At 39.1% G+C, this 47,183-nt stretch carries 48 protein-coding genes; 19 read left to right on the top strand and 29 right to left on the bottom strand.

What is annotated here, in order from left to right; translation table 11 throughout:
• Positions 1-607: 607 nt before the first annotated feature.
• From B3209_RS02240 to B3209_RS02225, 4 genes are all read right to left on the bottom strand, one after another.
• Entirely contained in the window at positions 608-1,450 is an 843-nt protein-coding gene (locus tag B3209_RS02240; protein ID WP_296091377.1) for a sugar ABC transporter permease, read from the bottom strand.
• Entirely contained in the window at positions 1,447-2,769 is a 1,323-nt protein-coding gene (locus tag B3209_RS02235) for a carbohydrate ABC transporter permease (RefSeq protein ID WP_295799456.1), read from the bottom strand. The genes B3209_RS02240 and B3209_RS02235 overlap by 4 nt, the downstream gene beginning before the upstream one ends.
• 256 nt (positions 2,770-3,025) lie before the next feature.
• Positions 3,026-4,225: a maltose ABC transporter substrate-binding protein gene (locus tag B3209_RS02230; RefSeq protein ID WP_296091376.1), complete on the bottom strand. Its 1,200-nt coding sequence runs from the start codon at positions 4,223-4,225 to the stop codon at positions 3,026-3,028.
• Between the two features lie 51 nt (positions 4,226-4,276).
• Positions 4,277-5,275 carry a LacI family DNA-binding transcriptional regulator gene (locus tag B3209_RS02225; RefSeq protein ID WP_295799461.1) on the bottom strand — a complete coding sequence of 333 codons (999 nt, stop codon included), beginning with the start codon at positions 5,273-5,275 and terminating at the stop codon, positions 4,277-4,279.
• 242 nt (positions 5,276-5,517) lie between these two features.
• Here B3209_RS02225 and eda point away from each other — a divergent pair, with 242 nt between their 5' ends.
• Entirely contained in the window at positions 5,518-6,177 is a 660-nt protein-coding gene (eda, locus tag B3209_RS02220; protein ID WP_296665334.1) for a bifunctional 4-hydroxy-2-oxoglutarate aldolase/2-dehydro-3-deoxy-phosphogluconate aldolase, read from the top strand.
• Between the two features lie 10 nt (positions 6,178-6,187).
• Here eda and B3209_RS02215 read toward each other — a convergent pair whose 3' ends face one another.
• The 3 genes from B3209_RS02215 to gdhA all read right to left on the bottom strand — a co-directional run bounded on the left by B3209_RS02215 (position 6,188) and on the right by gdhA (position 8,524).
• The gene (locus tag B3209_RS02215; protein ID WP_296665336.1) at positions 6,188-6,592 is read right to left on the bottom strand and encodes a putative toxin-antitoxin system toxin component, PIN family; all 405 of its coding nucleotides are present in this window, start codon (positions 6,590-6,592) and stop codon (positions 6,188-6,190) included.
• Positions 6,589-6,837, bottom strand: coding sequence for an AbrB/MazE/SpoVT family DNA-binding domain-containing protein (locus B3209_RS02210; protein ID WP_296014665.1), 249 nt, complete (start codon positions 6,835-6,837; stop codon positions 6,589-6,591). The genes B3209_RS02215 and B3209_RS02210 overlap by 4 nt, the downstream gene beginning before the upstream one ends.
• Positions 6,838-7,168: 331 nt before the next feature.
• Positions 7,169-8,524 carry an NADP-specific glutamate dehydrogenase gene (gene gdhA / locus B3209_RS02205; RefSeq protein WP_296665341.1) on the bottom strand — a complete coding sequence of 452 codons (1,356 nt, stop codon included), beginning with the start codon at positions 8,522-8,524 and terminating at the stop codon, positions 7,169-7,171.
• Between the two features lie 174 nt (positions 8,525-8,698).
• Between gdhA and B3209_RS02200 the strand changes: the two genes are divergently transcribed.
• Both B3209_RS02200 and B3209_RS02195 read left to right on the top strand, forming a co-directional pair.
• The gene (locus B3209_RS02200; protein WP_296665343.1) at positions 8,699-9,190 is read left to right on the top strand and encodes a hypothetical protein; all 492 of its coding nucleotides are present in this window, start codon (positions 8,699-8,701) and stop codon (positions 9,188-9,190) included.
• Between the two features lie 67 nt (positions 9,191-9,257).
• Complete coding sequence (locus tag B3209_RS02195; protein ID WP_296689721.1) at positions 9,258-10,973, top strand: carbon starvation CstA family protein; 1,716 nt, start codon at positions 9,258-9,260, stop codon at positions 10,971-10,973.
• A gap of 251 nt (positions 10,974-11,224) precedes the next feature.
• On the opposite strand, the gene B3209_RS02190 is transcribed toward B3209_RS02195, so the two are convergent.
• The gene (locus tag B3209_RS02190; protein WP_296665347.1) at positions 11,225-12,370 is read right to left on the bottom strand and encodes a hypothetical protein; all 1,146 of its coding nucleotides are present in this window, start codon (positions 12,368-12,370) and stop codon (positions 11,225-11,227) included.
• Between the two features lie 140 nt (positions 12,371-12,510).
• The gene (locus B3209_RS02185; RefSeq protein ID WP_295795808.1) at positions 12,511-13,935 is read right to left on the bottom strand and encodes an ATP-dependent 6-phosphofructokinase; all 1,425 of its coding nucleotides are present in this window, start codon (positions 13,933-13,935) and stop codon (positions 12,511-12,513) included.
• 140 nt (positions 13,936-14,075) lie between these two features.
• Between B3209_RS02185 and B3209_RS02180 the strand changes: the two genes are divergently transcribed.
• The gene (locus tag B3209_RS02180) at positions 14,076-14,657 is read left to right on the top strand and encodes a LemA family protein (RefSeq protein WP_295795810.1); all 582 of its coding nucleotides are present in this window, start codon (positions 14,076-14,078) and stop codon (positions 14,655-14,657) included.
• A gap of 15 nt (positions 14,658-14,672) precedes the next feature.
• Positions 14,673-15,470, top strand: a complete 798-nt coding sequence (locus B3209_RS02175) for a TPM domain-containing protein (protein WP_296665349.1) — start codon at positions 14,673-14,675, stop codon at positions 15,468-15,470.
• 98 nt (positions 15,471-15,568) lie between these two features.
• On the opposite strand, the gene B3209_RS02170 is transcribed toward B3209_RS02175, so the two are convergent.
• The 4 genes from B3209_RS02170 to B3209_RS02155 form a co-directional block, all read right to left on the bottom strand.
• Positions 15,569-16,759: a protein-glutamate methylesterase/protein-glutamine glutaminase gene (locus B3209_RS02170; RefSeq protein ID WP_296665351.1), complete on the bottom strand. Its 1,191-nt coding sequence runs from the start codon at positions 16,757-16,759 to the stop codon at positions 15,569-15,571.
• A gap of 29 nt (positions 16,760-16,788) precedes the next feature.
• Complete coding sequence (locus tag B3209_RS02165; protein ID WP_296665353.1) at positions 16,789-17,610, bottom strand: CheR family methyltransferase; 822 nt, start codon at positions 17,608-17,610, stop codon at positions 16,789-16,791.
• A 118-nt stretch (positions 17,611-17,728) separates the two neighbouring features.
• Positions 17,729-18,727: a LysM peptidoglycan-binding domain-containing M23 family metallopeptidase gene (locus tag B3209_RS02160; RefSeq protein ID WP_295795820.1), complete on the bottom strand. Its 999-nt coding sequence runs from the start codon at positions 18,725-18,727 to the stop codon at positions 17,729-17,731.
• Positions 18,728-18,735: 8 nt separating this feature from the next.
• Entirely contained in the window at positions 18,736-19,341 is a 606-nt protein-coding gene (locus B3209_RS02155) for an RlmE family RNA methyltransferase (RefSeq protein ID WP_296665355.1), read from the bottom strand.
• Positions 19,342-19,533: 192 nt separating this feature from the next.
• On the opposite strand from B3209_RS02155, the gene B3209_RS02150 reads away from it, so the two are divergent.
• The gene (locus tag B3209_RS02150) at positions 19,534-21,471 is read left to right on the top strand and encodes an AMP-dependent synthetase/ligase (protein ID WP_296665356.1); all 1,938 of its coding nucleotides are present in this window, start codon (positions 19,534-19,536) and stop codon (positions 21,469-21,471) included.
• Here the strand turns inward: B3209_RS02150 and B3209_RS02145 are convergent.
• The 4 genes from B3209_RS02145 to ptsP are packed head-to-tail and all read right to left on the bottom strand — an operon-like array spanning position 21,468 to position 26,442.
• A complete protein-coding gene (locus B3209_RS02145) occupies positions 21,468-22,829 on the bottom strand; it encodes a small ribosomal subunit Rsm22 family protein (RefSeq protein ID WP_296689719.1) in 1,362 nt (453 codons plus the stop codon). The genes B3209_RS02150 and B3209_RS02145 overlap by 4 nt on opposite strands.
• The gene (locus B3209_RS02140; RefSeq protein ID WP_295795827.1) at positions 22,829-23,164 is read right to left on the bottom strand and encodes a MerR family transcriptional regulator; all 336 of its coding nucleotides are present in this window, start codon (positions 23,162-23,164) and stop codon (positions 22,829-22,831) included. Before B3209_RS02140 ends, B3209_RS02145 begins: the two co-directional genes overlap by 1 nt.
• Positions 23,164-24,717, bottom strand: a complete 1,554-nt coding sequence (der, locus tag B3209_RS02135) for a ribosome biogenesis GTPase Der (RefSeq protein ID WP_296665360.1) — start codon at positions 24,715-24,717, stop codon at positions 23,164-23,166. The genes B3209_RS02140 and der overlap by 1 nt, the downstream gene beginning before the upstream one ends.
• Positions 24,718-24,732: 15 nt before the next feature.
• Positions 24,733-26,442 (bottom strand): phosphoenolpyruvate--protein phosphotransferase, encoded by a 1,710-nt coding sequence (gene ptsP / locus B3209_RS02130; protein ID WP_295795831.1) that lies wholly within the window; start codon positions 26,440-26,442, stop codon positions 24,733-24,735.
• A 129-nt stretch (positions 26,443-26,571) separates the two neighbouring features.
• Between ptsP and B3209_RS02125 the strand changes: the two genes are divergently transcribed.
• The 3 genes from B3209_RS02125 to B3209_RS02115 all read left to right on the top strand — a co-directional run bounded on the left by B3209_RS02125 (position 26,572) and on the right by B3209_RS02115 (position 29,986).
• Complete coding sequence (locus B3209_RS02125; protein WP_296665363.1) at positions 26,572-28,542, top strand: GGDEF domain-containing protein; 1,971 nt, start codon at positions 26,572-26,574, stop codon at positions 28,540-28,542.
• The gene (locus B3209_RS02120) at positions 28,539-29,033 is read left to right on the top strand and encodes a hypothetical protein (RefSeq protein ID WP_296665365.1); all 495 of its coding nucleotides are present in this window, start codon (positions 28,539-28,541) and stop codon (positions 29,031-29,033) included. Before B3209_RS02125 ends, B3209_RS02120 begins: the two co-directional genes overlap by 4 nt.
• A gap of 185 nt (positions 29,034-29,218) precedes the next feature.
• A complete protein-coding gene (locus B3209_RS02115; RefSeq protein WP_295795837.1) occupies positions 29,219-29,986 on the top strand; it encodes a lytic transglycosylase domain-containing protein in 768 nt (255 codons plus the stop codon).
• Here B3209_RS02115 and B3209_RS02110 read toward each other — a convergent pair.
• From B3209_RS02110 to B3209_RS02085, 6 genes are all read right to left on the bottom strand, one after another.
• Positions 29,983-30,831: a biotin--[acetyl-CoA-carboxylase] ligase gene (locus B3209_RS02110; RefSeq protein WP_296665367.1), complete on the bottom strand. Its 849-nt coding sequence runs from the start codon at positions 30,829-30,831 to the stop codon at positions 29,983-29,985. The genes B3209_RS02115 and B3209_RS02110 overlap by 4 nt on opposite strands.
• Positions 30,831-31,475: a P-II family nitrogen regulator gene (locus B3209_RS02105; protein WP_295795841.1), complete on the bottom strand. Its 645-nt coding sequence runs from the start codon at positions 31,473-31,475 to the stop codon at positions 30,831-30,833. The genes B3209_RS02110 and B3209_RS02105 overlap by 1 nt, the downstream gene beginning before the upstream one ends.
• Positions 31,472-32,992, bottom strand: a complete 1,521-nt coding sequence (locus B3209_RS02100; protein ID WP_296665369.1) for a DUF1538 domain-containing protein — start codon at positions 32,990-32,992, stop codon at positions 31,472-31,474. The genes B3209_RS02105 and B3209_RS02100 overlap by 4 nt, the downstream gene beginning before the upstream one ends.
• A gap of 260 nt (positions 32,993-33,252) precedes the next feature.
• Positions 33,253-33,738, bottom strand: coding sequence for an S-ribosylhomocysteine lyase (locus B3209_RS02095; protein WP_296665371.1), 486 nt, complete (start codon positions 33,736-33,738; stop codon positions 33,253-33,255).
• Between the two features lie 23 nt (positions 33,739-33,761).
• Positions 33,762-34,415: an HAD hydrolase-like protein gene (locus tag B3209_RS02090; RefSeq protein WP_296665373.1), complete on the bottom strand. Its 654-nt coding sequence runs from the start codon at positions 34,413-34,415 to the stop codon at positions 33,762-33,764.
• Positions 34,415-35,749 (bottom strand): aminopeptidase, encoded by a 1,335-nt coding sequence (locus B3209_RS02085; RefSeq protein ID WP_296665375.1) that lies wholly within the window; start codon positions 35,747-35,749, stop codon positions 34,415-34,417. Before B3209_RS02085 ends, B3209_RS02090 begins: the two co-directional genes overlap by 1 nt.
• A 339-nt stretch (positions 35,750-36,088) precedes the next feature.
• Here B3209_RS02085 and B3209_RS02080 point away from each other — a divergent pair, with 339 nt between their 5' ends.
• The 4 genes from B3209_RS02080 to B3209_RS02065 are packed head-to-tail and all read left to right on the top strand — an operon-like array spanning position 36,089 to position 38,514.
• A complete protein-coding gene (locus B3209_RS02080; protein WP_296665377.1) occupies positions 36,089-36,709 on the top strand; it encodes a CarD family transcriptional regulator in 621 nt (206 codons plus the stop codon).
• On the top strand, positions 36,702-37,883 hold the full coding sequence (ispF, locus tag B3209_RS02075) for a 2-C-methyl-D-erythritol 2,4-cyclodiphosphate synthase (RefSeq protein ID WP_296665379.1): 1,182 nt from the start codon (positions 36,702-36,704) through the stop codon (positions 37,881-37,883). Before B3209_RS02080 ends, ispF begins: the two co-directional genes overlap by 8 nt.
• Before the next feature lie 56 nt (positions 37,884-37,939).
• A complete protein-coding gene (locus B3209_RS02070) occupies positions 37,940-38,218 on the top strand; it encodes a type II toxin-antitoxin system RelB/DinJ family antitoxin (RefSeq protein WP_296665381.1) in 279 nt (92 codons plus the stop codon).
• Complete coding sequence (locus B3209_RS02065; protein ID WP_296665383.1) at positions 38,215-38,514, top strand: type II toxin-antitoxin system YafQ family toxin; 300 nt, start codon at positions 38,215-38,217, stop codon at positions 38,512-38,514. Before B3209_RS02070 ends, B3209_RS02065 begins: the two co-directional genes overlap by 4 nt.
• 56 nt (positions 38,515-38,570) lie before the next feature.
• Here the strand turns inward: B3209_RS02065 and B3209_RS02060 are convergent, their stop codons facing one another.
• Complete coding sequence (locus B3209_RS02060; protein ID WP_296665384.1) at positions 38,571-38,894, bottom strand: helix-turn-helix domain-containing protein; 324 nt, start codon at positions 38,892-38,894, stop codon at positions 38,571-38,573.
• A 150-nt stretch (positions 38,895-39,044) separates the two neighbouring features.
• Between B3209_RS02060 and B3209_RS02055 the strand changes: the two genes are divergently transcribed.
• The 6 genes from B3209_RS02055 to B3209_RS02030 all read left to right on the top strand — a co-directional run bounded on the left by B3209_RS02055 (position 39,045) and on the right by B3209_RS02030 (position 42,950).
• Positions 39,045-39,389 carry a hypothetical protein gene (locus tag B3209_RS02055; RefSeq protein ID WP_295795866.1) on the top strand — a complete coding sequence of 115 codons (345 nt, stop codon included), beginning with the start codon at positions 39,045-39,047 and terminating at the stop codon, positions 39,387-39,389.
• 84 nt (positions 39,390-39,473) lie between these two features.
• Positions 39,474-39,830 (top strand): hypothetical protein, encoded by a 357-nt coding sequence (locus B3209_RS02050; RefSeq protein WP_296665386.1) that lies wholly within the window; start codon positions 39,474-39,476, stop codon positions 39,828-39,830.
• 31 nt (positions 39,831-39,861) lie between these two features.
• Positions 39,862-40,107 carry a hypothetical protein gene (locus B3209_RS02045; RefSeq protein WP_296665388.1) on the top strand — a complete coding sequence of 82 codons (246 nt, stop codon included), beginning with the start codon at positions 39,862-39,864 and terminating at the stop codon, positions 40,105-40,107.
• Positions 40,108-40,133: 26 nt separating this feature from the next.
• The gene (locus B3209_RS02040) at positions 40,134-40,589 is read left to right on the top strand and encodes a hypothetical protein (RefSeq protein WP_296665390.1); all 456 of its coding nucleotides are present in this window, start codon (positions 40,134-40,136) and stop codon (positions 40,587-40,589) included.
• Between the two features lie 79 nt (positions 40,590-40,668).
• Positions 40,669-41,916 carry a hypothetical protein gene (locus tag B3209_RS02035; RefSeq protein ID WP_296665391.1) on the top strand — a complete coding sequence of 416 codons (1,248 nt, stop codon included), beginning with the start codon at positions 40,669-40,671 and terminating at the stop codon, positions 41,914-41,916.
• Positions 41,917-42,206: 290 nt separating this feature from the next.
• Positions 42,207-42,950, top strand: coding sequence for an AAC(3) family N-acetyltransferase (locus B3209_RS02030; RefSeq protein ID WP_296665393.1), 744 nt, complete (start codon positions 42,207-42,209; stop codon positions 42,948-42,950).
• A gap of 3 nt (positions 42,951-42,953) precedes the next feature.
• On the opposite strand, the gene B3209_RS02025 is transcribed toward B3209_RS02030, so the two are convergent.
• The 5 genes from B3209_RS02025 to B3209_RS02005 form a co-directional block, all read right to left on the bottom strand.
• Entirely contained in the window at positions 42,954-44,153 is a 1,200-nt protein-coding gene (locus B3209_RS02025) for a formylglycine-generating enzyme family protein (protein ID WP_296665395.1), read from the bottom strand.
• A 58-nt stretch (positions 44,154-44,211) separates the two neighbouring features.
• Complete coding sequence (locus B3209_RS02020) at positions 44,212-44,754, bottom strand: hypothetical protein (RefSeq protein ID WP_296665397.1); 543 nt, start codon at positions 44,752-44,754, stop codon at positions 44,212-44,214.
• Between the two features lie 92 nt (positions 44,755-44,846).
• Positions 44,847-45,197: a hypothetical protein gene (locus tag B3209_RS02015; RefSeq protein WP_296665399.1), complete on the bottom strand. Its 351-nt coding sequence runs from the start codon at positions 45,195-45,197 to the stop codon at positions 44,847-44,849.
• 67 nt (positions 45,198-45,264) lie between these two features.
• A complete protein-coding gene (locus tag B3209_RS02010) occupies positions 45,265-45,711 on the bottom strand; it encodes a hypothetical protein (protein WP_296665401.1) in 447 nt (148 codons plus the stop codon).
• Positions 45,712-45,843: 132 nt separating this feature from the next.
• Complete coding sequence (locus B3209_RS02005; RefSeq protein ID WP_296665403.1) at positions 45,844-47,112, bottom strand: hypothetical protein; 1,269 nt, start codon at positions 47,110-47,112, stop codon at positions 45,844-45,846.
• Positions 47,113-47,183 lie beyond the last annotated feature (71 nt).

Genomic DNA, 47,183 nt, shown 5'->3' with positions numbered 1-47,183 from the left:
GATAATGACATAAATTCAAGCCGGAGTATGACATAGTCTCAAGCCCCTGAATGACAAAAAAGATACTTTTACTTTCTGTCATAAAAACAAAAGGGATACTTCCTAAGAGGCTGAGGAATACTTCCTAAGAGCCGTAGCGATACTTCCTAAGCCCCTTAGGAATACTCACTTCAGGTCTTAGGAATACTCTCTTAGCCTCTTAGGAAGTATTCCTTCAGAATGAATTGCAACCACCCCTACTATTCAGGATTATATTCCTAAAAAGTTGTATTTCAAATTGCAATATCACAATCTTTAGCAATGTAGAAGATTTTTTACTTTAGCAGGTTCTCGGGGCATTAAGCCTTGCGTTTGTTATTTTCAAAATATTTGCTCATGCTTAATCGCAAGTATTTTGAAAATTTCAATGCACATTGGTTAAAAAATAAAAAACTGTTCGCTCTTGCTCACAGTCGTTTTTTTTCTCGGGGTATTAAGCCTTGCGTTTGTTATTTTCAAAATATTTGCTCATGTTTAATCACAAGTATTTTGAAAATTTCAATGCACATTGGTTAAAAAATAAAAAACTGTTCGCTCTTGCTCACAGTTTTTTATTTTTTTTCGAGGGTCACTCTTTTACAGCCGCTGTTCCCATGCTCATCATCATTGCTTTCTGTGTGAACAGGAAGAAGATTACAAACGGAATACAGATTACCAAAGAGCCTGCTGCGAAGTTTGTAAACTCGTTCTTTTTATCAGAAACGAAAGAGAACAAGCCTAGCGCAAGTGTTTGTTTTTCAGGGCTTCTTAAAACCATCTTCGGGAAGATAAAGTCCATCCATGGTCCTGTAAAACTTGAGATTCCCAAGAATGTGATAATCGGCTTTGTAACAGGAAGAATGATTGTTCCAAAAATTCTAAAGTGGCTTGCACCGTCAATTCTTGCAGCTTCGTCAAGGTTCTTGCTTACTGTGTCCATGTAGCTTTTTACCATCCAAGTGTTGTACGGAATTCCTCCTGCAACGTAAACAAGCACCAGTCCCCACAAAGTGTCAAGTCCGCCGATACGGTTCAAGATTACATAGATTGCAATCATTCCTACAAATGAAGGGAAAATCTGAAGAATCAGCATGCTCATCAAAAGAGTGTGCTTAAAGACGAACTTAAAGCGTGAAAAAACATAAGCGCTCAATGAGGAAATCACAACAGTAAGAAGCGTTGTCCAAAGAGCAATGATGAATGTGTTCTTAAACCACAGCCAGTACTGGGTTTCAAAGAACAGATACTTAAAGTGCTTGAGAGTGAATCCGTCCTTGAAAGGAACAATATTCATGTTTGCAATTCCGTTTCCAGGAGCGAAAGCGGCGGCAACAACATAAACAAGCGGATAAAAAACAATAAGAGAAATCAGTATAAAAATCAGATAAGAAAAAGTTGTGCTGACTGTCTTGAATGAACGGTAATTTCTCATACTTCACCTTCCTTATAAGCCTTGGTATTTCTGAACTGATAAATAGCAAACGGCGCAAGAACAACGAAGATAAGCACTGCAATAACAGAAGCGTAGTTGTATCTAAGCATTGTAATTGTAAGCTTGTAAATCCAAGTAACAAGAATATCAGTTCCACCCGCCATTGTGGTTGTGGAATCTGCAACCGTCGGATCTCCGCCTGTTAAGAAGAAGATAATTCCGAAGTTGTTGATATTGTGCGTAAAGCTCATAATAATCAAAGGCATTGTCTGATAAAGAACAAGAGGCATTGTAATGTGGCGCAGAATCTGAGGTCCGTTTGCACCGTCAATCTTTGCAGCTTCGTACAAATCTTTGGAAATCGCTGTCATCGTTCCCATAGAAAGCATCATAAAATAGCCGAATCCAGCCCAAAGGTTAATTACAATACACATTATTTTTGCAAGCGTAGCATCTCCAAGCCAAGGAATTGTGCTTCCCTGCTCAAGAATTCCAAGGGCAATGAGAGTTCTGTTTACAATTCCGAATGTTCCGTTGAGCATCTGGCGCCACAAAATCATTGTAATTACAGCCGGAACCGCATAAGGCAAGATAAATATAAACCTGAACACTGGAGCTATTTTGATTCCGCTTTCATTCAAATGAACGGCAACCAAAAGTCCGCCAAAGTAGCAGGTAAAAGTTGAAGCCACAGCCCATACAAGTGTCCAGATTGCGATGCGTGCAAAACCAGCTGACCAGTTTGTTCCGCCGAAAAGGAGTGCCTTGAAGTTCTGGAAGCCAACCCAGTCTACAGTATTTTTAGGTGGAATGTTGTTAGGAGCAGAATAGTTTGTAAAAGCAACCGCAACGCTAAAAAGAAGCGGAACAACAACAAACACAAGGAGCATAACTACACAAGGAGCAAGACCTGTAATAGGGAACGCCTTGTTGCCAACTTCTTCCAAAGAGGACTTTTGAGAAACGAATCTTTTAGTCCTGCAGTATTCTTCATAGGATTTTTTTGCGCTTCTTACCGAAATTACATAAGCCGCTACAAAAAGAGCAACTATCGAAAGAATAAGAATTCCGTCGATAAGCATAAACATAGAGTTATTGCGAAGCTTAACCGGAATATCAGGCTGAGGTTCGCCAAGAGTAATCAAATCAAAAATCTTTCCGCAGGTAACTGGCAGAAAAGCAAGAAAAAGAACTTCAAGGGCAGCAAAAAGAGCGCCTTTGACATATTGTTTAAGGTAAATAATATGGGACAATCCCATGAAGCATAAAGATGCAACTTTTACCTTTTTTGCAGAACTTCCATCGGACTCTATCCGCATAAGACACCTCGCAATTGAATACGTCTGGTCAAGGCACGCTTACGCTCAAGGCCTTGGCTCATCCGTTTTTACGGTTTGGATAAACCCTAAATCAGTGGGAACGCACAACAAGTGCTTAAAAAGGCAGACAAAAATATGCCGTCTTTTATAAAACTGTTTTTAAATTTTGCAAGAAAACAAAGGGCTGCCGCAAAAAATTCTTTTCGATAATTCTGGGCAGCCCATAGGCTTAGTTTACAATAGCAAGAAAGCTAAATTACATTCCAAGGATTGTAGCGTTGCAAGCGTCAAGTTCTTTCTTAACATCTGCACCGTTCCAAATGTTCTTTGAAGCGTTTCCAAGAGCATCCCAGAAAGCAGACATCTGTGGAACAGAAGGCATTGGGAATGCATAGTCAAGCTGGTTGAGGAATCCGCCAATGTATTCGCTTGAAACTTTTACATTGATTGCTGGCATAGCTCCTGTGATGTCAAATCTGAGCTGCTGCATAGCCGGGCTGATAAGGAACTGAGCAAAGTCAGCTGCTTCTTCCGGATGATCAGAGTATGAGCTTACAAACATAGCGCGTGTTCCAGAGAATGAAGCTGCCGGAACTGTGTCTCCAGGAAGTGAAGGAAGTGGCGCAACACCAAAGTTCAATTTAGCGTCAACAAAGTTCTTTACGTTCCAAGGTCCAGTAATGTGCATTGCAGCCTGTCCGCCCTGGAATGCAGCGTCGCAAACTCCAGTTGAAAGGTCAGCAGCAGGAACATCAAGAGCGTTTCTGAGTGACTGGAAGAATTTCATTCCGTTTACAGCATCATCGTTGTTAAGATATGTTGTAGAAGTGTCAGCTCCAGTTGAACCGAAGATGCGGTTTCCGTTTTCTGTTGTGAATACAATTGAGTAGTATGCGTTTCCTACATCCATTACAAATCCGCGCTTGTCTGGATTCTTTTTGTTGAATTCAATAGCCCATTTTGCAAGGTCATCCCAAGTCTTTGGAACATCTTTTTCAGCAATAAGATCCTTGTTGTAGAACAAAGCGTAAGTTTCTGCGCTTACTGGGTATCCGTACATTTTTCCTTCGTAAGTAAGAGCCTTTGAACAAGCGCCAAGAACTTCTTTTGCAACAACGTCTGCGTTTGCTGTTGGAGCAACGTGTCCGCCGTTAACAAGCTCGCCAAGCTTATCATGTGGAGCAGCAAAAAGATCTGCGCCAACTCCAGCTGGTCCGTCAAGGGCAATCTGTCCTGTTGAATCGCCAAGTTCTACGTTTACGAATTTGATTTCTACATTCGGATGAGACTCTGTGTATTTAGCTCCAGCCTGTTTAATGAATTCATCTGGTCCTAAAAGAGACTCCCATACAGTAAGAGTTATTTTTTCAGACTTTTTAGCTTTCTTGCTGCATCCTGTAAATGCGAGCAAACCTGCAGATACTACAGCTACAGCTGCAATAATACCTTTCTTCATTTTGTCCTCCTAATTATAAAACAATGAAGCTTTTTATATTCCAACCGCGAATCAGCGGAAAGATTCCCTTATTCTAAGCTCGTAGCCAACTTTTGTGTGGCTTGGAACTTTTTTTCCTTCTATCATATCCACAAGAAGATTTCCCGCCTTCTTTGTAAGATTTGAAACATTTACATTCAACGCCGTAATTGGAGGCGTATTGTTCTCCAAAACCTGGCTATCGTAAAATGAAATCACCTGAATGTCAGCCGGCACTTCATAGTCATTCTGCTTGAGCCATTTAAGCACATAGACGCAGATAATGTCATCCATGCAAACAAGGCACTGCGGGTTTTCCTTCATAATATCTGGCAAAACAGAAAAAACATCTTTCTGGCATTCCAGATTCCAATGAACGACACAGCCGTCCAATGATATTCCAGAAGAAGCAAGTCCTCTTTTAAATCCTTCAAAACGAAAAGTGTTCACGCTGTTTTTGCTATCGCCCGCAAGAACTGCAACTTTTTCACATCCGCGGCTTATCATAAACTTTGTCATTTCATAGCAGCCAGAAATCTGGTCGCTTCCAACATGGCAAAACTCATCATCCCCGGGTGTGCCCATTGCAATAAATGGAATCCCTTCTCTTTTTAAAAAGTCCACGGATTCATCTTTTTCTTCAAGACGAGTCAAAATAACGCCGTCAACCTTTCTATTTATAACAAGCCGCCTTAACGGAGTAATATCTCCGCCGCTCTGAACAACAATCAAAGCGTCATAGCCGGCCTTATACACAGATTCAGAAATTCCAACAAGGCAATTCTGAAAAAACGGATTGTCCTCTTCATTTTTTGGAATAACAACGCCAATATTGAAAGTCTGCCGCAAAACAAGTCCTTTTGCCATCGGATTAGGAACATAGTTGCACGACTGAACTTTTTCCATTACGCGCCGCCGGGTTTCCGCGCCAATCCGCCCCTTGCAGTTTATAACTCGGGACACTGTAGACTTTGAAACTCCAAGTTCCTGGGCAATATCCGAAATTGTAACAACAGAAGCGGACCTTTCCATAAAAACGTTTCCAAATTATTTTATTAAACAATGCAAAGCAAAAAGTTCTGCAATGCTTAAAGTTTACACCAACAATTCTTATAAAACAAGAAAAATCGGTTGCTCAACACGAAAAAGTATACACGTGTCAATTCGGTTTGTCAAACTTTTTTTATAAATTCTTTGTAATTTTCTTACAAAAATAATAACGTTTCCAGAAGTTTTTCTTGCGCCCTCTTTTTTTTTATGCAATACTTATTTCCATGTTTGAACAAACCGCAGAAAAAATCAAAAATGCAAAAATCATTCCGGTCGTAAAAATTCAGGAAAAAGAATATGCAATGGAACTTGTGCGCGCCCTTACAAACGGCGGAATGAAAGCTGTTGAAATAACCTTTAGAACAAACGACGGCGAAACCGGGCTAAAAAAAATCGCTGGCTGCATAGAATCAATAAAAAAAGAGTTTCCGAATATTCTTGTGGGAGCCGGAACTGTAATAAACGCAAACCTCGCGCAAAAAGCCCAAAATGCCGGAGCGGATTTTCTTGTTTCCCCGGGATTCAATCCCAAAACAGTAAAATGGTGCGTTGAACATGAAATTCCGTTTTTTCCAGGAGTATGCACGCCGGGCGAAATTGAGCAGGCAATAGAAACCGGCCTGAATTTCCTAAAGCTTTTCCCTGCGGAAGTTATGGGCGGAACAAAATTCCTAAAGTCGCTGGCAGGACCTTTTCCGCAAACAGTTTTCATTCCAACAGGCGGAATAAACGGTGAAAATTTTTCAAGCTATCTTTTATGTAAAAATGTAGGCGCGGTGGGCGGAAGCTGGATGTGCCCCGAAAATTTCATAAAAGAAAAAAATTGGCAGGAAATTGAAAATCTCTGCAAAAAAGCAACTTTTTCCTTTCTAAAAAACTGCTGAAGGTAAAAATTTACTTATCTATCAGCTCAAAATATCTTGCAGGAGAAAAGATTAAAGGCTTATCGATTTTTAAATTTTCAAAATCCTTGTCGCCAGTCAACAAAATATCCGAATCAGACAAAATTGCAGAGGCAAGAACTGGCAAATCTTTTACATCTCTGATTTTTGGATATTTATTCACATCAATTTTATTTGGTGTTGCAAATTCTTCAAAATTTATTCCGTTAAAAAAGTTTTCAAGCTGTTTTAGTTTTTCAGGGAATTTTCTTTCAAAGACTTCATTACATTCTTCTTTTGTATAGGAAGAAATTACAACTGTATGTTTTTCAAGCAGATGAGAAAAAACTCTTGCAACTTTTCCGCTTGGAAAAAGCATTGCCGAGATTATGACATTTGTATCAACAAAAACTCTCACCTAGTTTTCCTTAATTCTTTAATGTAGGCAACAACATCTTCTTCTGTTTGAAAACCTGCTTTTTCAGCTTCGCCCTGCATTTGATTTTGCGCATTCGCCAAAGCTATTTGTGATGCATTTGCAATATAAACTTTTCCTTTTTTTTCTTCAAAATACACTTTGTCGCCAGTTTTCAATTGAAGCAAATTTCTTATCATAAGAGGAATTGTTATCTGACCTTTTGATGTTACTTTTGCAAGTTCCATAGAAAATCTCCCATAAAAAGTCAAGATTAAAACTTCAGTTTTAGGATTGACTTTTTAAGTTGTTTCGCAACGAAGTGAGAAACAACAGTTGATAAGAAAGTTTGCAACGCAAACTTTTAAAGATAAAAACAGACGCCATTTTCGGCTGTTTTTATCTTATCTCCTTACTTTCCTTACTTCAATATAAATGAAGCAAGTCTTGCTGTCAAATTCTAAACAAAAAAAAACTGCCCTTTAAGCTAAATGAATTCAGCCTAAAGAGCAGCCTTTGAATAGCTAGCTAAAAACCAGCAACAGATTCCCGTATCATAGCACAGGAATGACAGTTAAATTAAACCAATCCCTGGGCAACCATTGCGTTTGCAACTTTTACAAATCCTGCAATGTTAGCGCCTGCAACATAGTCGCCTTCTGTAGCGTATTTTTTTGCAGTTTCATAAGCGTTGTCGTGGATGTTTGTCATAATCTGCTTAAGCTTAGAGTCAACTTCTTCAAATGTCCAAGAAAGACGCTCTGAGTTCTGGCTCATTTCAAGTCCGGATACCGCAACACCGCCGGCGTTTGCAGCTTTTCCAGGAGCGAACATAACTTTGTTTTCCTGGAAATACTTTATGGCTTCCGCACGTGTAGGCATATTTGCGCCTTCTGCAACGAGCATACATCCGTTTGCAACAAGTTTCTTTGCATCTTCAAGATAAATTTCATCCTGAGTTGCGCAAGGCAAGGCAAGGTCAGCTTTTACGCCCCAAGGCTTTTCACCTTTGAAGAATTTTGCGTTAGGAAATTTCTTTACATAAGCGTCAACTTTTTCTTTGCGTGCGCGGAATTCTTTTACATAGGCAAGTTTTTCAGCAGTGATTCCGTCTTCATCAAGAATATAGCCAGTTGAATCAGACAAAGTGATTGGCTTTCCACCGAGCTGAAGAAGTTTTTCAGCAGCGTACTGGGCAACGTTTCCGTCTCCAGAAATAATAGCTGTCTTTCCTTTGAAATCCTGGCCTTTTTTTGCAAGCATGCATTCAACAAAGTAAATAAGTCCGTAGCCTGTAGCTTCTGTGCGGGCAAGAGAACCGCCGAATGAAAGTCCTTTTCCTGTAAGAACTCCAGTGTACTGGTTTGTAATTCTCTTGTACTGGCCGAACATATAGGCAACTTCTTTTCCGCCTACACCTTTGTCTCCAGCTGGAACGTCTGTGTCTGCGCCAATATGACGATAAAGCTCTGTAATGAATGACTGGCAGAATCTCATAATTTCAGCATCTGATTTTCCGTGGCCATCAAAGTCTGAACCACCTTTTCCGCCGCCCATTGGAAGAGTTGTAAGGGAATTCTTAAGAACCTGCTCAAATCCGAGGAATTTCAAAACATCAAGTCCTACTTCCGGAGAAAAACGCAAGCCTCCTTTATAAGGTCCAATTGCGCTGTTAAACTGAACACGGAATCCGCGGTTTACGTGAGGTTTTCCTGCATCGTCAGTCCAAGGAACACGGAACATTACAATTCTCTCTGGCTCAACGAAACGCTCAAGAACAGCATACTGCTCAAGCTCAGGCATTTTGTCTACCGCAGGAGAAATTGCTTCAAGAACAAGTCCAGCAGCCTGAAGAAAATGACCCTGATCTGCATAGCGTACAGAAATGTCATCCCAAACACGTTTACAATAAGCATTTTTAATATTGTATTCCATATAAACAACCCCTGTTTCTTGATTTTTTAATTTGTAACCCCAGAAATCAAGAAAAAACTTAAATAATATTAAACTATATTAAGTGTTTTGAAAAGTAAAAAGCAAAAATTTGTTGCAACATTTTACAAGCCGATATATAATAAATACTGAAATTTCTTTAACGAGGCTTCAGAATTGACAAAAGAAAGCTGCCTTGAATCTGTTTTGCTTTCATATAAAAAATACTACGACGTTTCAAAAAATCCATGCGGAACTTTTTGCGCAACTGCGGAATTCCATTCGCACGAAGAACAGTATTTTTTAACAAAGTCGGCAAGAATTGCAGAGGTGGATTCAAATGAATATGTCTACTTTGCGCTTGAAGAAAAACTTTCATTGCAAAAACTCAAGGAACTTTCAATTTCGGCCTGGGCAGACGGCCTTTCAAAAGTAAAGCCTTTTTACGGTCACAAAAATTCAGACATAAGCCTGATTGTCATTGCCAGTTCAGTTGAAAAAGACGCAGCCAAGGAAGCAAAAAAAATCAAGTTGCACAAGTCGTACAAGCTTTCATTTTTTGGCTGGAGCAGCTTCAGTCTGATTGTTTACGATCTTTCAGAAAGAAAAACTTGGTTCAACTGGCACGGAAGAAATTTGCGCAGTATTTTTTCTAAAATGCCGCTGTAACTTTTAAGCAAATTTTGAGTGGGCTTCAAAACTCATTCACATTTATATTTTTTTGGAGGCACAAGAGATGGCTGCTTTACTGATTATTTTAGCGGCGCTTGTTCTGCTTTTCTGCGGATACGTTTTTTACGGTTCGTGGCTTGCAAAACAATGGGGAATTGATCCGGCGAAAAAAACACCGGCGCAGGAAACACCAGACGGAGTTGACTACGTGGCTGCAAAACCGGCAGTTCTTATGGGACACCACTACTCTTCTATCGCAGGAGCAGGTCCAATCAACGGACCTATACAGGCGGCGGTTTTCGGATGGGTTCCAGTATTTTTGTGGTGCATAATCGGAGGCATTTTTTTCGGCGGAGTCCAGGACTTTGGCTCTCTTTTCGCATCTATAAGGCACAAGGGAAAGTCCGTAGGCGAAATCATCAACGACACGATGGGAGCAAAGGCAAAAAAACTCTTTATTATTTTTGCGCTTCTTGTTCTTATTCTTGTAATCGCTTCGTTTGTAAACGTTGTAGCAGGAACATTCTTTACTGTGGCAGGAAGCCCTGTAATGTTCGGCTTTGTTTCAAATCCGACAAACAACCAGACAACCGCAATGATTTCAATTTTATTCATTGTGCTTGCCGTTATCTACGGAATCATTACAAACAAATGCGGACTAAAAACACTTCCGGCTACAATCCTTGGAATAATTGGAATTGTGATTGTTACAATAATCGGGCTTAATGTTGGATTCGCAATGAGCCGCAACGCCTGGATTGTTTTTGTCGGAGTTTACATAGCTGTAGCTTCTCTTGTTCCAGTGTGGATTATGCTTCAGCCGCGCGACTACCTTTCAAGTTTTTTGCTTTACGCCATGATGCTTGTTGCCCTTGCAGGAATTTTATTCAACGCATTTAAAGGAAGCTCTGCAATCGCATTTTCAATTCCAGCGTTCACAGGATGGAAGACACAGGCCGGATTCCTTTTCCCAACGCTTTTTATAACAGTAGCTTGCGGTGCCTGCTCTGGATTCCACTCACTGATTGCAACAGGAACAACTTCAAAGCAACTTGACAACGAAAAAAACGCAAAGCCAATCGGATACGGCTCAATGCTTATTGAATCCGCGCTTGGAATAATCGCCCTTATTTCTGTAGGAGTTATCTGGAGCCAATGGAAGCAAGGAAAATTCGGTTCACCTTCTGCGGCGTTCGGTGCTGGAATTGCAACACTTTTTGGCAAAGAAGGAAGCGGAATTTACAACACAATAAACGCTCTTCTTACACTTGCAGTTTCTGTATTCGCCCTTACTTCGCTCGACACAGGAACAAGATTGAGCCGATTTATGTTCAGCGAGCTTTTCCTTAAAGACGGAGAATTTTCTTGGAAAGACGCAAAGGGAATCCGCAAAGTTCTTGCAAATCCGTTCTTTGGAACAATCTCAATGGTTGTAATCGGAAGCGTTCTTGGCGGACTTAAGCTCAGCCAGATCTGGGGACTTTTTGGAGCGGCAAACCAGCTTTTAGCAGGACTTGCGCTTATGGCGGTTGCGGCTTGGCTCGGTCAGGCAGGAAAAAACAACAAGATGTTCTTTATTCCAATGGCATTTATGCTTGCGGCGACTTTGACAAGCCTTGTTCTTACTGTATACAAAAAGATTGCGGCAATGGTTCAGGGTGCGCAAGGTGCTCTTGCCTGGGGAAACTGGTTCCAGCTTGTATTCGCAGCGGCAATGGCAGTTCTTGCAGTAATTCTTGTTATTGAAGGAATCCAGACATTTAAGAAACAGAAAAAATAGCAATGTATCTGAGTTACACAGCGTAATGTGCAGCTCTCATACATTATAATGAAAAACACAGTATCAGTATAATGATAGTCCGTCTATCATTATAGTGGTAAGCATATTATCAAGCTAATGATAATCCAGACGTCATTATGCTGACGTAAAAAACATTAAGAAAGGCTGCCAAAACAGGCAGCCTTTCTTGTTATGTGATTTATTAATTTTTATTTCAAATTAAAAAACAACTACTTAACAGCACTCAAATATTACCAAGCAACACGCACGCTGACCGCCGCAGAAGGAATCTTTGATGCAATATCGTAGCTTCCGCTTACACTAAGGTTTAGGAACAGAAGGTCAAGTCCGATTCCTCCAAAAACCTGTGGATAAACAGAAAATCCAGAAGAGCTTCCACTGAATGAGCTAGGAAGAATTCCCCAAGTCAACGCATCTGCAACGCCATCGTAATAAGTATCACTTTCTTCTGCAATAATGCTTGCCCAGTCAGCCTTTACCTTCCAGTCAACAGATGTCTTTGAGAACAAGGCGCGTCCACCAATAAACGGAACAAGGCAAAGCACCTTGATAGAAGCCTGTGTGTTTACCATGAATGTTGTAGACTTAAAGTCAAGACTAGCTTTTGCACTGTCATCGTCTACATCAACACCGCCTTTCGTGTAATAAAATCCGGCTCCAACAGACCATTTTGGACGCATGAATCCACCCTGAAAAATCGCATAGCGGATGTCTGCTCCAAGAGTAAAGAAGTCGATTGCAACAGGATCAATAGCTTCGTCAACTGCGCCTATTTTTGAAGTGTCAATTGACATTGCAGTAATGCCAATATCAAACGGAAGAATTATTCCGCCAAGACGCGCATCCACAGTAATTGTCGGGAAAACAAGAGTGTCGTTTATATCTTTTACGTCATCAACACCAAGCGCAAGGGCAGCATCTTTAAGCGTAGAAACGTCAAGGGCTGAAACTCCGGCGTTAACACCAGCGCCAAAGTGAAATCCCGGGAAAATCTTTCCAATCCAAGCTTCCGCATAAACATTCTGCTGAGTCTGCGAGTTCGGAATAACATCCGCAAGGTCATCGCAAAAGTCGTTAAGTCCGTTTTCTGCAACAGTAAATGGAGAGTCTGTCGGAATGTACTTTTTGATGTTTACATAGGCTTCATTTACCTTGTCAGCGGCATTAGATATCTGACTTTTTTTAACACCGTTTTCACGCAACGCATTGTTAATTTCATCAACTCTTCCAGAAACCATATTATAAACATCATCTGGAATATCGATTGTAATTTCGCCGTCTACACCTTTTACAGTAAGAGGCTTTGCAAAAAGTCCTGAAGCCGCAAATGCAAAGGCAAATACCATTGCAGCAACCCGTTTAGTTTTCTTTACCATAGTAGTTCTCCTTAGATTCTGAAAACAAAATCTTCTTCATTTATAGCATATTATTCTATGCAAGTCAAAAAAAATGAGCTGCCGCACAAGACTTTTCAATCTCGGCAAGGCAGCCCGTTTATTCAGCAAAATATTTTAATTTAGCTGTTTTTCATTCCGTTGACTTTTTCAAGGCGGGCGAGCGCTTTTGCTTCTGCCTCGTCAGCATCTTTCTTAAGTTTTTCTACAACAGTGTTGATATTGTTCACCATATATACAGGCTGCAAAGTAGCATCCAGACAGTCGCGCCACAATGAGCTTTCCGGGTCAACAATGTTTCTCTTCAAAGTTGCCATTGAAATTGGAATGTGAACATATTTGTCATGCACAAGTCCAATTACAATCTTTGTTTTTCCTGCCATGGCCGCATGAACCGCATTGTTTCCAAGACGCTCACAATAAATAGAATCATTAGCAGTTGTAACAGCCGCGCGAACTTCATATCCTGGATCAATGTACTTAAGATTGATATGGATTTTCTTTGAAGCGAAATATTCAGTGATTCTGTCGCGGAGGTAAACACCGATGTCCGCAAGTTTTTTGTTTCCAGAAGCGTCAGTCTGATTTGTAGAAGTCAAAAGCTCTTGTCCAGCACCTTCTGCAACAACAATTACAGCGTGATGACGTTCGTTCAGACGTGCTTCAAGATGGGCAAGCAATCCGTTCGGTCCGTCCAAGTCAAAAGGAACTTCCGGAATAAGGCAGAAATTAGCTTCGTGGCTTGCAAGGGCAGTCGCAGTCGCAATAAATCCAGATTCGCGTCCCATAAGCTTTACAAGACCAATTCCGTTAATTTGAGAATGCGCTTCCATGTGGATTGAATTTACGGCCTGAGTAGCTTTCTGAACAGCAGTTTCAAATCCGAACGAGCGGTCAATAAACTGAAGGTCGTTGTCAACTGTCTTTGGAATTCCCACAACTGAAATTTTAAGTCCGCGACGGTCAATTTCGTTTGCAATATCAAGCGCGCCTCTCTGGGTTCCGTCTCCACCGATGATAAACATCATGTTGATTCCCATGCGCTCAATGGAATCTACAATGTCAGAAGTTCTGTCTCCGCCTCCGCGTGAAGTTCCAAGGAAAGTTCCGCCGATTTTATGGATTGCATCAACATTGTCCGGGTTAAGGTCGATTGTATCGTATCCCTGCTCTGCAAAGAATCCTTTATAGCCAAATTGAATTCCCTTGATTCTGCGCACACCGTAGCGGTTCCAAAGACAGCGGACAACAGCGCGGATTACATCGTTAAGTCCAGGGCAAAGACCTCCGCAAGTGCAAATTCCAGCTGTAACGTGAGCCGGATTAAAATAAATGTATTCACGAGGACCTGCTTTTTCCATGAACTTGGCTTTGTCATCGCAATCCTCTTCAACGCCTTTATAGACATTCACCTGGCGGCGAACATAAGAATTGTCTGTAACATAAGCTGCGCGGAAATTTCCGTGCTCCAAAGAAAGTTCAATAGGAGACTTTACTTTGCATTCTCCCAAGTTTTCCACTGAAAAATCATATTTCATTGTTGCCATAGCAAACCTCGTACCGTGAAATAAAAAAGCGTAAAACACGCTCTTATAAAGATACTTTCAAATAGTAAAAAATTCAATATAGGAATAAAAGAAATTACCAAACTTGACCAAAAAGCGTTTTTTGCGTAGTTTTCTATATTATGAGAAAAACTTTTTACACTTTAGCGGCATTTTTTTTGTGCCTTTTTGCATTTTCAAGCTGCGGATACAACGGACTCATCGACAAGCGTGAAGCAGTTGAGCAGCAGTGGGCAAACGTAGAAAATCAATATCAGAAACGCTCTGACTTAGTTCCGAATCTTGTGGCAACTGTAAAAGGCTACGCTTCGCATGAAGAAGGTGTTTTCACACAGATTGCAGAATCCCGCTCAAAACTCGGCGGAACTGTAAACGTTGACATAACAGACGATCCTGAAAAATTCGCTCAGTTTCAGGCTGAACAAAACACTTTTTCTGCAAGCATAGGGCGCCTTCTTGCTCTAACAGAAAGCTACCCGGAACTCAAGGCGAACGAAAATTTTCTTGACTTGCAAAGTCAGCTTGAAGGAATTGAAAACAGAATTTCCACGGAGCGCAAAAGATACAACGATGCAGTAAGTGAATACAACAAAGCAATTCAAAAATTCCCAGGCGTTCTAACAGCAAAAATGTTCGGCTTTACAAAGAAAGCTTATTTCCGTTCAGAAGAAAAAGCCGCAAAAGCCCCGGAAGTTTCGTTTTAATTCGGAAGCTAAAAAATGAGCGCATCTTTTTTCGACAAAAGCAAACAGAACAAAAATTTCATCTGGATTCTTGCTCTTACATTTTTCATTGTAGCGTTTCTGTCGTTTTCAGCAAAAAGCAAGAGCGGACAAACCAAAGCAACTTTTAGCAATGAAGCCGACGGAATATATAAACCGGTTTTAGACAACGCAGGAATTTTTTCCAAATCGGAGCTAAGTCAGCTTGAATCTTTCATTGCAAATTTAGAAGAGCGCACAGGAATTCAGATTGCAGTCATTGTTGTAAAAAATTTAGGCGAAGAAGACATTGAATCATTCAGCATGAAACACGCGGAACAATACAAGCTCGGTCAAAAAGGAACTGACAACGGGGTTCTGCTCACAGTCGCCATGAAAGAGCGCGAAGTAAGAATTGAAACTGGATACGGCGCGGAAGGAATTCTTACAGATGCAGTTTGCGCGCGCATAATCCGCAACAAAATAACACCGCTGTTTAAGCAGGAAAAATATTTTGAAGGAATAGAAAGCGGAATTAAAGCCATTGCTTCTGTTTTAGCAAGCGATGAAACAATGACAGAAAACCAGCCTCAAGCGGAAAATTCTGCGGAAGAAGATGAAGAGGAAAGTCTTTTTTCTGTCCTTGCTTTTGTCTTTTTTGTAGTGCTTATTTTTGTAATATTTGGGCGCGGAAGAAACCTTTGGCTTTTGCCTTTTATTTTTGGCGGAGGAAATTCCAGCAGAAGGAATTCAGACAGCTTTAGAAAAGGCGGCGGCGGAAGTTTTGGCGGCGGCGGAGCTTCGGGACACTGGTAAAACAATTTTTTTTAATTACAACTGTCATTTTCTTGCTTGACAAGGGAATCTTTTATAAAGTTAAACAGATCTTCAGTTCAAGGCTCGAAGATGACAAATTATTTTCCGTGCTCTCTTACAAGAGTGTTCATTTCGTTTGCCATGCTTTCCAACGAAACTTGCTTTTGGACAGCGCCAAGCTCATAGGCAACACGAGGCATTCCATAGACAACAGATGATTCTTCGTCCTGTCCCAAAGTCCAAGCACCCTGCTTTCTCATTTCCGCAAGCTGAGCAGCTCCATCGCGACCCATTCCAGTCATTATAACGCCCAACGCTCTGTTCTGGTAAATTTTCGCCACGGATTCAAAAAGCCAGTCTGCAGAAGGCCTGTGCCCATTGCGAAGATCTGCGCTAGAAAGCCGAATTACATTGCACAAAGTTGATTTTTCCACAACAATATGAAAGTTTCCAGGAGCAATATAAATCTGTCCAGGATGAATTTCATCTTTGTCTTCCGCCTCTTTTACTGAAAGCGGACAAATTTTATCCAAGCTTGCGGCGAATTCCTTTGTAAAACCTGCCGGCATGTGCTGAACAACAAGTATTGGCCGTGAAAACTTAGGATCAAGATGCGCAAAAACTTCTCTAAGAGCGTTAGGTCCGCCAGTAGAAATTCCTATGGCAACAACTTCAATTCTGCCGGGCTCTCTAAGCGGAACAATAACGTCCGGTTCCTTTCTTTTTGAAGTAAATAAAACTGGCGAAAAAGTTTCCTGCGATAGAGCCGCCGGAGCAATTTTATCTATGATGCCTTCTTTTTTTGCAGCGGCTTCTGCTTCACGGAGTTTTGCCTGCTTTACAAAAGTTTCTGTTAATGGAATATTTTTCCCGTTTTTGCGGGCATATCTTCCGCCGTAAGAAGCAATTTTTTCAATAATCGCGCTTGAAACTGAAGCGATATTGCTTGAAACAGAGCCGGAAGGTTTTGTAATAAAATCACTTGCACCAAGCTCAAGGCACTGCATTGTTACAGCCGCGCCTTTTGTTGCTATAGAAGAAAGAATTACAACAGGAATGTCCATGCCGCGTTTTTTGCGCTCTTCCAAAAACTGAACGCCTGTCATTTCAGGCATTTCTATATCAAGAAGAATCAAATCCGGCTTAAGAAACGGAATCTTCTGAAGCGCGAATTTTCCGTTCATTGCAGTTCCGCAGACTTTCATGCCTTCGGTTTCGTCTACAATTCTTGAAATAAGATTTCGCATCAACGCTGAATCATCGCAAACAAGTACTTCAATATTGTCCATCACAAAATCTCCGCAGGAAAAATGCGGGCTTATTTTTCATTCTTCTGATAAAGGCAAGCCCACGGTGTTTTTAAAAATTCAAATTTTGTGTCCATTCCAAAAAGGCTTTCAGAATGTCCAATAAAAAGATAAGAATGACGAGCCATTGACTTCCAAAAATTGTCGATTGTTATTTTCTGCGCCGCCTCATCAAAGTAAATAAGAACATTTCGGCAAAAAACAATGTCAAAATTTCTTGCGCCCATATCAAAGCGCAAATTGTGGTAGTCAAATCGGATTGTCTTCATAAGTTCTGGCTTAACCTGATAGCCGCCTTCAACTCTTGTAAAATATGAAGCAAGGTAGTTCTGCGGAATTCCTGAAATGCGTGAATCCGGGTAAAAACCTTTTTGCGCTGTCATAAGGGATTTAAGAGAAATATCAGAAGCAATAATTTCAAATGTATAAGGAGCCGGAAGCTTGTCCTTTAAAAGCATCGCCAAAGTGTAAGGTTCTTCGCCAGTTGAACAGCCCGCGCTCCAGATTCTGATTTTGAAATCCCCGACAGTTTGTTTTTTATCTTCAATAACATGAGGAATTACGTAATTTATAAGAGCATCAAAATGCGGCTGGTTCCTAAAAAATCTTGTAAGGTTAGTTGTAATGCTGTCAAGGAAAACTTTAAATTCCTCTTTATTGCCAGTTATCAAACGGTAATATTCCTGAGGATCTGTTAGATTTTTTTCACGCAGACGTTCCTTTAATCTGCTGTCAAGAATCGAACGGTTTGTCTCTGAAAAAGTTATTCCGCTTGCATCGTAAATGAGTTTTCTAAATTCATTGAATTGTATATCTGAAAGCAAATCTGCCATAAATCAAATTATATAATTTAATAAAATATTTGTAAACTGAATTACAGCAGCATAAACTTACAGCATATAAAAGCTGGCTAAAGAAATTTTTAAATCCAAACGAACTAAAAAAAATACCTTATTTCCACAAATTCGCAGGATTTATTGAGCGACCGTTTTTGTAAACAGTAAAATGCAAATGAGGACCTGTGCTCATTCCAGTGCTTCCGACCTTTCCTACTTTTGTATTTGTGTCAACGAATTGTCCTTTTCTTACAAGAATTTCGTTCATGTGTCCGTAAAGAGTTTTGTAGCCAGAATGATGCGAAACAATCACATATTTTCCATATACTGCATTATCTCCGCAAACAGAAACTACTCCAGGAAGAGCCGCATAAATAGGAGTTCCCTTCGCACAGGCCATGTCAATTCCGCCGTGAAACGTTCTCTTTGAACTATCAAAAGGACTTGTGCGCCAGCCGAACATAGAAGAATAATAAAAGCGTGTCTTAAGCGGCTTTGTGAACAAGTCCCCGTTGATTTCCTGCCGTGTAACCCAGTCAAGCTCTGCATAAGGAACAAAAAGCGATTTTCCAGCTGAAAGTTTTTCAGAAAGTCCAATGTTGTTTACTGAAGAACATTTTTGAGCGTCAACATTGTATTTTTTTGAAATCGACTCAACAGTTTCGCCATCTTCCCTTACTGTATAAAGAATTCCAGGCAGCGAAGGAATTTTTAAATACTGACCTATCTGAATCAAACGTGAAGCATGAATATTGTTTACGCTGATTATCGTGTCCTGAGTAACACCGAATTCATCCGCAATAAAGCCAATCATGTCGCCCTTTTTTACGCGGTATGAAATATATGAAAGCCCATTATCGTTATATTCAGGCTGAACAGGAATGTCTTCGCCGGAAAAAATTTCACTTGAAATATGAGATGAAGAATTTGAGTCAAATCCGCCTTGACCGCTTGAATTTTTAAAATGAACAACGCCAAATGTAATTCCCGTTACAAAAGCCGCAATTCCTGCAATAGAACAAGCGCAAGTCAATGTTAATTTTAAATATGATTTCATTTTTAGAGTTTTACTATAGCACATATCATCTGAAAACTCAATTTTATTTTTTTTCATAGCAGCCTCTAAATTTTTTTGTTCAAACCGATTAAATAAGTTTCAAAAGATTCTGTGCGGCAGGCTTCCGGCTTGAAACCTTTTGCCTGTGTAAAAATTTCGCGCATTTTCATAAGAAGTTTCTGCTGATCTCCGTTCTGAAAAATTTTCACACAGAAATTTCCGCCAGTCTTAAGCATTGCACCCGCATACCAAATTGCCATTTCAACAAGCGCCTTTGAGCGCAAAGTGTCTATAGTGCGGTTTCCAGTCGTCAAAGGAGCAGCATCGCAAACAACCAAGTCGTAAGGTCCCTGCGCTTTTATAAGATTCCGAATTTCCTCGCTAAGCAAATCGCCCTGAAAAAAAACAAGATTTTCAGCCTTGACATCTTTCGAAAGAGGATTCAAATCTACGGAAACAACTTTTCCAGACTGCTTTATATTTCTTAAAAGCCAGACCGTCCAGCTTCCCGGGGCTGCCCCCAAATCAAGAACAATGGAACTTTTTTTAAGCATTCCAAATTTTTCATCTATTTCCTGAAGCTTATAAACGCTTCTTGCAGGATAGCCTTCCTTGAAAGCTTTTTGAGACCAGTAATCGGGCTTTTTGTAAAGATTCTGTTTTGATGGCATACGTTGATTTTCGGAAAAAAAACAAGATTTATTAGCATTGTTGAAGAAATAACACATATAAAATTGCGACTATTTATTATAAAATTCTGTCTTTTTTATAAAAAATTTATACAAATTTCTTTAATTTTCATTGTAACTCTTTTTTTTTTCACTTAAACTTACTAAAAATCAAACACAATCAAGCAGGTCTATATGAATTACAAATTCGGAGATACACTTCCAAAATTAGTCAGAAAAAGCGCAATCCAGTGGCCTGAAATTTCAGCGCAGCTTTCAAGAACAAAGTCAGGCGAATACAAAGAAATAAATTACCACGATTTATTTGAAAATGCCATGGACTTTGCCGGCGCGCTTTTGGACATCGGTGTAAAACGAGGGGACAGAGTCGGACTCATCGCTGACAACCGCGAAGAATGGGAACAGGCAGACATCGGACTTCTTTCAATCGGAGCAATAGACACACCGCGCGGACTTGATGCAACAGAAACAGATCTTGCTTACATTCTTTCTTTTTCAGAAGTTGAAATCACAATTGTTGAAAACGAAACACAAGTAAAAAAACTTTTGAATATAAAAAAATCAATTCCAACACTCAAGACAATAATTTCCTTTGAAGAAGTTTCCGAGGACACAAAATCAGAGTGCGAAAAGAAAAACGTTGCTTGCCTTTGCTTCAGGGATTTGCAGAAATCAGGACATGAATGGCGCAAACAGCATCCAGACGCAGTTGAACAGGAGCTTGAAAAAGGAAAGCCAGACGATCTTGCAACAATAATTTTTACAAGCGGAACAACAGGAACTCCAAAAGGCGTAATGCTAAGCCACGGAAATATTCTATGCCAGCTTGACGAAGTTACAGAGAGAATATTTTTAAATCCTGGGGAGCGCGCATTGCTTGTTCTTCCCGTATGGCATGCTTTCCAAAGGGCCGTTGAATATGTAATTATCGCTCAAGGCGGAACTCTTTGCTACAGCAAGCCGATTGGAAGCGTTCTTCTTCAAGATTTGCAGAAACTGGATCCTTATCTTTTGCCGGCAGTTCCGCGTGTCTGGTCAGCAGTTTATGACGGAATCTGGCGCAAAATGAGAAAAACAGGCGGAATCGCATTTGCGCTCTTCAGATTTTTTGTTGCGGAAGCATTATTGTGGAGCAAAATTGACAGAAAGCTAAGAAGAAAAAACACCCGGTTCGGTCCAGATTATCTTGGCTTTTGGTGGCCAATTCTTGTATGGCCGTGGCTGCTTCTTTATCCGATAAAACTTCTTGGAAACCTGCTTGTCTTTAGAAAAATCAAAGCGATGGTCGGAAAAAATTTCCGCTCCGGAATTGCAGGCGGCGGAGCATTTCCTAAAAATGTTGACTCATTCTTCTGGGCAATCGGCGTAAACATTCAGGAAGGCTACGGACTTACAGAAACATCTCCTATTATAAGCGTCCGTCCGATTGCAGATCCTATTTTCGGAAACGTTGGAACTCCTTTGCGCGGAATGGAAGTAAGAGTTGTTGACGACGACGGAATTATCCTTGGCAGATGCAAAAAAGGAACTCTCCAGATAAAAGGCGCTTGTGTTATGCAAGGCTACTATAAACGCCCGGATTTAACAGATAAAGTTATGACCGTGGACGGCTGGTTTGACACTGGCGACATTGCAATTCTTTCCGTAAATAATGAGATTCAACTTAGAGGACGAAAAAAAGACACAATAGTTCTTCAAGGCGGAGAAAATATTGAGCCGCTTCCAATTGAAGCTAAAATAAATGAATCCAGATTTATTTCAACTTCTGTTGTATTCGGAACAAACGAAAAAGGAATCGACCAAAAATATCTTGTAGCGCTTATTTTGCCAGATCAAGATGCGATTGAAACTTATGCAGCAGAAAACGGAATCACTTTTGGCTCCTATGAAGAACTTGCAGAAACTGAAGCGATTCAAAAACTTCTTGAAGGCGAGGTATTTGAGTCAATCAGCGCAAAAAATGGATTCAAGTCTTTTGAACGCATAAACAAAATCGCAGTAATAACCAAGCCTTTTGAGGTTGGAGTAGAACTAAGCGCAAAGCAAGAAATGATGCGCTATAGGGTTGCAGATATTTACAAAGATAAACTTGCAAAACTTTACAAAGACTAAAGTTCCAAAATATAAGCTCCTGATTTTGAATCAATCGGGAGTTTTTTTTGCGGATTCAGCACTCTGATTTTTTGTCCGCTCAAAAACTGCTGTGAAGTCACAACAAGCAAAAGTCCTTTTTCTGAGCAAGCGTAATATCCGCTTCTTCCGCCTGGAAGTTTTATAAGTTCGCTTGTTATTCGCATTGAAATAAATTCTTGCCTTTCATCTGAAAAACAGTTGCATCCATTTATTTGTCCGTCTTTTGATTTTTGAAACGCAACAAAAGAAAGTACTGCCCTTTCCTTTGGAAGCTCGGATTTTTCAGAAAGCCTTTTTAGTTCAGCGGGGGCGTCATCTGTTTTAAAAGCATAGTTGCACCATTTGCCACCTTTTTTTCCATCCATGGGACACTGGCAAAAATGCGTGCAAGGAGAAACTGGAAAAAATCCGCGCCGCATAAAACTGTCACGCATTAAACTTACAAGCCGCGCTGAACGCGGATCGCCTGGCTCTACAATAATATACCGCGCATTTTCATTTTCAAATTTTAAATATGAAAGAATTTGTTCTGTATATTTTTTTGCAAGAAAATCCGGCGGATTCTTAAAATCATCACAAAGCTCATTGAAAAGATTTGCGCTTATAATAAAATCCGCTTTTTCCCTTACAGATGAACCAAGCTCGCCTTTCACACGGACAATTTTCCACGGCTCGCATTTTAAACGCGCGGCAACTGACAAAAAAATATTTTCACCAAAAGCCAAAGCCTGCTGTGAAATGTCAAGGCAATAAAAAGTAATATGTTTTTTTCTAAGCTCAGGACGAGACAAAAAAAGCGCAAGAGGAACAGTAAGAGGTCCAGAACCAAGATCAAGAAAAACAGAAGAATCTTTTACATCAAAAAACTTTTTATCAATATTTGAAAAAAGCCGAACAAGCCGCACAAGATTCCACCAAGTATAATAATGAACATACGCGCTCAAAAGAACAGTCTGATTCATATAGCCAAGCCGACGCTCTCCACGTTCATCCGTAAGAAAATGGCTAAGGCTACGAATTTGCTTTGGTAGCAAAAGTTTCTGCTTGGAATTAAGCGGATGCGTTGACTCAACAACTTTGTCAAATTCTTCAATTATTTTTTTTGCATCTTCTGGAATTTTTTCAGCAGAAAATAAATCTTCCAGCGGCTTTATAAATTTGGATTTTTGAAGAGAATGAATTCTTTTTGAACTTAGCTGTTTTTTTTCAGAAGCATTGTTTTTCTTTGAATTCTGCTTTTCAAGAAATTCTTTTTTTCTCTGTTCAGATTTTATTTTATCCTTAAGCTTTATTCCCTGCCGTTTTTCGTACCACTTAAGTTGAATTTTATCTTCCATTAATTTTCCTCTTGCTTCTTGGCTTTTTGAATTTCAAAAAAAAGCTCGCTCAAATCCGCCCGAATTTTTCTAATTTCCATTACAGCATCTGGATTGTTCTGAACATTTTCCGCATCTTCTATAATCTGATTTTTTGCGCCTTCTATCGTAAACTTTTTTACATAAATTAGATATTTCAGCCTTAAAACAATTTCCACATCACGCTGCGAATAAATTCTTCGGCCGGAATAATCTTTCCGCGGAGCAAAGCCTGGAACAGTTTCTTCCCAATAACGCAAAACGTGCGACTTAACCCCGGTAATTTTTTCAACTTGCCCGATGCTGTATTGCGCCATCAGCGTTCCTTTTCATTTTGTTCAGTTCTGTTCTGCCACTTTTGACGGCTGGCTTTCATTTCAATTTGAACCGGAATGTAATCAAAGCCCAAGTCTTCGCGGATTCTATTTTTCAAGTAAGTAACATAAGTCAAAGGAACATTGTCTGGCCGGGTTGCAAAAATCAAGAAATTTACAGGATTAATGCTAGTCTGAGTCATGTAGCGGATTTTAAAATGAATTGATTTTGTTGCTGGCGGCGGATATTTAAACAGCCAGTCTTTTAACGCTGCATTCAAAGATGCAGTGTCAACTTTGCGTGTAAGCTGGCTATAAATTTCCAACGCAGTGTCCATAAGATTTTTTATACCGTCATGGTTTTTCGCGCTCAACGGAATAATCGGAGCCCAGTTCATCTGACCAAACATTGCCTGAATCCATTCTTTTGTTTTCTTTACAGTTTTATTTCCCTGGTCTTCAAGCAAATCCCATTTATTCAAAATAAAAATAACACCGCGACCTCTTTCAAAAGCAAGCCCTGTAATTTTTTTATCTTGTTCCGCCAACCCCTCAACCGCATCAACCATAATAAAAGCAATGTCGCATTCATCCAATGTTTTTATGGCGCGGTTCACGGAATAATATTCAACATTTTCTTTGACTTTGGATTTTCGCCTTATTCCGGCGGTATCCAAAATCTGAATATCACGTCCATTATAACGGAAACTTCCTTCAACAACATCACGAGTTGTTCCTGCGTAGTCACTCACAATAGAAGATTCCGTATGGGTAAGAGCATTGCTCAAAGTTGATTTTCCAACGTTAGGTTTTCCAAGAATAGCAATGCGTATCGGTTTCTCTTCTTCAGAGCCTTCAGTTACTTTTGAAAAATCAAGTCCTTCAATCATTTTTTCCTGAAGAACATTCAGACCATCGCCATGAAATGCAGAAATAAGCGAAATGTCTTTAAATCCATACTTCATGTAGTTGTAGGCAAGATGCTCATTTTTTCCGCCTTCGGTTTTATTGACGGCAACAATCAATTTGTCGGAATAACTTCTAAGCAAATGAATAAGCTCTTCGTCTTCGGAATTAATTTCAGTCGCATCAAGAAGCAAAAGAATTCTATCTGCTTTCTGAAACATGCTGACAGTTTTTTCCACAACAAGATCATCCATTTCACTTTCACGAGATTTAAAATTCCGAGTAAGTTTGTATCCGCCCGTATCCATAAGATGAACTGGAAGCCCTGACAAAAAGCAAGTTCCTTCAACAGGATCACGCGTAACTCCGGGAGTTGGATCTGTGATGGCGCGCTTTGTATGCGTAAGAGCATTGAACAAGGTTGATTTTCCAACATTAGGACGACCGGCAATTACAATCAATGGAAGATTGTTATATATTCTGTCTGGGAAAAATTTCTGGCTGCGTTCTTTTCTGCGGCTTTCAATTTCTTTTTTTACAGAAGAATTTTCTTCATCTTTTTTTTCTTCTGCCTGCTGAAGTTCAAGCACATCTTTTTTTTCTGGCTTTGGTTTTGAAAAATCCGGCTTTTTCTTTTTATTTTTTTTCATCTGATTTCCTGAATTTTAAAATACTGAACGGTTCGAAAGATTCTCAAGTTCCTTTATTGAAAAATGAGAAAGCATTTCCTTGATAACTGGAATTTGCTTTGGAATCATGCTTAAATTTCTAACGCCCATTCCGGCAAGAATAACAGCGCTTTCTTTGTTGCCTGCCATTTCTCCGCAGACAGAAAGAGGAATGTTGAATTTTTCAGCATTTAAAATTGTATTTTTTATCATGCGCAAAACGGCAAGGCTAAATTCATTGTACAGCGGATTCACAGCTTGATTTTCACGGTCAACGCCAAGAACATACTGGGTCAAGTCATTTGTTCCAAGCGAAAAAAACTTCGAGTAAGGAGCAAGGCAGTCCGCGCAAATTGCAGCTGCGGCAGTTTCGACCATTATTCCAATCGGAACATCTGGATTAAAAGGAATGTTGTCTTCTTTTAGAGAAATGCGAATTCCTTTTGCAATTCCAAGCGCAGTTTCAACTTGAGAAACATCAGTAATCAGCGGAAGCATAATTCTCAAATTTCCGTAGACGCTCGCACGATACAAAGCCCGCAGCTGAGTTCTAAAAACAGAAGGACAGTAAAGAGACATTCTTATTGCGCGTAATCCCATCAGCGGATTTTTTTCAGAAAAGGCAGGAATATCAGAGCCTTCAACAATCTTGTCTCCGCCCGCATCAAGAGTTCTTATAGTAACAGGTTTGTCACCCATTATTTGCAGGACACGCTTGTAGGCTTCAAACTGCGCATCCTCGCTCATGGAATTTGTGTAAGAAGACGAAGACTGCTTGCTGAATTTTTGCGCGGAATTCATAAAAAGAAATTCTGTTCTAAAAAGTCCAATTCCGTCTGCGCCATTATCCAACGCAAGCTGAGCTTCTTCCGGAGTTCCAATATTCGCATAAAGTTTAAAAATAGTTCCGTCTTCAGTTGCCGCAGGAACATCCTTGAATTTCTGAAGGTTGACTCTATATTTTTGCTCGGAAACAATTTTTGCATTTGCGCTTGTCAAAGTCGCCGCGTCAGGCTGAATTATAAGTTCACCGATGTTTCCATCAACAACAATTGTTTCTCCATTTTGGGCAAGATTCGCCGCATCTTCAATTCCAACAACAACAGGAATTCCGTAGCTTTTTGCAAGAATGGCTACGTGGCACGCGCTGCTTCCTTCTGTAAGAGCAAGCCCGGCAATTTTCCGTTTTCCAAGAATTACTGTGTCGCTGGTTTTCATAGAGCGGCCGATAATAACTGCACCGTCAGGAACAAGCCAAATGTCAAACGGATGATAGTCAAGCAAAATATCAAGGACACGGTTAAAAACATCTTCAATGTCCTGTGCGCGCTCCGCCAAATATCCGTTGTGGCTGTTACGAAGCATATCCGCATATTCCCTGACTTTAAAATCCAAAGAATATTCTATATTAAGCAGCTTTTTCGAAAAGAAATCCTGAAGCTCTTTCATAAAAACAGGATCTGAAAGCATAAGCTGGTAAGTTTCAAGAACTTCACGCTGATCCTTTGTAATATCCTCGCTCGAAAGAAAATCAGAAAATTCTTTTTGAACTTGAGAGCAAGCGTCAGTCAACCTTTGCCATTCAATGTCAACTTCCTGAGCTGAAATTTTTCTTTTGGGGATTTTTCGTTCCTGCTCATCTGGAAGAACAAACGCTTTTCCAATTCCGATTCCTTCGGCAGCAGAAATACCAAGGATTACATTCATTCTGATATAATAACGTCAAACAAAATGATAGTCAACTTTTAAGGAAATTTCAAAGTTGACCAAACAAAAATTCGCAGAAAAAAAATCTTTATTGCCTACAGAAATATTATCTGCTATAATTATAATGTTATGCGTCTAAGGAAGAGAATTGCAATCATAGTTGACTATCTTGAAACAGAATACACAAACCGCGCAGTTGAAGGAGCGCAAAATTTCCTGAAAAAACATAATGCGGAGCTTGTTGTCTTTCCAATCGGAACAATGAACGCCGTAAATTTCAACTATGAATATCAGAATCTTGCTATCGCTTCCCACATAAATTCCAACAATGTTGACGGAATGATTTTTTTAACCTGCACACAGCTCAACAATGTTTCAACTGAATATTTGCGGATGTACTTAAAGTCATTTTCTCCGCTGCCGGTTGTTTCTGTAGGCTGCGAATTTGAAGATATTCCAAGTATAACAATTTCCTGCAAACGAAGCATGTGCCAGCTTGTAGAGCATTTAATTTTAACGCACAAAAAAAAGAATTTTGCGCTAATGACTTTGGAAGGCGAATCGCAGGAAGCACGTGAACGTGAAAACGCTTTTAGGCAGACTTTAAAAAAATACAAAATTGAATTCGATGAATTTAAAAAAATTTACGGCGGATTCACTTATGACACAGCGATTTCCGCTTTAAGAGAATACAGAGAAAGAAATGGCAAATTTGACTTTGAAGCAATTGTCGCGCTAAATGACGAAATGGCTTTTGCTTGCCTCGATGTCCTGAAAATGTACGATGTGAAAATTCCACAGGAAGTAACAGTTACAGGATTCGACGATGAAATCAGAGCAGCTTGTGTAACTCCGTCTCTTACATCTATAAACCAAAATGTAGAAAAGCAAACTGAAGCCGCAGCAAAGCTTTTGTACAAAATAATAAACGGCGAAAACACTTCAATAAAAAAGGCCATAAGTTCCTATCCAGTTTTCAGGCAGACTTGCGGATGCGTTTCACCAAAAGATACAACTGGCGTTGGAATTGGAATCAAGGGAAACAAAATTGAAGCTTCCGTAAAAAACATAATGGATTTTGGGCTGAACAAATGGTATGCGAACAGAAATAATTTTATTCAGATTATTCAGCACTACTCAACTTTGCAAGCCGAAATCACATTAGACAGTCTAAGGCAAAGAATAAACAGCGACTTGATTTCTTACGGAATAACTGCGGCGGCAATATGCCTTTTTGAATCTCCAGTTTCAACCGAGCGTTTTGACTTCTTCAAGTTTCCAGATAAGACTTATATTTTTTCAGCATTTGACAAGCAAAACAATTTTATTCTCAGCCACAATTCGGAAAAAATTTATTTTGATCCAAAATCAAAAATGCTCCCTGATGAAATTTTTTCTTCAATGGACGGAATGTATGTTTGCACTTTGTTCAACAATTCGCTGATTTACGGATACATAGTTTACAGACCGGGCGACTACGATTCTTCCGTTTACTCAATGGTTTGCAAAATGATTTCATCCAGCATTGCAAACGCAGTTACTTTCAGCCAGGCAAAAAACAAGCTTAAAAAACTTGAAAAAGACTACAACAAAATCTGTGCAGTTTCTGTTACGGACGAACTTACAGGACTTTTAAACAGGCGCGGATTTATTTCCATAAGCTCAAGGATTCTTGAAACAGCCATGAACAGCGGACAAAGCGGGCTGGTTCTTTTTGGCGACATTGACGGGCTGAAAAAAATAAACGACACGCATGGGCACGCCGCAGGAGACAGAGCCATAAAAAATGAAGCCGCGCTTTTAAAGAAAACGTTCCGCTCCTCAGATGCAATAGCGCGTCTTGGCGGAGATGAATTTGCAATACTCGCAGCAGGACTCAACCAGGAAAATTTTTCAAAGCTAAAAGACAGGCTTCAAGTTTATTGCGATGAATACAACAAAAATTCAGGAGAACCGTTTACACTTTCAATAAGCATAGGCTCAGCTCCATTCGGCGGAAAAAGCGGATACGACATAAATTCCCTGCTTGAATATGCCGACTCAGTTTTGTACAAAGAAAAGCAAAAAAAATACGGATTCAAATTTAAAGGTAGAAAATGAAAATCGAAGCGAAATTTTATTCAGAAAAAAACAAAATTTATTTTTTAAACGGAACTGAGCTTGACACAAAAAATGCAAAGTATATAGAAGGAAAATCCTGCAAAAATGATTCCGAGCCAGACAAAAACGCGCTTTACTCTATAAATGTTACGCAAGAACTCACAGGCTCAGAAGAAAATGCAAATGAAGAATTTCTTGCAGAATTCAGAGAGTGGCTAAAAAAACTTGAAGAAAAAAAATCATTCGCAATAATAATTCCTTCCGCAGAAAAAACTCCAGAAACTCAAGAAGAAAAAGAAATCTTCACGGCAAGTTTCAAGCATTGCGCAAGGCGAATAAAAGACTGCGAAAACGTAATAGGCTTTTCAGTTCCAGAAAATGTTGACCCAGAATTTTTTATATCAGAATTAAAGGCAAAGCACGGGCATTACATTTTTTTTAGCTCGGATGAAAAGCTTATTGCTTCTGATGAAAAAATTGCAAAGTTTTAAGACCGCAGTCTCTAGCTTCAACAAAACATCACTATCTGCAAAATAGCGCAACAGTTTCAAAAGTTTTTCAGTAAATTCTCTTGAACATTTTTTTATTTTTTGTCAAAATAAAGAAAAAGTTGAACATATCCTTTGCATTTATTAAATTTTACAGAAAGGAAAACAACTTTTATGGAGAATATACCATGGATTATGAGCACAACTACTTTATCAAACTTGTTTCAGGAACTGTAGCATTCAGCCTGTTTTTTGTAGCTCTTTGCGTATTCACTCTTATTTTTATTCCTGCGGAAAAGTCCGCTGAAAATATTGTGGCTTCAGAAAATGCGCAATCTGAACCATTGCAGGAACAAAGCGTAAATTACGAATCAATTTTTGACAAAGAATATCCTGAACTTGTAATTGAAACTAAAAACAAAGACGATGCCGGACTTATTCTTTACAAGCAGCCGCAAAGCAGAGCCGCAGTTGAATGGTACTACTCAAGAGTTGTAAACAGCCGCGAAGTTGCGCAGGCAGTGCTTCAGTCAGCAGAAGAATTCAATATTCCGCTTTCACTTGCATTTGCTCTTGCCCATACAGAAAGCAATTTCAAAGTAACGGCAATGCACAAAAATACAAACGGAAGCATTGACCGCGGACTTTTTCAATTGAACAACACAAGTTTCCCAAAGCTAGAAGAATCTGATTTTTATGATCCGAAAACTTCTGCGCATTACGGACTTTCGCATTTAAGATTCTGCCTGAACACAGCAGGAAACGAAATCGCAGCTCTTGCAATGTACAATGCCGGAGCAAACAAAGTAAGAAAAAACAGCACACCTCAGATTACGCTTGATTACATTTCTAAAATTCAGAATTACAAGCGCGACCTTGAAGATAATTTTGCAGTTGAAGTTTTGGCTTTGTACAATACAGAAACACAGAAAAATTTGCTTGCAAAAAAATTCTAGCCTAAAAATGAATGAAGTGTAACTTCGCCGGAATGAAGAATTTTTTTTGTTCCGTCGGCAAGTTCAACTAAAAGCCCTGCGTCATCAGTAATGTCCAGGGCTTTTGCTTTAAATGATTTTTCCTGACCAATCACAGGCGAAACATCCAGTTCCTTGCCAAGCAAACAAGAAAGTTTTTTATATTCAGGAATGATATTTTCACCAGAAGCTAAGATTGCGGTTATTTCATCCATGCAGCAAAATATCAGTTTTTGACTGTTTATTTTTTTTTCAGACAAAAATTCTTCTGAGGAAATTCCGCCTGCTTTTTTTCGAAGTTCTTTTGGAAAATCATTTTGAGTAGCGAGATTTATGCCGATTCCAACAACAGCGGCTTCGACAATTCCTTTTGAGGAGTTTACAATTCCTTCAGTTAAAATTCCACAGACTTTTTTTCCGCCGCAAAAAACATCGTTCACCCATTTTATTGAACAGGTTGTCCCAAACAATTTTTTTATGGCACGGCAAACTCCAACAGCGGAACTTACCGTAAACAGCGCAGGATTTTTTATGCCGCCTTCTTTTACAACTGAAAAACTGAAATACGCTCCAGTCAAAGACGGAGAATAAAAAAAACGTCCCAAGCGTCCATGTCCAGAAGTTTGGGATTCGGCTGCAACAAGAGTGTTATTAAAGATTCCGCCATTTACAGTCAAAGAGCCGTCTTCATTTAAAAGAGGCAGAAGTGAATTTCCACGGCGGACAAGTTCAGAATTTGTGCTGTCAATTTCCTTAAAAAGCTGAATTTTAAAATATTTTTTCCAGCCGTCTAAAGAAACATTTTCAACTTCAAATTCATTTGCCATTATTTTTTCCCAAGAGTTGAAAAAGAATTGACAGTTGAACAGAAAACAATTCCGCTTCCCGGTTCCTGCAAGCAAGCAAGATTTTTTACCGCATCAAGAACTGAATCTTTTTTTTCGGAATCAACAATAATCATAAGCATTTCTTTTTCTGGAACAATGTGCATTCCAAAAAATTTTGCATCGTCCTCACGCGCAGTTCCTCTTGCATTTATAACAGTGCCACCGCCAGCCCCAGCTTTTCTTGCCGCAGCCATCGCATCATCTGCATAACCTTTATTCAAAATCACCGAAATTAAAGTCTGTTTTCCTTCTGACATAGCATCGCCTTCCTTTCCTTTTATAATTCCTGCTTTTACCATTGTGTCCGACTCCAAAGCGCAAAGGTAACCAAAATCTTTTTTTTCATTTTCGCAGGCTTCTTGTATTGCTGAAAAAATTTTCTCTTTGTTTTCCTGTTCAACAAGAATAAGAACAATGTCCTTTGTTTTTGCACCAAGCCCAAGAGCATCTGCAATTCCGCTTGAAGAAATTCCTTTTCCTCGTAAAACAGTTCCGCCAAAACTTCCAGCCTTTACAGCAGAATCAGAAACAAGCTCAGCTTTATTTTGTGGAACTTCAGCTAATAAAAGATAAAATGCGCTCATTGCTTAACCTCCTTTTTTCTTGTCTTCAGTTTGAAAATTATTCCAAGAATCTGAATTGCAATCAGCGGAGTCATGGCAACAAGGGCAATAACTCCGAACGCTCCGGCGGCAGAATCAGTTCCGTTTGCAGAAGCCGCGCCAATTGTAAACGAAAGAATAAATGTGCTAGTCATAGGTCCAGAGGCAACTCCACCGGAATCAAAAGCAATTCCCATAAAAAGCGGAGGGCTGAAAAAAGTCAAAAGAAGCGCAACGGCATAGCCTGGAATCAAAATGTACCACAAGCTGAATCCATACAAAATGCGGATCATGCACAATGCGATTGAAGCCGCAACTCCAAGCGAAAGAGTCGCAAGGATAATTTTTCTTCTGATGTTTCCGCCAGTTGCTGTTTCAACCTGCTCGGTAAGAACCCAAACCGCCGGTTCTGCGCAAACTGTAATCGCCCCAAACAAAAGTGAAACAATAATTATAAGTGCAACCCAAATTCCGCCGTTGGAAAAGGCCGCCTGTCCAAGAACACTGCCAAGCATTTTTCCTGCGCTCATAAATCCGCCGTCCGCTCCAACCAAGAACAAAATAAGTCCAAAAAAACAATACAAAATTCCTTGGGCAACTTTTCTAATTTGAACTGGAGGAAGCCTTAAAAGCAAAATCTGGAAAACCGCAAACATTATTATAAGCGGAAGCATCGACATAAAAACTTCACGCACAACTTCCGGCAGATATTCAATAAAAACTGAAAGCCCTTCCTGAAGATTGTCAGCAGAAGATTCCGCCGACCCAGAAGCTGGAGAAGATGCGCCTGCGCCAGAAAAATTCAAAACCATTCCGTAAACACAAACTGCGGCGACAGGTCCAACACTTGCAATTCCTGTAAGACCAAATGAACTGTCGCTTGTTCCGCCTTCCTTTGAAGAGCCTGCATGACGCACAGAAGCAACACCCATTCCAAGAGCCATGATAAACGGAACTGTCATAGGTCCTGTTGTCGCTCCTCCTGCATCAAACGCCGCACCCTGAAGTTCTTTCGGGCACATGAATGCAAGAGCAAACAACGCAATGTATGAAATAATCAAGACCGTTCTAAGCTTAAGGGAAAAAACTGTTCTGCAAAGTCCGATTGTTATAAAGAAACCTACGCCAACCGCAATGCCCAGAACAAGACCCCATTTATTTACATTTGAAGAAAGGCTTTTTATCTGGTCCGCAAGAACTTGAACATCAGGCTCGGCAATTGTAACCATAACGCCAATCAAGAATGAAGCAGAAAGAAGCAAGACAAGATTTTTTTTACTTGTAAGAGCTGCACCGCTTCGCTCACCTATAGGAAGAATTCCAATGTCAACGCCAAGCAGAAAAAATGTAAGCCCGACAACAACAAGAATTCCTCCTACAATGAACCTTACAATTATGTTAAGACTTAAAGGAGCAACGGTGACCGAAAGCAAAAGAACAATCACCATAATAGGGAAGACAGAAAAGAACGTCTCCTTGAATTTTTGAAACAGGTTCATCAATTCTCCCATAAAAAGCCAATGAGAAAGTTTTAACTTTCGATTTGACTTTTTAAGCATATTCGCAATGAAATGAGAATATGCACTTGATAAAGGAAGTTTGCAACGCAAACTTGTGAACAAAACTTTGACGCTATTTTAGACAAAGTTTTTGTTGCACACTCCTAAAGTATGAACGAATTAGAAAAATACTTTTATAAAAAAGACCACGGAAAACTATAATTTCCAAGACGCATTCTAACACTATTTTTTTATCTGAACTACGATAAATTTTTGTAGCAATTCCAGCCTTTTTCTCTGATTTCCTTAACCCAGCGGGCAGCAAGTTTTTTTGCGCCTTCCAAGTCATGGTCCTTAAAGTTTCCGCACTCAATTTCTGTGCTTCCAGGAATTTCTTTATTCCAAGCAGCAACTTTTTCAAGAACATTGCAAAGATGCTCGGCAATATAAGATTCCTCGTGGTCGCCCCAGACTGTAAGATAAAATCCGGTTCTGCATCCCATAGGACTAAAGTCAATTACAATTCGAGGAAGCTCATCTCTTATATATTCAGCAACAAGATGCTCCAAAGTGTGAATCGCTCCAGTCGGCATGAATTCCTTGTTCGGCTGGCAAAAACGAACATCATACTTGCTTACAATGTCGCCCTTTCTGCCAGTTTTTTCAGAAGCCAAACGCACAAAAGGAGCTGTAACCTTTGTGTGATCCAAATTAAAACTGTCCACGTTGTATTTTTTTTCAGACATAAATTGCCTCCATTTTTAATTTACTATTTTTGAATAAGAAAAGCTTCAACATTTTTTGTAGATTCAAAAATAAAATCCGCGCCGCACTCTTCAAATTCTTTTCTTGTTCCAAAGCCCCAAAGAATTCCCGCGCACTTTATTCCGGCAGAATGCGCGCCGTCCACATCATAATGACGGTCGCCAATTAAAATGCATTTTTCTTTTTCGCCTGAAATTCCGTTTGATTCCAAAACATATTTTACAACATCGCATTTTTCAACACGGGATTTTTCTTCCAAGTCGCTTCCGCCCACAAAATCAAAAAGTTCTAGGATTCCCTTGCGCTCAAGAATTTGACTTGCATAAACTTCTGGCTTGCTCGTTGCAACAAATACTTTTTTTCCGGCAGTGCGCAGATTTTTTATAAGCTCAACAACACCGCTGTAAAGTTCCGCTTCGAACATTCCTTTTTCAGAATAATAACTTCTGTAAACTTGCATTGCGTTTTGAATTTCATTTTCTGGAAGCCTGAGAATCTTGGAAAAACTTTCTTTTAAAGGCGGACCTATCATCGTGCTGTAGACCGCGCGGTCAACTTTTAAATCGTAATGGACAACAACTTTGTCAAACGAATTGAAAACGCCTTTTGAAGTATCCATTAAAGTTCCGTCAAAATCAAAAAGAATATAGTCAAACATTATTTCATTCCCAAGAAAAGCTTGTAGCCGTTGTACGCCTGCTGAATATCTTCTTTTGAAGTGATTTCCCACGGAGCGTGCATGCTCAAAACCGCAACGCCAGCATCAAGAACATACATTCCATATTTCGCGGCAAGATGCGCAATTGTTCCGCCGCCGCCCTGGTCAACTTTGCCAAGTTCTGCAAGCTGATATTTTACATTTCCAGCATCAAGAACATTTCTAAGCTTTGCAATAAATTCAGGATCAGCATCGCTTGCCCCGGACTTTCCGCGTGAACCCGTATACTTTTGGAAAACAATTCCGCCTCCGAGGAACGAAGAATTTTCCTTGTCGAACAAACTCGCATTCATTGGATCATAAGCTGAATTCACATCGCTAGAAAGCATCCAGCTGTTGTTCAGACAACGGCGCACAGAAAGCTCTGAATATTCACCAAGCCGGGCAACAACTTCCGCAACTGCGTTCTCCATAAAATGGCTTCCCATTCCAGTTGCGCCATAGCTTCCGATTTCTTCCTTGTCAACGCAAATGCAGCAGTTTGTTCTGGAAGAAGCCTTGCTGTCCACCATCGCCTGTGCAGAAGTGTAAGCGCAAGAGCGGTCGTCTTGTCCGTAAGCCAAAATTAAACTGCGGTCAAACCCCAAGTCTCTTGGAGCTCCAGCCGGAACAACTTCAAGTTCAGCAGAATTAAAATCTTTTTCTTCAATTCCGTACTTTTCCTTTAAAATATTCAGAACAAGTTTTTTTGCCTTGTCTTTTTCCTTTGACTCTGAATCTTCATTTTGTGCTGAAAGAATTTCACTTCCGCAGATTAAGTCCAAACTTTCTCCGTCTATAAAATCAGCGGCTGTTTCTTTCATTTGCTTTTGCGCAAGGTGCGGAAGAATATCTGAAATGCAAAAAACAGGCTCATCGGATTTTTCGCCAATTGAAATTTTTACAGTAGAACCGTCCTTTAAACAGACAACTCCGTGCAAGGCAAGCGGCAAAGTAACCCACTGATATTTTTTTATTCCGCCATAATAATGCGTGTTCAAATAAACAAGAAAATCTTTTTCATAAAGCGGATTCTGCTTTACGTCCAAGCGAGGAGAATCAATGTGCGCTCCAAGAATATTCATTCCGTTTTCAATGGAGCCTGTGCCAATTTCAAAAAGCGCGATGCTTTTATTGCGTTTGCACACATAGACTTTTTCGCCCGGCTTTAAGGAGTCAGTTTTCTGAATATCTTTGTATCCATTTTTTTCCGCAAGCTGAATTATAAGCGAGACACATTCGCGTTCAGTTTTTCCGTCTTCAAGAAATTTCTTATATTCTTCTATTAAATTCATTTTGTTCTCCATTAAGCAATGCCGTCAATTTAAAGCCGTATCATCTTCGGGCTTGGCCCGGAAATCTGTCAACACAAAGTTTATTAGATTGCCAGATCAAGTCCGGCAATGACAACTTATAAAATTACAGACATTGTTTCCAAGAATTTTTCGAAAAGTATAGCATAATAGAAGCAAAAAGTCAGTCGGAAAAAAAAACAAGTTTCAAGGAAAAACTCGGCATCTTTTTTTTAAACTCGAGGAATCTTTTCAAGACTATTATAATTTCATTTTCATTCGATTCACTCATTTTTTTTCAGCGTTGAATTTTTAAAGAAACTGTGTTATAATAATTTCATTATGGCAAAACCAAAGACAGAATTTTCTGTAAACCAAAAAGTTGTTTACCCAAGCCAGGGCGTTGGAAAAATCACAGAGATTTTCAAAAAAGACTTCAACAACGAGCCGACATATTACTACAAAATTTATCTTGAAGTTTCCGACATGAATGTAATGGTTCCTGTATCAAAATCAAAGGACTTAGGAATCCGCGCAATCGTTTCAAAAGATGAAGCGCAGGCTGCACTGAATTCAATCAGCGACGACTTTGAGCCTCCTACTTCCGACTGGAAACTCCGCTACCAAATGAACCTTGACCTGCTCAAAAAAGGCACAATCGGCGACATTGCGGCAATCGTTCGCTGTCTTTACCACCGCTCAAAAGTAAAGGAACTTCCGATTCTTGAGCGCAAACTTTACGACAATGCAAAAAAACTTCTTGAGGACGAAATTGCAGAAGCCTTTGGAATTTCCGACAAGGAAGTTGAAGCCATGCTGCACGAAAAACTTGAGCCGCTCGGTTTAAAGATTGAAAAGAAACAAGCCTTTGCTGACGAAGATGAAGACGATGATGAGTTTGAAGAAGAAACTTCATCTAACGAAAAAGATTCCGAAGACTTTGACAGCGAGGATGATGATTAATAAAGTTCTTGTCATAGCCGCCGCAGGCTCTTCCAGCCGAATGGGGCTTGGCAAAAAAAAAGAATACCTTCCATTAAAAAAAGGAACTGTGCTTTCTGAATCAGTCCGTGCCTTTGTTGAAGCCGCGGATTTTTCAAAAATCATAGTTTCCATTCCAAAAGATGGCGAGCAGGAAGCAAAAACCGCATTGCTTGCCGACACAGAATTAGAAAGCCTTTTAAAGAACACAACGCTGACTTTTGCAGAAGGCGGAGCTACAAGGCAAGAATCAGTTTTCAAGGCACTTTGTAAAATCAAAAATAAAAATTCAATTGTCCTAATCCATGACGGCGCGCGTCCGTTCGTTTCAAAAAAAATAATTCAGGATGTGATTTCTAAAACGCAAGAGTTTGGAGCGGCAGTTCCGGCAGTTCAGCCTGTTGACACGCAAAAAGAAATTGCGCCGGATGGAACAATCAGCCGTCATCTTGTAAGAAAAAATTTGGGAGCCGTGCAAACTCCGCAGGGATTTTTGCTTGAACCGCTGATTGAATGCCACAAAGCGGCTTTTCAAAAAAAACTTGAGTTCACGGACGACACAGAAGTTTGGGACGCTTTTCCAAATTTTACAGGCGGAAAAAAAGTTCACGTTGTTGAAGGCAGCGAAAAAAACAAGAAGATAACTTTTATTCAGGATATTTCCAAGGAAACAAAAATGATCCGCATAGGAATTGGAACAGACTTGCACAAGCTTGTTGAAGGCAGAAAATTTATTTTGGGCGGAGTCGAAATCCCGGCGGAAAAAGGAGAACTTGGGCATTCAGACGGAGATGTTCTGCTTCATGCAATCAGCGACTCTCTTTTGGGAGCTTCCGGCATGGGAGATATAGGCTCATACTTTCCAAGCGAAAATCCAAAATGGAAAAACGCTGATTCCGCTGAACTTCTAAAAAAAATCTGGGCAGACGTAAAATCAGCAGGCTGGACTTTAGAAAATCTTGACTGCGTGGTAGAAACAGAAAAACCCAAATTGCTTCCTTGGCGAGAAAAAATAATCAGTTCAATTGCAAACATCCTTGAAACTGCATCAGAAAGAGTTTTTGTAAAAGCAAAGACAAACGAAAAGCAAGACGCAGTGGGAGAAGGCAACGCAATAAAAGCATATTGTGTATGTCTATTAGAAAAAACTGAATAACCATAAATGCAATCATTTTTCTTTACAAATGCAACTTTTTAACATATATTGTAAATATGAACACAGTAGCAATGAATGTTAGAGTTGACAAAGAGCTAAAGGAACAGGCGACGGAGCTTTACAACGATTTGGGGCTTTCGCTTTCGAGCGCAATCAATATGTTTTTGAGGCAGTCGGTGAGGGAAAACGGGCTGCCGTTCAAGCCGCAGCGGACGAGACGCAAGAGCGAAATTGAACTTGCCAGCGAGGAAGCCGACCAGATTATGAACGACCCGGACGCGAAGACGTACGACAATTTTCAGGAAATTCTTGACGAGCTAGGAATCGATGCATGAGCGAAACAGAAAACAAATACAGTCTCCGGCAGACTAACCGCTTCAAGAAGCACCTTAAACTAATGGCAAAACGCAATAAATCTTCAATCAGAAAGATTGCAGAAACAGTCGATTTGCTTCAAAGAGGCGAAAAACTGCCAGAACGGTTCCGCGACCACGAGCTTGCAGGAAATCTTAAAGGCAACCGAGAGTGCCATATTCTGCCAGATTTGCTTTTAATTTACAGAATCTTCAACGACATTCTGATTCTTGAGCTTGTTGACACAGGAAGCCATGCGGATCTGTTCGGAATGTAAAAACGACCACTAATTTGATTTTCTTCTATATAGTACCAAATCCATTACAAAAAAAATCAAGCATTCTTTATCTTTGAAAAGGCCTTCTGAATGCTTTCAAGGACTTCGATTTTGAGGGTTTCTTCTATATTAAGAACAGTTTCGGTGATTTTTTCTTTTTCTGATTCTTCACAATTTCCAAAAAGGCGGACTGGCTCAATTCCAAGTGAAAGCGCAATGTTTTCGATTGTTTCCGGGGAAGGAAAATACTTGCCGTTTTCAATGCTGTTTATGTAGTTTGAGCTTTTTCCGATTTCAAGCGCAAGGTCAAGCTGGCGCATTCCCTTTTGTTTCCTAAAAAATTTGAGATTCTGAATGAACTGTTGCCGCAAAGTCTGCATACACATACTATGGCAATGTTTTTAAAACTATGTACATCTAAATAAAATGTATATTTCTGTATATTTTGTTGACGATAACTGTATTTAGATGTATTATTACATTTATATTAAATGTATCGTGGAAAATTATCACGATAAAAGGAGTTTTTTATGAAAGGTTTTAAAAGTATTTCAATGTTTGCTGTAGTACTTTTATGCGCGGTGTCTTTATTTGCAAAGTCGGAAGGCGTGGCCATTGAGCCAGGCTCTCCGGAAAACCCATTTTTGTCAACATCATGGGAATGCAAAGGAGTAGATGTTTTCGAATTTTCAGCTGACGGAAAGCTGATGTATGGATTTTCTGAATGTCCATATAAGCTAAAGAAAATCGGAGAATCTTACGAGCTGACTTTTAAAGTTGGTCCAGCAAAATCGGTTATCACACTGGAAAACAAGGATTCTACGACAGCAGTTTGTAAAATGAAAACTACAACTATGGTCTGTACAAAAAAATAATATTTTTACTATGCAGCAGGAATATTGCACACACCGTAATGTTCCTGCTTTTTTTTATGAAAAATATATAAAGGGGAAAATTTTATGGAACAAATCAAAGACATTGACGAACGTGTTGTAATGTTTTTTACACATGATGAAGTTGTAAGACGCAGAGGAAGTCTTGTTGAAGCCACACGGAAATGGTGGAGATGTTCAGAAAACAAAGCAATGTCTGCCGACTACGTTTTTTCTGTAATTTCAGGCATAGTTCAAGAAGTCTATATAGCAACAGGCTGCCACGAGGAATTTGATGACGGCACAGCGCATCCTCATTTCTTTGGAGCACGCAAAGTGTTTGACCTCGACCTTGCTTCAGATAGTGTCCGCACAAAATACAATGGCAAGTGCCTTCCTCCAGAATACATTGGAGGACAAAATCCCGTAAGATACAATTTTTAGCAAAAAAAACAACATAAAGGAGAAATTTAAGATGAAGAAGAAAACTTTTGTTATAGCAATTCTATTTTGCATTTTTTCACACATTTATGCACAGGATGGGTGGATGACAATCGCAAGTACTGAAAATAAAAATCTTACATATTCAGATATGGAAGAAACTTTTATAGAAGAAAGCGCTCCTCCACAAAAAATACAACCACGCTTGCAACGAAAAGCACTGGAATTACTAATACTGCCAATTCTAAACATAGAGACATTAACCATTTTGATGAAATAATTGGACTGCTTGACAAAGAAGGCAAAATGGTAACAATTGCAAGTACTGAAAACGAAAATCTCACAGAAAAAGATATATTGAGTTTTGTGGGAACAGAGTTTTCCAAGATTTCATCTCCTGTTTATTTAGCAGTACATTATGTTACATTCGATGATGAAAATTGGTATTGGGCCTGTCGTGTAAAATATAGAAAAAACGGAAAAATTATCCAGCTTGTTATAAGAAATGCCAGAATAGAATTTTACTTTTTTAGTGAGCCAGGTTATTATGTAACAACGGATGACGGAAGAAAAATTAATGCAGTTGGTAATAAATATAATGCTGCAAACATGGCATATTTAGCAACAAGCAATTGTATAGCAGAAAGTGAACTTTTATTAAAAAAACACGGACAATCATATTCTGGCAGAGAACTAGAAGGTATAGAAGAGCTAGAAAAAATGGCAGATGAGTTTAAAGCTGCACGAGATAGTTATAAATAACTACTAATATTGATGAAAAACTTTCTCCCCAAAAACAATGAATATACCTTTTTCTAAAAACCCAGTATACTAAGCGCACATGAAATTTTATCAGCACATATTATTCCTTACATTCTTTTCCATTGCAGCTGTATATGCCGATGACTTTACCAGCATTCTTCAGGATTTGGCGGTTCAGACTGCTTGCATCGGGCAATACTCGGCAACGCAGGCGGGCGGAACTTGGAGTGAAGATCCTCTCGATTACTACAAACCGTATTTGCTGGCAGAGCGGTTTAAGAAAATGTCCGGGAACACGACACGCACAATAACGTTTTACGGTGTATGTTTCGACTATTCGGAATTTGCGTACTGGGACATAAAAGACAACGAAAGTCTTTACATTAAAAACGGAATGAGAAAAGGTCAATTTTTTCTTGCCGGAAATAATTCAAATCCAAACGTCATCGAGCTTTCAGTTCCAACTTCAACTTCAAACGCAACAAAATTTCAAAACGGAATTCCTGTTAGAACTTACGGAAATTCAAGCTACAAAAATATAAAGTCACACAAGGCGCAGAACGGAACGCGGGCAACAAACCACGCCTGGCTTTGGGTAATGCGCAACGACGGAGTATGGTTCTGGATTGACCCGACTTGGACAGACAATTTGGGCTACGTAGTCTACGGCTATGTCAGCAACGGAGAAGAAATTCAGTGCCGCCCCGACAAAGACTTCTGCCTTGAATATCCTGACTTTCTTAAAAGTCTTCCCCTTCCTCCAAAAATGACTGAATGGAATCCGTCTCCTGCCTCCACTTCAACTTCTTCATCTTACAACGATTATTCTGGCTCAAGTTCTAGCGACTTTAACTACGGAAATTACAATAATGAGTTTCCCTGGATTTTCGGAGTTTCAGCGACCGCTCCTTATCAGGATGTAGAAGAAAAAGAATTCAGCACGGACAGAATAGGCTTTTCATTTGACGCTTTGAGCTTGATAGATGAAACGGCCGGCGGATTCAGCATTGACTACTTGCGGAACTTTGAAGATGAAGAAAAGCTTCAGTCGTGGCTGCTTTCAATATGCTTTGGTCCAAGGCTCTATAGCAACCTCGCGGCTTACGTTGGCGGCGGCTTAGGAGTTGGATTCGACGGAAACAAAAAAGAGGAAATAGAAAATTCTAAAGAAACTTATGACTTTACAGACTCATTCTTTCTCAGCTACAAACTCTCGCTAGGTCTTGTTCTAAACATTTCAAGTCTTGTTGCAAAAGTCGAACTTTCATTCAACGACATACTCGGCTTTTCAGCAGGAGCCGGAATCATGCTTGGATTTGGGGAATAAAGAAAAAGCCTAATTCTTTTTGCATAGAAGAATTTTTTTTATAAAGCAAGAACATAATGAAAATAAAGAACATTCATCTTGTCTTAATGAAAAAAAAAGTGTAGAATCCGCAGAACAATTTTCTAGTAAGTTCAATTTCGAGTTTTGTAAATTTACTGTCATTGCCACGCTTGACACGGCAATCTTGGTAAAAAAACTGCAAGAGATTATCGGGTCAAGCCCGATAATGACTAGAAATTTGAAGAAATCCTAAAACTCGATATTCAAAAAAAAATCACTCGGAGCAAAAAATGGACAAGAGCTTTATCGTAAATGCGCTTAGGAAAAACGGCGTGCAAGAAGGAATGTGTCTTGAAGTTCACAGCAGCTTAAGCAGTTTTGGTCATGTTGAAGGTGGAGCTGAAACTGTAATCAGCGCGATCAAGGAATGCATCGGTTCAGAAGGCACAATTTTTATGCCGGCATTAAGGCTTAGCCCTGCCCTTCCGCTCACAGACGAAGACAAAAAACTTGGAATAACCTGCAAAATAAAAATCCTTCCCAACGAAAGAAAAAAAAGCGCAATGGGAATTATAGCAGACACTTTCAGGCTGCAAAACGGAACTCTTACAGGAAGTGGAATCATGCAGATTTCAGGCTGGGGAAAACATGCGCAAGAAGCTATAAATGGCGGACTTAATTTTGCCATTCACAACGGAGGCAAGGCACTGCTTTTGGGCGTAGACATTTATAAACTTACCGCAATGCATTATGTTGAAGAAATCACTCCAAAAGAAATTTCAGATATGTTTGCTCCGAGCGCAGAAATCAACAAAATCTATCCGCCTGAAGAATGGTTTATTGAAGCAGGAAATCCGCCTGTAAAAGCCTGGTGCAAAATTCAAAAAATAGCTGACGAAATGGGATTTATAAAACACTTTGACATCGGAAGCTGCAAGGCAATGCTTTTTGATGTTGGAAAAGTCGTTTCGCTTTATGAGCACGAACTAAAAACAGACCCGTTTGGATTTTGGGAAATAAAGAAGAAATTTTAGCCTTCACTCCACGGTTCTTGCAAGCCTAAGTCCGCCGGTCTTTACGTAGGCCGGGTCGGCTCTTCTGTAGCAGGATTCAAAATATACATAAGAAGCGTTGTAGCCGCCCTGTTTCATGCTTTTGTAAGGGTAGACCTCATATTTCCAGTCGTAGGGTGAGCCGAAGTCGCAGCACCATTCGTAGGCGTTTCCGGCAAGATCGTAAAATCCAAGTTCGGAAGGAAGTTTTCCGCCCTGCTTGTGTATTCTCATTGAGCCGTTCGCAGGAATTTTGCACGCAGAATTTCTGTCGTCCCAGCCGGCGGCGGTTTCTCTTGGTCCGTCATTCTTTGAGTTGCCCATATTCCAGCCGTAATTTCTTGCAACTTTTGAAGGCGGCGTTGGCGTAATTCCCATGATTTCGTCCATAAGAGTGGGCTTTGAGTTTCCGCTGCAAGGACCACTTTTGTCGCCGGGAGCATTTTTTCCGCTTATAAAAGAGCCATCGTTGCATTTGCGCGCGGCGTATTCCCATTCATAAATGTACGGAAGCCTGAATCCGTCCGCACTTTTGTTCACGTAAGGATTGTCAACGTTTCCTTTGGCAAGGCTTGTCATGTCGGTTGCTTTTGCGTTTCCAAAAGGAAGCGGAATATTTGATGGAGTTTCGCCTTCTGCATAAATTGAACTTCTGAGCGGATTTTTTAAAGCTGAGTCCGTGCAGTAAACCGGGGAAAGGCCGCACAATTCGCTCAACGCGTTGCACCAAACAACAGCGTCGCGCCAGTTTATTCCGCAGACAGGAATTCCTTTATCCTGCGGTTCGCCGCCTTCATTAAAAAGCTTGCTGCTACTCAAATCTCCGTACAGACCTTCCGCACCGGCATTTTCAAAAGTATATTTTTTTTCTCCGCGCGAATCAGAAGTTGCCCATTTGTAAACAAAACGCCACACATTGTAGCTTACCTCGAACTTTGACATGCTGAACGGAGCAACGGAAACATTTTTTGTGACGCTTTCAACATCCTCTCCAAGAACAATCTCATCCGTATTCAAAATGGTTATCATGTCGATTTTCAAGCCTGAATCTGGAAGAGAAAACTGCGATTCTTCCGTTCTGGGAGCGACTTTATAATAAGCGTAGTCGTTGGAATTGTCGCCTGAAAAATCGCACGAGAAAAACAGGACGAAAACCGCAGGCAAGGCAAAAAGGAATTTGTTCATAACGGAATTTTACTTGGTATTTGGGGATTTTACAATGAATTTTTGGAGTGGAATACAGTTATTCAGTTTCCATTCCTATGAAAGTTTTATCAGACTCTTCACCAAAAACAATTCCGTCATTTTTTAAGTCCTTATCTTTTTGAAGATAAAAAGTCAATAAAATTGAAAGCAAGCCCAATACCAAATACAAAACAAATAATATAACTTTCACAACCTTAAAATATGGAGACACGGAATTTACTGACAATTCTTTTATGGACACCAAGGCATCCTTTACAGATAGCTTATTATTATCCCGTTCCAACACATTTATTGTTTTCAACGTTACCAGCGTATATTTTTCTATTTTAATTTTTATTATATTATCAGCTAAAGCTTGAACACCATTCACATCATTTTTTTCAAGAGATTTCTCAAGAATTTTTTTTATTTCCTTCGTGCTCATTTGTTTTTCCAATGTACCTGGATATATTTCATCAACTTTTTTTTCAAGTTGCGCTATGCCTAAGTCTATAAATGAGTTTAAATGTTTACCCATAATATCAACACTAATAAATAGTATTATAAATACAAAAGACAGAATCACATTTAAAACTCTCATGCATACTCTGTTCGTTTTATTTTCAAGTTTTTTTACGAAAAAGAAATTTAATAATATTGAAATAATAAAAATTATAATAATGCTTAATACAATCATTTAATATCCTTATTAATGTAAATTCTTGTTTCCTGATTTTTATTTGCGCAACCATCTTTTATAAAATCAAAGAATGTTTTCTTATATATTTTCACTTCGCTATATCTTTTTTTTAAGCCCAAATCCTTTAATACAACTTTTGTCAATAAAACACCACATGGAGCCTGCATAAAAATTTTAAAAGTCTCAGGATGAAACTCATTTTTGTTTTTTTCCACAAGAATTCTATATTTTACCTTTTTATCTTTCCATGTTGAAAATAGTTTCATAGATTTCATCACAAAAAACAGGCTGACTGCCACTTGCGGAATAATCAACCACTTTGAAACCTTATAAAAAGGAATCAAAGCGATTATTATTCCACAAATTAACAAAAGAAAAGAGTAAGTATTCAAATATAAATATCTGAAAAACCTATGCATTTCCTACTTGGGCAGCAGAAATTGCTTTGTAGAAAGCATCAACTGTCTTCTGAGCAGTTTTTTCATCTGCACCAGAAAGCATAACTCTTGTTCGCTGAGTAAAACTTTCATAATAAAGATAATAAGCAGGACAGAAGCATCCACAAGTAGAAGTCCTTTCATATCCAATTTCTTTCACACTGCTTGGAAGCAAATATTTTACAGTTGTTCCTGTATTAAAACAATAACATTCAATTACCTTTTTAACTTCAACAACTCTCCTGTTTGTGATAACAAGAAAACCATTAACTCTATAACCAAAAATTTTGGCAAAGAATTTCTGAATCTGCCCCAAGGCTATTGCCAAAGGATTTGAACTTGTAGCCCAAAGTTCTGCTTCAATCTCCATTACAAGAGATTCTCCTTCTTCAAGAATTAAACCTGATTTTAAATCTGACATATCAGACTCCTCAATTTTATTTTATGTTAGTTGATTTTACTTTCAACGAAAGTACGTTTGTAACGTGTCAACTTAACATTTATGCAAGATTCATAGAACAGAATAACTTAATAGCTAAATTTAAAAAATTGTCTATCTACCAAACTTTTCTCTTAAAAATTTTATATTCTCCGTTGGACACTTTACAAATATGATGTCATCTACAGGCATACTATAAAAATCTTTTACATCTCCATTAAATCTAAATTTTATTACATCATCACTAACATAATCATACATTTTTAAATTATAATTTTTATCAACAGAAATTATCTTTTCCAATGTCTCTGGATAGCAATACATAGCAGCAAAAATAAATGGATTATATTTTGAAAAATTATCAAGTTGTGTATGTAAATTTATTCCACTATTAATACAATCCAAAATTATTTGAGTTATATCTTCTGAACTTCCATTTACACGTTCTGAATATACAGCTTTTAAAAATTTTATAGTATTACTATCTATTTTTCCCTTGAAATATTCCTGTAAAATCCAAAAAGCAGTTTGTCCAAGTTTTTTCGATTCTATATTTATAGGTTTGTAAAAATCTAAATCTTTAAGAAATGAAACCAATTCTTCATTTTTTAACAAATTCATTGCCATAAAATCAATATTACGAAAAGCGCCTCCTTCTCTAAGATATTTTCTAGTATGATCTAAATCTTCAGCTATAAGCCATACAGTATGATTGCAGTTCTCATAATTAACAGTTGAACTTATTCTACAAAGAGCTTCAATCATATAAAAATTATCAGTATCTTTATTATCCCAAATCGAACCACCATAATAAACACCATCATAAAGATTTCTTTGTGCATTATAATTATAACTCTCATGCCATCTATGAAAATAACTAGATAAAAAGTAATCCAATAAAGTCCATTTTTTTTTCTCTAATTCCTCATATTCGGACTCTTTACCAAATAAACTCCCAAAAAGATTTACAACAGAATTTATTGGAGAATGACTTGCTTCTATATCTCCAATCGAAATAGTGCGGTAATTATCAAAATTACCATAATTGTAGAGAACCCAAAGCATTTCATAATCAGAGAATTCTAAAACATAAAAAAATGTATCATCATCAATTAGTGCACCATGCTCAAGAAGATATTTTACCATTCTACGTTTTTCAATTTCACTTCCTTGATTTCGATTATGCACAGAAATAAACAAATATGTCGGATTTTCAACATTATCAATATAACAATCAGTTTTTTTATTTAAATCTGCATTAAGTTTTTCTACATATTTTTGAACGGTTGGCATATCGCACTCAAAAACAGCCTCGGCAAGATCATGAGAGTAAACAAATATTCCAATAAAAAAATAACAGGTTAAAAAAAAGATTTTTTTCATACACTCCTCCCAAATAAATAATAGGTCGAATTTCGAGTTATAAAAAAAATTTACAAAAAAGGCGTAATTCT

The sequence above is a fragment of the Treponema sp. UBA6852 genome, assembly GCA_002449305.1.
Taxonomy (GTDB): Bacteria; Spirochaetota; Spirochaetia; order Treponematales; family Treponemataceae; genus Treponema_D.
Note: the sequence above shows the minus strand (reverse complement) of the source record. Positions and strands in the feature narration are given on the sequence as shown.

Excerpts from the sequence above, each read along its gene's own strand:
- B3209_RS02225 (WP_295799461.1), bottom strand. The coding sequence starts at position 5,275 with ATGGAAAGGTCCGCTTCTGTTGTTACAATTTCGGATATTGCCCAGGAA.
- B3209_RS02060 (WP_296665384.1), bottom strand. The coding sequence starts at position 38,894 with ATGCAGACTTTGCGGCAACAGTTCATTCAGAATCTCAAATTTTTTAGG.
- B3209_RS02035 (WP_296665391.1), top strand. The coding sequence starts at position 40,669 with ATGAAATTTTATCAGCACATATTATTCCTTACATTCTTTTCCATTGCA.
- B3209_RS02120 (WP_296665365.1), top strand. The coding sequence starts at position 28,539 with ATGAAAATCGAAGCGAAATTTTATTCAGAAAAAAACAAAATTTATTTT.
- ptsP (WP_295795831.1), bottom strand. The coding sequence starts at position 26,442 with ATGAATGTAATCCTTGGTATTTCTGCTGCCGAAGGAATCGGAATTGGA.
- B3209_RS02070 (WP_296665381.1), top strand. The coding sequence starts at position 37,940 with ATGAACACAGTAGCAATGAATGTTAGAGTTGACAAAGAGCTAAAGGAA.
- B3209_RS02020 (WP_296665397.1), bottom strand. The coding sequence starts at position 44,754 with ATGAGAGTTTTAAATGTGATTCTGTCTTTTGTATTTATAATACTATTT.
- B3209_RS02155 (WP_296665355.1), bottom strand. The coding sequence starts at position 19,341 with ATGCCATCAAAACAGAATCTTTACAAAAAGCCCGATTACTGGTCTCAA.
- B3209_RS02170 (WP_296665351.1), bottom strand. The coding sequence starts at position 16,759 with ATGGACAATATTGAAGTACTTGTTTGCGATGATTCAGCGTTGATGCGA.
- B3209_RS02105 (WP_295795841.1), bottom strand. The coding sequence starts at position 31,475 with ATGAGCGCATTTTATCTTTTATTAGCTGAAGTTCCACAAAATAAAGCT.
- B3209_RS02210 (WP_296014665.1), bottom strand. The coding sequence starts at position 6,837 with ATGGAACTTGCAAAAGTAACATCAAAAGGTCAGATAACAATTCCTCTT.
- B3209_RS02145 (WP_296689719.1), bottom strand. The coding sequence starts at position 22,829 with ATGGAAGATAAAATTCAACTTAAGTGGTACGAAAAACGGCAGGGAATA.
- B3209_RS02045 (WP_296665388.1), top strand. The coding sequence starts at position 39,862 with ATGAAGAAGAAAACTTTTGTTATAGCAATTCTATTTTGCATTTTTTCA.
- B3209_RS02190 (WP_296665347.1), bottom strand. The coding sequence starts at position 12,370 with ATGGTAAAGAAAACTAAACGGGTTGCTGCAATGGTATTTGCCTTTGCA.
- B3209_RS02160 (WP_295795820.1), bottom strand. The coding sequence starts at position 18,727 with ATGAAAAAAAATAAAATTGAGTTTTCAGATGATATGTGCTATAGTAAA.
- B3209_RS02150 (WP_296665356.1), top strand. The coding sequence starts at position 19,534 with ATGAATTACAAATTCGGAGATACACTTCCAAAATTAGTCAGAAAAAGC.
- B3209_RS02025 (WP_296665395.1), bottom strand. The coding sequence starts at position 44,153 with ATGAACAAATTCCTTTTTGCCTTGCCTGCGGTTTTCGTCCTGTTTTTC.
- B3209_RS02080 (WP_296665377.1), top strand. The coding sequence starts at position 36,089 with ATGGCAAAACCAAAGACAGAATTTTCTGTAAACCAAAAAGTTGTTTAC.
- der (WP_296665360.1), bottom strand. The coding sequence starts at position 24,717 with ATGAAAAAAAATAAAAAGAAAAAGCCGGATTTTTCAAAACCAAAGCCA.
- B3209_RS02175 (WP_296665349.1), top strand. The coding sequence starts at position 14,673 with ATGAGCGCATCTTTTTTCGACAAAAGCAAACAGAACAAAAATTTCATC.
- B3209_RS02125 (WP_296665363.1), top strand. The coding sequence starts at position 26,572 with ATGCGTCTAAGGAAGAGAATTGCAATCATAGTTGACTATCTTGAAACA.
- B3209_RS02180 (WP_295795810.1), top strand. The coding sequence starts at position 14,076 with ATGAGAAAAACTTTTTACACTTTAGCGGCATTTTTTTTGTGCCTTTTT.
- B3209_RS02010 (WP_296665401.1), bottom strand. The coding sequence starts at position 45,711 with ATGTCAGATTTAAAATCAGGTTTAATTCTTGAAGAAGGAGAATCTCTT.
- B3209_RS02065 (WP_296665383.1), top strand. The coding sequence starts at position 38,215 with ATGAGCGAAACAGAAAACAAATACAGTCTCCGGCAGACTAACCGCTTC.
- B3209_RS02140 (WP_295795827.1), bottom strand. The coding sequence starts at position 23,164 with ATGGCGCAATACAGCATCGGGCAAGTTGAAAAAATTACCGGGGTTAAG.
- B3209_RS02090 (WP_296665373.1), bottom strand. The coding sequence starts at position 34,415 with ATGTTTGACTATATTCTTTTTGATTTTGACGGAACTTTAATGGATACT.
- B3209_RS02030 (WP_296665393.1), top strand. The coding sequence starts at position 42,207 with ATGGACAAGAGCTTTATCGTAAATGCGCTTAGGAAAAACGGCGTGCAA.
- B3209_RS02100 (WP_296665369.1), bottom strand. The coding sequence starts at position 32,992 with ATGAACCTGTTTCAAAAATTCAAGGAGACGTTCTTTTCTGTCTTCCCT.
- B3209_RS02085 (WP_296665375.1), bottom strand. The coding sequence starts at position 35,749 with ATGAATTTAATAGAAGAATATAAGAAATTTCTTGAAGACGGAAAAACT.
- gdhA (WP_296665341.1), bottom strand. The coding sequence starts at position 8,524 with ATGGAATACAATATTAAAAATGCTTATTGTAAACGTGTTTGGGATGAC.
- eda (WP_296665334.1), top strand. The coding sequence starts at position 5,518 with ATGTTTGAACAAACCGCAGAAAAAATCAAAAATGCAAAAATCATTCCG.
- ispF (WP_296665379.1), top strand. The coding sequence starts at position 36,702 with ATGATTAATAAAGTTCTTGTCATAGCCGCCGCAGGCTCTTCCAGCCGA.
- B3209_RS02185 (WP_295795808.1), bottom strand. The coding sequence starts at position 13,935 with ATGGCAACAATGAAATATGATTTTTCAGTGGAAAACTTGGGAGAATGC.
- B3209_RS02235 (WP_295799456.1), bottom strand. The coding sequence starts at position 2,769 with ATGCGGATAGAGTCCGATGGAAGTTCTGCAAAAAAGGTAAAAGTTGCA.
- B3209_RS02165 (WP_296665353.1), bottom strand. The coding sequence starts at position 17,610 with ATGGCAGATTTGCTTTCAGATATACAATTCAATGAATTTAGAAAACTC.
- B3209_RS02055 (WP_295795866.1), top strand. The coding sequence starts at position 39,045 with ATGAAAGGTTTTAAAAGTATTTCAATGTTTGCTGTAGTACTTTTATGC.
- B3209_RS02240 (WP_296091377.1), bottom strand. The coding sequence starts at position 1,450 with ATGAGAAATTACCGTTCATTCAAGACAGTCAGCACAACTTTTTCTTAT.
- B3209_RS02050 (WP_296665386.1), top strand. The coding sequence starts at position 39,474 with ATGGAACAAATCAAAGACATTGACGAACGTGTTGTAATGTTTTTTACA.
- B3209_RS02195 (WP_296689721.1), top strand. The coding sequence starts at position 9,258 with ATGGCTGCTTTACTGATTATTTTAGCGGCGCTTGTTCTGCTTTTCTGC.
- B3209_RS02230 (WP_296091376.1), bottom strand. The coding sequence starts at position 4,225 with ATGAAGAAAGGTATTATTGCAGCTGTAGCTGTAGTATCTGCAGGTTTG.
- B3209_RS02095 (WP_296665371.1), bottom strand. The coding sequence starts at position 33,738 with ATGTCTGAAAAAAAATACAACGTGGACAGTTTTAATTTGGATCACACA.
- B3209_RS02005 (WP_296665403.1), bottom strand. The coding sequence starts at position 47,112 with ATGAAAAAAATCTTTTTTTTAACCTGTTATTTTTTTATTGGAATATTT.
- B3209_RS02115 (WP_295795837.1), top strand. The coding sequence starts at position 29,219 with ATGGATTATGAGCACAACTACTTTATCAAACTTGTTTCAGGAACTGTA.
- B3209_RS02110 (WP_296665367.1), bottom strand. The coding sequence starts at position 30,831 with ATGGCAAATGAATTTGAAGTTGAAAATGTTTCTTTAGACGGCTGGAAA.
- B3209_RS02040 (WP_296665390.1), top strand. The coding sequence starts at position 40,134 with ATGGTAACAATTGCAAGTACTGAAAACGAAAATCTCACAGAAAAAGAT.